Below are 57,671 nucleotides of genomic sequence, written 5' to 3'. Positions count from 1 at the left end.
TGCGGCGCAGGCGCCGGTCGCGCTGCGCGATTTCGCCGCGCGCCATCGCCGCCCCAACGAGCTGCGAGGGCGCATGCTGCTGCCGCAGGACAGCCACGAGCGCGTGGTCGAGGTGCGGGTCTCGGCCGAGGAGATCGCCGCCGCGCCGCGCCATCCGCGCTGGCGCCCGGCGGTGGTCGGCGTCGCCACCTACCAGCTTATCCAGGACCGCAGCGTGCGCCAGACCGCCTTCTGCCACGCGGTCTCGCGGCTGGGCAGCGGCGAGCGGCGCTTCCAGCTGACCGTCGACCGCCCGCCGCCGCTCGAGCTGACCCAGCTCGACTGGGCCAACGGCGGGTTCGCCGACTGACGCACCCGCCTCAGGCGCGGTTCAGGTCATCGACCAGCCGTGGCTGGCGGTTAGCGACTGGCCGGTCAGCGCGTTCGACGGGAAGGCGGCGAAGAACAGGGCCAGTTCGGCGATGTCCTCGACGGTGGTGAATTCGCCATCGACGGTCTGGCCGAGCATGACCTTCTTCACGACCTCCTCCTCGCTGATGCCCAGCTCTTTCGCCTGTTCGGGAATCTGCTTGTCGACCAGCGGGGTGCGCACGAAGCCCGGGCAGATCACGTTCGAGCGCACGCCCCTGGCGCCGCCCTCCTTGGCGATCACCCGCGACAGGCCGAGCAGTCCGTGCTTGGCGGTGACATAGGCGCTCTTGAGCGGGCTCGCTTCCTTCGAATGGACCGAGCCCATGAAGATCACCGAGCCCGACCCCTGGCGGTACATGTGCGGCAGCACCGCCTTGCTGGTGAGGAAGGCGCCGTCGAGGTGGATCGCCAGCATCTTCTTCCAGTCGGCATAGGCGAAGGCTTCGACCGGGTTCACGATCTGGATGCCGGCGTTCGAGACGAGCACGTCGACCGTCCCCCATTGCGCCACGACCTGCGCGACGCCGGCATCGACCTGCTCCTCGCTGGTCACGTCCATCGCCACGGCGAGCGCAGCGCCGGGGTGGCGCGCGTTGATCGCCTCGGCCGCGGCCTGCGCCGCATCGAGCTTGAGGTCAGCGATCGCGACCTTGCCGCCGGCGTCGGCATAGCGGTGCGCGATGGCGAGGCCGATGCCGCTGGCGGCGCCGGTGACGATCGAGACTTTGCCTTCGAGGTTCATGGGGTTGGCTCCGGTTCTTGAGGGAAATTCCCGGGGGAAAATGGTTAGGCGAGATCGAGCGTGACGATCCCGCGCGAGGGGCGCACGCGGTGCTTCCAGCGCTGGCTGGCGAACGAGCGCTCGACGTCGGCCTTGCCCGACTGCCAGTGGCCTTCGACCGTCATGCGCGAGAATTCGTAGTCCTTGCCCTGGCTTTCATAGTCCTCCGCGCGATTGATCAGGTGGAGGATCGTGACCGGGCCATCGCAGGCGCGGGCGGTCAGCATGGCAAGGTCGGGGTCGTCGGCGAAGCTGTCGGGCAGGCGGGCGGCAAGGCGCGCGGCGGCGGCTTCGAGGGCCTCGATCCGCTTGCTGAGATCGGTGTTCATCCGCGTCCGGCTGGAAAAGCGGATGTCCTTTTCGCGCTGCGCGGCTTCGGCCAGCCCGCGCGGCATCATGCCGCGCGCGCTGAACAGGTCGACCTGGAACACCAGCATGGGCTCGCTCCCGCGCTGGTCGAGCACCTGCTGCAGCGGGGTGTTGGAGACGATGCCGCCGTCCCAGTAGGGCTCGCCGTCGATCATGACCGGCGGAAAGCCGGGCGGCAGCGCGCCGCTCGCCATCACGTGCTCGGGTCCGATGCGGCGCTCGCGGTTGTCGAAATAGACGAAGTTGCCGGTCAGGACGTTGACCGCGCCCACGCTGAAACGCACCGGTCCGTCGTTGAGCAGGTCGAAATCGACCAGTTCCTCGAGCGTCCCGCGCAAGGGATCGGTGTCGTAGAGGCTGATCGCGCCGGGCGAGCCGGGCAGTTCGAGCCACGGCGGGACCACGCGCGGGGTGAAGAAGCCGGGGATGCCGCTGAGCGCGACGGTGGCCGCCGCCGCTTCGTTGAACAGCCGCCGCCCCCAGCCGTCGGCGACCGGCGAGGGGAAGGGCACCCGGCTCGAGACGCGCTGCCAGAACGCGCGCAGCGCGCCCACGCGCCGCTCGGGCGGATTGCCGGCGATGAGCGCTGCATTGACCGCGCCGATCGAAATCCCTGCAACCCAGGCCGGCATGTGGCCGCCGGCCGCGAGCGCCTCGAACACCCCGGCCTGGTAGGCGCCGAGCGCGCCGCCGCCCTGCAGCACGAGGACGCAGGTTTCGCCATCGGGTCCGTCGGTCACGAGATTCTCCGGCGCATGAGGGGACGCGGCGCGGCTGTTTTGTGCACTGCAACGTGAAAAGCGCAAGACGGGTTTCATGAAACTTGCGCCATGACGGCCGACGACAGGCTGCGCCTTTCCTTTTGCCCATCCGCACCCTACATGGCCTCGACCATGGCCCGTCCCGTTCCCGCTGCCTTCGACAAGAAGAAGATCGTCGCCGAAAACCGCCGCGCGCGGTTCGAGTACTACATCGAGGACGTCTACGAGGCGGGCATCGCGCTGACCGGCACCGAGGTGAAGAGCTTGCGCTTCGGCGAAGGCTCGATCGCCGAATCCTATGCCGAAGTGAAGGGCGGCGAAGTCTGGCTGGTCAATTCGAACGTGCCCGAATTCAGCCACGGCAACCGCTTCAACCACGTGCCGCGCCGGCCGCGCAAGCTGCTGCTCAAGGAGCGCGAGATCGCCAAGTTCCACGGCGCGGTCGAACGCAAGGGCATGACCCTGGTGCCGCTGTCGATCTACTTCAACGGGCGCGGCCGCGCCAAGGTCGAACTCGCGCTCGCCAAGGGCAAGAACGCCGCCGACAAGCGCGCCACGATCAAGGACCGCGACTGGAAGCGCGACAAGGCGCGGATCATGCGCGAGCACGGCAAGGAATAAGCCGCGGCGGGCCTGCCGCGGATCTGCTGCGGACCTGCTCCCGGGGCACTTGCGGAGCCGCTTCGGCCTCGCGAGCCGCTTACGGGCGATGGCCCTGCGGCGCTTCACCGCGAGGAAAGCCTTGCGCGGTTAGCCATGGCGGGTCGATGGCGGCGCAATCGTTCCGTGACGGGACGATGGCGGGCCGCTAAGCCTTGCGGATACGAGATGCAGACGAGAATCGCCAATTGGGCCCGGGCCAACATGCCCACCCGCGAACAGATGGAGCGCATGCCGCTCGCACGCCCGCTCGCCGCGCGGCACGAACTGTGGCGCTTCACCCGGCGTTCGGTGCCGCGCGGCGTGGCGGTGGGGCTGTTCATCGGCATCTTCGCGATGATCCCCGGCGTCCAGATCATCGGCGCGGCGCTGATGTGCCTGCCGTTTCGCGGTAACATCCCGATCGCGGCGCTGATGACCTTCATCTCGATCCCGCCGACGACGCTGTTCGTGTTCCTTCCCGGCGCGATCTGGGTGGGCAACAAGTTCGGCTTCCACGCCGACCTCTCGACCGTGACCGCGCTCGTCTCGAAGGGGGCGGGGCCGGGCGAATGGCTCGCCTGGTTCGGCACCGACGCCGCGCCCTCGCTGGTCGTCGGGCTGGGCGTGATCGCGCTCGCCAGCGCCGCGGTCGGCTATGTCGTCACCGCGATCGGCTGGCGCTGGTGGACCGCGCACAAGCGCCGTTCGCGGCTGCTGCGCGCGCAGGCGCGGGACTTTCCCGAATGACGCGCGGCAGGTCTGCTCGCACCCGGCGGACCCGCGCGTGAGCGGCGGCGAGGACCGGCTGATCCCCGGCGATGCCGGCGCGGCCTCGCCCGCCGGCTCGGCGGCGGCGCGCGCGTTTCCCTGGCGCGAGGCGATCGCGCTCGGCCTCGGCGTCGCGCTCAGCGCGGGCCTGCTCGGCTGGGCGACGCGCGATATCGTCGTCGCCATCGCCTTCCTGCTCGGCTTCCTGCTGATCGGCGGTCTGGTCTTCACCGTGCTGCGGCTGCGCCCCGAACCCGAAGCGGTCGAACTCGCCGCGCCCGACTGGTCGGTGACCTTCGCCGCGATCGACCGGCCGGACGAGGCGATCGCCATCACCGACCGCGCCGGGCGGCTGGTCTGCGCCGGCACGCGCTATTCCGAATGGTTCGACGCCCACGTCGCACCGCCCAGCCTGCCGCTCGACCCCGCGACCCAGGCCGCGATCGAGAACGCGGCCCGCGCCGCCTGGCGCGACGGCGCCGCGCGGATCGACGCGATCGCCGCGCTGCCGGGGCCGCTCGCGCTCGACGTGCGCCGCGCCGGGCGGGGCGAGAACCACCTTGTCTGGCGCTTCGTGCCCGCGCTGCGCGAGGACCTGGTGGCGCTGGTCGCCGGCCAGGTCGCGGGCAAGCCGGGCCGGATCGCCGCGCGCGAAGGGCTGCCGCTCGCGCTGGTCGCGCCCGACGGGCAGGTGCTCGCCGCCAACGCCGCGTTCTGCGCGCGCGCCTCGGGGCGCGAGACCGCCGACCTCGTTGGCACCGATTTCGTCTCGTGGTTCTGTTCGGACGAGCACGAGCGCATCTTCTACGCCAGCGAAGGCGCCAAGGGCGCGGTGGTGCGCTTCGTCCACCTGCCGGTGACCGATCCCGACGGCGCGGGCGCGGTCGATCCGGCGACGGTGCCGTCGCTGTTCCTGCTGCTCGACGACCAGGGCGGGATCGGTGACCCGCGCGCGGGCCTGCCGCAGGTCGAGGCGCTGCTCGCGCGGCTGCCGCTGGGCCTTGCCATGACCGACCGCGACGGGCGCTTCCTGTTCGCCAACCGCGCCTTCCTGCGCGCGGCCGGCCACGACGATCCGGTCCAGCCGCCGCCCTATCCTTCGGACCTTGTGATCCGCGAGGACAAGGGCGCGCTTGCCGACGCGGTGCGCCGCTATGCGCAAGGGGCGCCGACCTCGGGCGACGTCGCGGTGCGGCTGCGCGCCGCGCCCGACGAGCCGGTCTCGCTCAACATGGCGGCGGTGCGGGGCCTGGGCGAAGGCGCGGTGCTGCTCAGCCTCAAGGACTCGACCGAGGAAACCCGGCTCAAGCGCGAGATCGCGCAGGCGACCAAGATGCAGGCGGTGGGCCAGCTCGCCGGCGGCGTGGCGCACGATTTCAACAACGTGCTGACCGCGATCATCGGCTATTGCGACCTCATGCTGATGCGCCACACCCCGGGCGACAGCGATTACGACGACATCCAGCAGATCAAGGCCAATTCGAACCGCGCGGCCTCGCTGACCCGCCAGCTGCTCGCCTTCTCGCGCCAGCAGACGCTGCGCCCCGAAGTGCTGCAGCTGCCCGACGTCGTCGCCGAAGTCTCGACCCTGCTCAAGCGCCTGCTCGGCGAGAAGATCAGCCTCGAGGTCAGCCACGACCGCGATCTCGGCTTCGTCCGCGCCGACCCGGTGCAGCTCGAGCAGGTCCTGCTCAACCTGGCGGTGAACGCGCGCGACGCCATGGCCGACGTCAAGGGCGGGGGCACGCTGCGGCTGATGACCCGGCGCGTCACCGCGGCCGACGTGCGCGCGATGAAGAGCGAGATCCTGCCGATCGGCGACTATACCGCATTGGTGGTCGAGGATACCGGCCACGGCATCAAGCCGGCGGTGATCGGCAAGATCTTCGAGCCGTTCTTCACCACCAAGGAAAAGGGCAAGGGCACCGGGCTCGGCCTGTCGACCGTCTACGGCATCGTCAAGCAGTCGGGCGGCTTCATCTTCGCCACGAGCGAGGTGGGCAAGGGCACGCGCTTCACCATCTACCTGCCGGTCCACGTGCCCGACCCCGCCGAGGAGGCCGAGGAAGCGCGGCCGCGGATCGAAGGGCGGCGCAGCGAATGGAGCGGCGGCGGGCGCGTTCTGCTGGTCGAGGACGAGGACACCGTCCGCGCCGTCGCCGAGCGCGCGCTGGTGCGCCAGGGCTACGAGGTGACCACCGCCGCCGACGGCGAGGAAGGCCTCGAGGCCTTGGGCCGGATCATCGCCGGCGGCGGCGATGTCGACATGGTGCTCTCCGACGTGGTCATGCCGAGCATGGACGGCCCGACCATGGCGCGCGAGATCCGCCGCATCCGCGCCGACATGCCGATCCTGTTCATGTCGGGCTATGCCGAGGAACAGCTGCGCCGCGAGATCGACATCCCCAACATGCACTTCCTCGCCAAGCCCTTCAGCGTCGCGCAGATCGTCGCGGCGGTGGAGGACGTGCTTCGCGGCGATTGAACCCACTCGCCTCGTCCCGCGCCCGGGGCGTGGTGGGGGCAAGTGCATGATTTCGTTATGAAAGAGCGGAACGGGCGGGCGACCGGCCCTTTACCTTGGCATGGGCCCGGACGGCATCGCCTGCCGCCCCGGGCGTCCTTCCGGCCAGGGAGCCACGACCCATGTTCATGCACAACAAGCGCCTGCAATACACCGTGCGCGTCGCCGAGCCCAACCCGGCGCTCGCCTCGCTCCTGCTCGAACAGTTCGGCGGCCCCGACGGCGAGCTTGCCGCGGCGATGCGCTACTTCACGCAAGGGCTCGCCGAGGACGACCCGGGCCGCAAGGACATGCTGCTCGACATCGCCACCGAGGAACTGAGCCACCTCGAGGTGATCGGCTCGATCGTGGCGATGCTCAACAAGGGCGTGAAGGGCGCGCTGTCGGAAGCCGCGATGGAGGAAGCCGACCTCTACATGGCGATCAACGCCGGCGGCGACAGCCACACCCAGTCGCTGCTCTATGGCGGCGGTCCGTCGCTGACCAACAGCTCGGGCGTGCCGTGGACCGCGGCCTATATCGACAGCCGCGGCGATCCGACCTGCGACCTGCGTTCGAACATCGCCGCCGAAAGCCGCGCCAAGATCATCTACGAGCGGCTGATCAACATCACCGACGATCCCGGGATCAAGGATGCGCTCGGCTTCCTGATGACGCGCGAGGTGGCGCACCAGAAGAGCTTCGAGAAGGCGCTTTACTCGATCGCCGACAACTTCCCGCCGGGCAAGCTGCCGGGGGTCGAGGCCTATGCCAACCTCTACGTCAACACCTCGCAGGGCGAGGGCGATGCGACGGGGCCGTGGAACAGCGGCGCGCAGTGGCAGAAGCTCGACGACATCGCGGGCAACCTGCCGGTCGACGGCGGCGACGGGCAGGCGAGCGTGGGCCTCGATGCGGCCGAGGCCGAAACCGGCGAAGCGATGAAGGCGCGGCTCGGCTCGAACCTTGCGCAGGACCCGGTGACCGGGGTCGAACTGGGCGCGGGGCCGGGAGCCGGGCGGGTGCAGGACCGCGACCTCGGCGGCGCCAGCGATATCGCGCAGGCGCGGCAGATGGCCGCCGCGATGACCCCGCCTGCCCAGGAGCAGTGACGCCGCTTCTCGCCGGCGCGCTGGCGAGCCTTGCCACGGGCGTCGCGACCGGGTTCGGCGCGGCGCCCGTGCTCGGCATGGCGCGGCCCCACGTCCGGCGGCAGGAAATGCTGCTGGGCTTTGCCGGCGGAGTGATGATCGCCGCAGCGTTCTTCTCGCTGATCGCGCCGGGCATCGCGCTGGCGCGGACGCAGAGCTACGGGCAGGTGGGAGCCGCGCTGGCGGTGGCGGGCGCGGTGGCCGCAGGCGCGGGCCTGCTCGCGCTGCTCGGCCGGCATCTGCCCGCGCCCGAGCACGTATCGGCGCCCGGCGACTGCACGCCCGCCGGGGGGCGCAACAGCCTGCCGCCACCGGTGCGGCTGCTGGTTCTGGCGATCACGCTCCACAACATTCCCGAAGGCGCCGCGGTGGGCATGAGCTTTGCCGACGGCACCGAGGCGGGCCTTGCAACCGCCATCGGCATCGGCACGCAGAACCTGCCCGAGGGCCTTGCGGTGTCGTGCGCGCTGCTCGCGGCCGGGCAGGGGCGGATGCGCGCCTTTGCCGGCGGCGCCGCCTCGGGCCTGGTCGAGCCGGTTGCGGGCCTGGGCGCGGCGTTGCTGGTCACGCAGGTCGCGGCGGTGCTGCCCTGGGGCCTCGGCGCGGCGGCGGGCGCGATGCTGCTGATCGTGGCCGACCACATCCTTCCGCAAGTGGCGGGCGAAGGCCGGCGCGGGCACGGCCTTGCCGCGTTCTTCGCAGGGCTCGTGCTGATGCTGGTGCTCGACACCGCGTTTGCCTGAGGAATGCTGCCAAGATGGAACGAAACGGTGGAAAAGCCGCGCCGCTTTCCATCGCGCCCGGCAACTGCAACGCCCGCGAAAATCGCGCCGCGACCGAGGCTTGCGGCGAAACTGCGCGAAAATGGCGAGAAATTTTCGTTCCCCTCTTGTTCCATGAGAACAAAATGCATACAAAGCCAGTGTTGACGGTTCGTGGGAGCCATCTTTAGGCAAGGGGAAGCAAAGCCATGGCGGCGCAGCTCAAGCTCATTCAGGAAGGCAAAGACAAGGACATGGACCGTCAGAAGGCGCTCGATGCGGCCCTGGCCCAGATCGACCGGGCATTCGGCAAGGGCTCGGCCATGCGGCTCGGCCAGAAGGAGACGATGCAGATCGAGGCGATCTCGACCGGATCGCTGGGTCTCGACATCGCGCTGGGCGTCGGCGGGCTGCCGCGCGGCCGCGTGATCGAAGTCTACGGGCCGGAAAGCTCAGGGAAAACCACGCTCGCGCTGCACGTGATCGCCGAGGCGCAGAAGAACGGCGGCACCGCGGCCTTCGTCGATGCCGAGCACGCGCTCGATCCGGTCTACGCCAAGAAACTGGGCGTCGACATCGACAACCTGATCGTGTCGCAGCCCGACACCGGCGAACAGGCGCTCGAGATCACCGACACGCTGGTGCGCTCGAACGCGATCGACGTGCTGGTGGTCGATTCGGTCGCCGCGCTCGTGCCGCGCGCCGAGATCGAGGGCGAGATGGGCGACAGCCACGTCGGCCTCCAGGCCCGGCTGATGTCGCAGTCGTTGCGCAAGCTGACCGGCTCGATCAGCCGCTCGCGCTGCATGGTCATCTTCATCAACCAGCTGCGCATGAAGATCGGCGTGATGTACGGCAACCCCGAGACGACCACCGGCGGCAACGCGCTCAAGTTCTACGCCTCGGTCCGCCTCGACATCCGCCGCACCGGACAGATCAAGGATCGTGACGAGATCACCGGCAACGCCACGCGCGTCAAGGTGGTCAAGAACAAGGTCGCGCCGCCGTTCCGCCAGGTCGAGTTCGACATCATGTACGGCGAGGGCATCTCGAAGATCGGCGAGATCCTTGACCTCGGGGTCAAGGCCGGGCTCGTCGAGAAGTCGGGATCCTGGTTCAGCTACGACAGCATCCGTATCGGGCAGGGCCGCGAGAACGCGAAGAACTACCTGCGCGAGAACAAGGACGTTTGCGACCGGCTCGAAGCTGCGATCCGCAGCCGCACCGAGCAGGTCTCCGAAGGTCTGATGGCGGGTCCGGACGCGGACGACGACATCTGATCTTCAGGGCAGGGCGCGCGCAGCAGCGCCGCCCACTGCCGAACCAAAGGGCGGCGCGTTCCCCGGGCGGAACGCGCCGCCTTCGGCCGTTCCGGGGCATTTTCCGCGCAGAATGCGGCCGCCTCGCCAGGTTCGAAAAGGCGCGACGGACAATTTTCCGCGCCCTCCCGTACAACCCCGCTTGCCCTGAGCCTGCCGGAGGGCTGCCCCTCCGCCTTGCAATGCAGCGCATGGCCCGCAGAACGAGGACAGTCCTTCGACAGGCTCAGGACAAACGGAGTGGTGCGCGTTCGTTGGATCCGGCACGTCCCGCATGCCCTGAGCCTTTCGAAGGGCTGCCCTTGGCCTTGCGACGGAGCGCACGGCCCGAAGAGCAAGGGCAGTCCTTCGACAAGCTCAGGAGAAACGGAGTGGCGCGCGTTCGTTGAGACCGGCACGTCCGCCTGCCCTCAGCCTGCAGGCGGGCTGCTATCGGCCTTGCCCCATCCGCTCCCTGCCGCGCCTTGCGCCGGGACTTGCGCTCGGCCCGATGCGGAAACAACCGCGCTTGCCGCGCTCGGCCGGGAGGCCTAGATTCGCGACCATGACCAGCGCCGGCGATTGGCAGGGCAATGTCGGAACCAACTGGGCCGCCGAATGGCGGCGCACCGACCGCTCGTTCGCCGCGCTGACCCCGCGCTTGCTCGCTGCGGTCGCCGATGTGCCGGCGCGCCGCGTGCTCGATATCGGCTGCGGCGCGGGCGAGATCGCACTGTCGCTCGCGCGGGCGCGGCCCGATGCCACCGTCGTCGGGCTCGACCTGTCCGCCCCGCTGCTCGCCGTTGCGCGCGAACGCGGGCAGGGCCTTGCCAATCTCCGGTTCGAGGAAGGCGACGCCGCGTGTTGGCGCGACGAGGGGGGGCGCGACGGGGGTGGGCGCGACGAGGGCGGGCGCGACGATGATGGCATTGACGGGGGCGGGCGGCCCGACCTGCTCGTCTCGCGCCACGGGGTGATGTTCTTCGACGATCCCGCCGCCGCCTTCGCCCATCTCGCCGCCATCGCCGCGCCGGGCGCGCGCCTCGTCTTCACCTGCTTCCGCAAGGCCGCCGAAAACGCCTGGGCGGCCGAGATCGCGCGCCTGCTGCCCCCGCCGCCCCCGCCCCCGCCCCCGCCCCCGCCCCCGTCCTCTTTTCCGCCACCTTCCGAAACGGAGCAGGCGCCCCGCGTTCCTCCGGGGCCTTTCGCCTTCGCCGATCCCGACCACGTCCGCCGCGTGCTCGCCGACTGGCGCGAGGTCACGCTAACCCCGGTCGATTTCAGCTATGTCGCCGGCGCGGGCGAGGCGCCGGTCGAGGATGCGCTGGCCTTCTTCCGGCGAATCGGGCCGGCGGCGGCCGCCATCCGCAACCTGCCGCGCACCGCCCGCGCCTCGTTCGAAGCGCGGCTTGACGCGCTCGTCCGCTCGCGGCTCGCCGCAGGCCAGGTGATCTTTCCCGCCGCCGCATGGCTGGTGACCGCCACGGCCGATCACACTTGACGATGAATCGTGCTTGTTCCGCGCCAAGTGCTCGCCTAATTCGCGTGCCATGACATCGACGAACGAAATCCGCCGCTCCTTCCTCGAATACTTCGGCTCGGCCGGGCACGAGGTCGTGCAATCCGCGCCGCTGGTCCCCTACAACGATCCCACGCTGATGTTCGTCAACGCCGGAATGGTGCCGTTCAAGAACGTGTTCACTGGGCTGGAAACGCGCGCCACCTCGCGCGCCACCTCGTCGCAGAAGTGCGTCCGCGCCGGCGGCAAGCACAACGATCTCGACAACGTGGGCTACACCGCGCGCCACCACACCTTCTTCGAGATGCTGGGCAATTTCAGCTTCGGCGATTATTTCAAGGAACAGGCGATCACCCACGCCTGGACCTTGCTGACGCGCGAATGGGGCTTGCCCAAGGACAAGCTGCTCGTCACCGTCTACCACACCGACGACGAAGCCTTCGGCCTGTGGCAGAAGATCGCCGGGCTTTCCGAAGACCGCATCATCCGCATCCCCACCAAGGACAACTTCTGGGCGATGGGCGATGAAGGCCCGTGCGGACCGTGCTCGGAAATCTTCTACGACCACGGCGATCACATCTGGGGCGGCCCTCCGGGATCTGCGGACGAGGACGGCGACCGCTTCATCGAGATCTGGAACCTGGTGTTCATGCAGTTCGAGCAGGCGGCGGGCGAAATCGTCGGCAACCTGCCCAAGCCCAGCATCGACACCGGCATGGGCCTGGAGCGCATCGCCGCGGTGATGCAGGGCGAACACGACAATTACGACATCGACACGTTCCGCGCGCTGATCGCCGCGAGCGAGAGCCTGACCGGCGTGAAGGCCGAAGGCGAGCAGACCGCCAGCCACCGCGTGATCGCCGACCATCTGCGTTCCACCAGCTTCCTGCTGGCTGACGGCGTGCTGCCGAGCAACGAAGGCCGCGGCTATGTCCTGCGCCGCATCATGCGCCGCGCCATGCGCCACGCGCACCTGCTGGGCGCGAAAGACCCGCTGATGCACCGCCTCGTCGGCGCGCTGGTCACCGAAATGGGCCAGGCCTATCCCGAGCTGGGCCGCGCGCAGCCGCTGATCGAGGAAACGCTGCTGCGCGAGGAAGTGCAGTTCCGCCGCACGCTGTCGAACGGCTTGTCTCTGCTAACCCATGAGATCGCGAAGATTCGGGCAAAATTCTCCGTGGGCACCTCATCTGTAGATGTGCCTTTGATGGAGTTAGATCCAAGCAACCTACCGTACGCGGGAAAGCTTGAGTTGCCCGGCGAAATTGCATTCAAGCTCTACGACACGTATGGTTTTCCCTACGACCTGACCGAGGACGCTTTGCGTTCCGAAGGAATCTCAGTCGATCGCGATGGCTTCGACGCCGCGATGGCGCAGCAGAAGGCGGCGGCGCGCGCGGCGTGGAAGGGCAGCGGGCAGGCGGCAGACAGCGAAGTCTGGTTCGACATTGCCGAACGCCACGGTGCGACCGAATTCACCGGCTACACCGCCACCACCGGCGAAGGCGTCGTCGTGGCGCTGGTCAAGGACGGCAAGGAAGTGGCCGAGGCGGGCGTTGGCGAAGAGGTCATCATCCTCACCAACCAGACCCCGTTCTATGGCGAGAGCGGCGGCCAGATGGGCGACACCGGCACGGTCTCCACCAACGAAGGGCTGAAGATCGTCATCGGCGATACGTCCAAGCCGCTGGGCCGCCTTCACGCGCACCAGGGCAAGGTGGAAGCGGGCACCGTCAAGGTCGGCGATGCTGTGCTGCTGGCGGTCGATGTCGAACGGCGCGATGCCACGCGCGCCAACCATTCGGCCACGCACCTGCTGCACGCGGCGCTGCGCCATCGCCTGGGCCACCACGTCACGCAGAAGGGCTCGATGGTTTCGGCCGATCGCCTGCGCTTCGACTTCTCGCAGCCGACCGCGCTGACGGCGGAGGACATCGCCGCGATCGAAGCCGAAGTGAACGCGGAAATCCGCGCGAACGAGGCGGTCACCACCCGCCTGATGAGCCCGGACGAGGCGATCGAGGCGGGCGCGATGGCGCTGTTCGGGGAAAAGTACGGCGACGAAGTCCGCGTGCTCAGCATGGGCCGCCAGACCGACAGGCATTACTCGGTCGAACTGTGCGGCGGCACCCACGTCAGCGCGCTGGGCGACATCGGCGTGTTCCGGATCGTGAGCGAAAGCGCCGTCTCCTCGGGCGTGCGCCGGATCGAGGCGCTGACCGGTGAAGGCGCGCGCCTCTGGCTGGTCGATCGCGAGGACAAGCTGAAGGGCACCGCCAGCCTGCTGCGCACCACGCCCGACGAGGTGGAGGCGCGCGTCGCCGCGCTGCTCGACGAACGCCGCAAGCTCGAGCGCGAGCTCGCCGAAGCGAAGAAGGCGCTGGCGCTGGGCGGCGGCGGTTCGGCGGCTGCGGCTGCTGACGAGGACGTGGGCGGCGTGAAGTTTTCGGGGCAAGTGCTCGAAGGGCTGGACCCCAAGGAACTGCGCGGCCTGCTTGACCAGGCCAAGCAGCGCATGGGCTCGGGCGTGGCGGTGATCGTGGCGGTCAACGACGGCAAGGCGAGCATCGCCGCCGCCGTGACCGAAGACCTTGCCGGCAAGGTGAGCGCGGTCGACCTCGTCCGCGCCGGCGTCGAAGCGCTGGGCGGCAAGGGCGGCGGCGGCCGTCCCGACATGGCGCAGGGTGGCGGCCCCGACGGCAGCAAGGCGGCCGAAGCGATCGCGGCGGCCAAGGGCGTGCTGGCGGGCTAGGGCGCTACTGCCGGCGGCCGCTCGTGCCGCGCGTTTCGGGTTCGCTGCCGCGCGGCAGGTCCTTTTCGCGCATCGTGCGGTCGGTCTGTTGCGGGCGCTTGATCGCGCCCTTGTCGGGCTGGTCGCCCTGGGTGGCGGGGTTGAGGTTGGGCTGGTTGCCTTCGGGCTGGGTCATCGCCGTTCTCCTTTGAAGGGATAACGGGCGCAGGGCGGGGTGGTGCCGGGCGATCAGCCCTGCCGTTCGCGCAGGCGCGACGACTTGAGCCGGGGGAGCGCGTCGAGGTCGCCGTCTTCCATGATCTGGCGGCGCAGTTCGTCGCGCTTTTCGTGGATCGAGGCGATCACCGGGCCCATCGGCACGCCGAGGTCGACGAGCACGGCTTCCGACAGCTGCAGCGAGCTTTCGAGCGTTTCGGGCACCGCGTGGCTCGCCCCGGCGCGGTAGAGTTCGGCGGCGTGCGCGGCGTCGCGGGCGCGCACGATGATCGGCACGTCCGGCCGGCGGGCGCGCAGCTTGCGCACGATGCGCGAGACCAGCACCGGTTCGTCCATCGTCAGGATCAGCGCGCGCGCATGGTCGAGGTCTAATCGGTCGACGACCGTCGCCGCCTCGATATTGCCGAACAACACCGGCATTCCGGCCGCGCGCGCCTCGCGCACCATCGCGGGATCGCTGTCGATGCCGACGTAGGGCGTGTCGTGTGCCTTGAGCATCTCGCCGATCAGGCGGCCGACGCGGCCGAAGCCGATGATCACCGCACGGTCGCCCACCGGTTCCTCCACCTCGACGTCGGCGGCGCGGCCCTCGGCGCGCGCGACCCGGGCGCCGGTGATCTCGCCGAGCCTCGCAAGCAGCGGGGTGATGGTGAGGCCGATGGCGGTGACGATTTGCCAGTATTGCGCCGTCTCGGCATCGATCAGCGCGGCCTGGGCGGCAGTGCCGAGCACGATCAGCGTGGTCTCGCTCGGGCTCGCCATCAGGATGCCGGTGTGGAGCGCGGTCGCGCGCTGCGTGCCCATGAACCGCAGCGCGAGCGTGGTGACCAGCGCCTTGACCAGCACCACCCCGGCGACGCCCGCGAGCAGCGGCCAGAACTGGCGCCAGACCACGGCGAGGTCGATGCCCATGCCGATGGTGATGAGGAACACGCCGAGGGCGAGGCCCTTGAACGGCTTGGTGATCGCCTCGACCTCGCCGTGGTATTCGGTCTCGGCGATCAGCAGCCCGGCGAGCAGCGCGCCCATGATCGGCGAAAGGCCGACCGCGCCGGTGGCGAGCGCGGCGACGATCACGACGAGCAGGCTCGCGGCAAGGAACAGCTCGGGGCTCTTGGTCTTGGCGGCCTGCGCGAACAGGCGCGGCAGCAGCAGCTTGCCCGCGACGAGCAGGACGAGGACGACGAGCCCGCCCTTCCACAGCGTGTCGACGAGGCTCGGGGCCCCGCCCGCCGCCGCCATCGGCCCGATCGCGCCGAGGAGGAAGATGATGGGGACGAGCGCGATGTCCTCGAACAGCAGCATCGACAGCGCGGCGCGCCCGACGGGACCTTGCGTTCCCGAGATCGGCAGCACCAGCGCGGTCGAGGATAGCGCGAGCGCGAGGCCGAGCCCGAGCGCGGCGGCGGTGGTCTCGCCGGTCAGCCGCAGGGCGAGGCCGAGCAGGAGGGCGGCGACCAGCAGCTCGATCGCGCCGAGCCCGAAGACCAGCCGGCGCATCGCCCACAGGCGGTTGAACGACAGTTCGAGCCCGATCTCGAACAGGAGGAGCACGATGCCGAACTCGGCGAAGGGTTCGATCGCGTGCGGATCGGAAATGGTGACGTGGTAGAGCCAGGGATGGCGCGGGACGAGCGCGCCGAGGCCGTAGGGGCCGACCGCGAGCCCGACGAGGATGAAGCCGATGATCGGCGTGATCCGCAGCCTGGCGAAGGCGGGAATGACGATCCCCGCCGCGCCGAGGATGACGAGCGCGTCCGAGAGCGCGGTGGTGGGTGCGATCGATCCGGCCATCGGGCAAGCCTAGCGGGGGGCGGCGGCGGTGGGTACCCCTCGCGGGAGGTGGAAAGCCCCGCGCAACGGTTTGAATTGAAGGCCTCGACCGGGGGAGGGGGTTTACGGGGTTTACACTGTCCTGGAGTCGAAACTGCGGCCCCTTGCGCACGATCGGAAGAACCCTTCGGCGGCGGCCGGACCAGACCGGATTCCCGCGCGTTTTCAACAGGTCAAAGAGCGAAGCGAGCGGGATGATAGCAGGGTGGCGGCCTGTAGGACAGCGCGAGGGATTCGTTGCATATGCAAGATTATAACTGACGCATTCGTCAGAAATTCTTGGGGCGCAGGGACCGGGCTTTGACGGGAGGCGGCATGGCGGGCGAGGGCGTCGATCCGGAGTGGCTGCACGGCTGGCTTGCCGCGCGTTCGCTGGCGCGCGGGCTGCCCGCGCCGGTGGGGGACCGGGGCGGCTGGCGGGTCGATACGGCGAGCGAAGCCGAGGCGGTGCGCTGGGTCTTTCCCCGCATGGGGCCCGAAGTCGCGGTGCTCGTCGAGATGATCCGCGCGCCGCGCCGCTTCGTGAAGGTCTGTGCCCCGCCCGAGCGTTTGCGCGCGGCGCTGCCCGAGGGCTGGACCATGCCGCCCACCGCCCATGTCATGCGCGCCACCGGAGCGTCGCCGGTCCGGCCCGTGCCCGAGGGCTACCGCGTGACGATCGCGACGGCGGAGCGCGCAGGCGGCACGGTGAGCCACGCGCGGATCATGACCGCCGCAGGCGATGTCGCCGCGAGCGGTCATGCCGCGGAGATGGGCGGCGCGTTCGTCTACGACCGGATCGCCACCGACCCCGCGCATCGCCGCAAGGGCCTCGGCCAGGTGCTGATGCAGACCCTCCACACCACCCGCCGCGATCCCGCCGCCGTGGAACTGCTGGTCGCAACCGACGCCGGCCGCGCGCTCTACGCCACGCTGGGGTGGGAGGTGCTGTCGGACAATGTGACGGGGGTGAGGGAGGGGTGAGCTAGTGCATAAGGGCGCTAGGGCGGTGGCCACGCGAATAAATCCTCGCTCTCAGGCGACTATCTCATGTCCGGACCTAAAAAAGCTGACAATTAACCTGATGAACTCAGACCTTTGGCAACGCCATCCCATCTCCGTCATCCAAGTGGGTGGTCTCCTTCCCCAAGCGTCACTGCCGACAAGGGCGCCTGCCATCGATAGGGCGGAAGAATGCCCAATCTGCAAGCAGTGTCGTAACCATGCGGTTGTGAACTGGGTTGCTAGGTTATCCTTCTCCAACCTTTTCAGAAGTGTCTCTGCTACCTGCGTAATCGACGTCGAGACTGTTGCCCGCGTTGCCGGTCATTGCGCCCATTCTCTTCCCATTCGCCCGTTGTCGCAAATCTAAAAGCTTTCTCCTTCGCCGCGGAGACAAAACCGCCAGCACCCTGCCTTTCCAGTATTCTTAGGCGATCGTAGTAGGTCTTGGCATGAGTTCTTGCATCGGAATTCATTTTATGCTTTATTAGCAGACCGATATGCAGATTTAGGAGCGTGACCATTGGATACTGGTCGTTTTCGATACCGCTGGAAGCGTCAAGCTCAAGCAAACTTTGAACTGCTGAGCTAGTCAGCTCGGCTGCGACCTCATCAAAAACGGGCCGCTTGTAAGCGACCTGCAACTTTAGCTCCGCCAACGCATGAACAGCGAACGGATTCTCCGGGTAGGCTTGAATAGATTTTGTGAGTTTATCCAAAGCCTCGGTGTATTCTCCGCACGATCTCAAATAGAGGCCAAATTGCAACCAAAAGTGTCCATCAAGCTGGAACTGTATTTCGAAGTGGGAGTATAATCTGCGGCCAGCGAACTTATTCCCGCGTTTAATACACTGCTGAAACACAAAATCGTTGTTTAGACAAAATCTAAACAGCGCAGCGTCAAGGCGATTCAGTGATTTGACTACCGGGACTGCGAACTTAGTGAAACTTTCAAGGAGGGCTATTTGGCAATCAACAATGTCGTCTATGCTCACGACATTGTCGATGATATGTCTGACATATAGTTCGTGTCGCGCATGGAGCCTTCCGTCGGGAAGCCGAGAGACAATGCCTGAAGCAGCGTCTTCCGCCTCGCCATAGGATCTGACCTCACTGATTTTTTGGAACACCTCCTTGGAAGTACCAACGGGCAAACCGACGCGTGCAAGAGTTGCGATTGCGCAAACGACGACGAACAGTTTGGTGTCGCGATCTGGCAGCTTTGAAAACTCGTTCTTAATAGTTTCATTAAAGCTTTCTGAGGATGTTGCTTCACGGAGGGCAATTAGTAGCTGCTCTTTGGACTTTTTTAGTTTATGTAATTGCTCTTTCCTTGGAAGCTTCGCAAACGCGGGGGCAGGTACATACTTAAGTAGTCTATCCACAAGCGGCGCGTAGTCATCATTTGTGAATCGGGAGAAGTCGTGGGTCGAAGATATCGTGCCGACTCTTCTTGAAAGTCGATCACGCCATTCTCCGGTTCGTGCCGTTGACACAACTGTCACACGCCCAGCCTCAATCGAGGAAAGGTCTTCTGAAAATGAGTCACCGTAAATAAAAAGATCGCCAACATATAGGACTACTTGCCGGTCATGAAGCCGCTTAAGCAACGATAGAACAGCTTTAACAGATCGTACGCTACCTCTAAGTTCGTAAATTGGAACTTGCGGGTTTTCCCGGCCATAGCGTAGCAGCGCTTGGAGAAGGCTTGTGGTTTTGCCACTCCCGGACTGGCCGATTGCTACGAAAAGACGTGCTCGCTGTTCTACAGCACCGCTTAAAGCGGCAAAGAGTTCGTCTGTCGGCTTAAGCCAAACAGGAATGTCTGAAGCTGCTATTACCCAGTTCGGTGGCGATCCTCGTAGGAAGTTGCGCGCATCGCGTTCATGATCGGCGCGGTTATAAGTCGCAGCTCTTGTTGCTAATGCCGTTGCATCGATCGGAAAAAGGGAATGCGCAATGCCAATGTCTTCGCTGTTTAAATTTGAAAGTTGGTCGTCATTAGTAAAGTTATTGGCCTTAGATAGCACGTCTTTAGGCGAGAGGCCGCTCGGAAATTGAAGCTTTAGCCAATCGGTGAAGTCTCCCAATGTCGCCTGGATGTGGGTGATCCCACGAGCTGCGAAGCTGTTGCGTTCGATTTGCGAAAGGACATCGGGTGTGATTAAAAATGCTTTACCTAGGCCTGTATCGCCAGATCCGCGCTTCGCCCTTTCCAGTTCAGCGGACAATATTGGTTCAGCTAGTCGACTTCCAATAAATATTGGTGTGTAGTTTACATAATCGTTCCCAGCTTGAGCATACCAAGCGTGCTTACCTAGTGCCAACGTTCGACTGTACTCAGCTTCACTCATTATAAGGCCAAGGTCGGGCCGATTGGCGTCGCCATGAAGCTTGATTATCTGAAGATACGCGAGGTCGTCTTCATCTACAACCGGGTCGGTCATTCCATTGCGGAACTTGAAACGTTGAGCGCGGCGCCCTTGTACATTATCTAGAGCGTCGTCAATACACCAAGTGTATATGCGTTTCCAAGTATAACTGAATAGGCTAACCAATTCGGAGGATGGTTCTACCTTAGTGTATTCGCGCTTATATATTGCATGGAGCTGAGGTTCACTTAGTATTCGTCCTGTTACAGCAGACAGGACTAAAGGAAGTACCTCACCTTCATAAGGGAGGCCAGCCCGCTCCGCGATAATGCGAGACAAATTTTCTGCTTGGGCAACTGGCTTGTTCTGCGCATTTTTGGAGGTGAAGGAGGCACCTGCGCCTAGGACAACGATAGCTTCTCCTAGTGCAATGGAGTTGTTCAAAAAGCGTGCGTCTTGGTCGCTAATGGCAAACAATTGGGGCTCCCTTCGTGCCGTCTTTGCCTGCTAGCTTCAAGGAAGAAGTTCAGCGCGTCAAGGGCCCCGATCAAGTTTCGTAATTTACGAGTATCGTTGCAGGAAAGGATCTAACCGCGTAGCATCGGCGTATGATCATTCTCAAATCACAGTCTGTGCATGCCGAGATTTGTGGTTGTGACATCGTGACGTACTAACCTGCGCCTCATCTCGTTGCTTTGGGGTCGGAGAGGGGACGCACTTATACCCACAGTTTGCTGTGGCGGTGGTAGGCGGTGGCGGTTCCCGACGTAGTTCGCCTCTTGGGGGCAATCCAAGGGTGGCAAGTGTCTCTCCCGAAAGTCGTTGCTAAATCGCACGGTCTTGCCGCGACAGGAAAAAAAGCCCCGGATCGCTCCGGGGCTTTTTCGTCTCAGCGCTGCGTTTCCGCTCAGGCCCAGTTGGCCATTTCGGCTTCGAGGTTCTGGACGATCGCTTCGAAGAACTGCTCGGTGGTCATCCAGGCCTGGTCGGGGCCGATGAGCAGGGCCAAGTCCTTGGTCATCTTGCCGCTCTCGACCGTCTCGATGCAGATGCGCTCGAGCGTTTCGGCGAACCTGACCACTTCGGGGGTCTCGTCGAAACGCCCACGGTAGATCAGGCCGCGGGTCCAGGCGAAGATCGAGGCGATCGGGTTGGTCGAGGTCTGCTTGCCCTGCTGGTGCTGGCGGTAGTGGCGCGTCACGGTGCCGTGCGCGGCCTCGGCCTCGACGGTCTTGCCATCGGGCGTCATCAGCACCGAGGTCATCAGGCCCAAGGAGCCGAAGCCTTGCGCCACGGTGTCGGACTGGACGTCGCCGTCGTAGTTCTTGCAGGCCCAGACGAACTTGCCCGACCACTTGAGCGCCGAGGCGACCATGTCGTCGATCAGGCGGTGTTCGTAGACGATGCCGGCGGCCTTGAACTTCTCGGCGAAGCCTTCGTTGTCGAACACTTCCTGGAACAGGTCCTTGAAGCGGCCGTCATAGGCCTTGAGGATGGTGTTCTTGGTCGAAAGGTACACCGGCCAGCCGAGGCCGAGGCCGTAGTTGAACGAGGCGCGGGCGAAGTCGCGGATCGAATCGTCGAGGTTGTACATCGCCATGGCGACGCCGGCGCTGGGGAAGTCGAACACGTCGAGGTCGATCTTCTCGCCGTTCTCGCCGTCCCAGACGAGGCGCAGCTTGCCGGGGCCCGGGATCAGCGTGTCGGTCGCGCGGTACTGGTCGCCGAAGGCGTGGCGGCCGACGACGATCGGGTCGGTCCAGCCGGGCACGAGGCGCGGCACGTTCTGGATCACGATCGGTTCGCGGAAGACGACGCCGCCGAGGATGTTGCGGATCGTGCCGTTGGGCGACTTCCACATCTTCTTGAGCTTGAACTCCTCGACGCGGGCTTCGTCCGGGGTGATCGTCGCGCACTTCACGCCGACGCCGTACTGCTTGATCGCGTTGGCGGAATCGATGGTGATCTGGTCGCCGGTCTCGTCGCGCTTCTCGACCGAGAGGTCGTAGTACTTCAGGTCGATGTCGAGGTAGGGGAGGATCAGGCGCTCGCGAATCCACTGCCAGATGATCCGGGTCATTTCGTCGCCGTCGAGTTCGACGACCGGGTTCTTCACCTTGATCTTCGCCATGTCCGTCCTGTCTGTGCTGTGGGTTCCGGGGAGGTTTCGCCTTCCCTTAGCAGAGGTTGCGGGGCGTGCAAGACGGGCGGAACCGCGCGGCTGGGCCCTTTCGGCGCCGGCTCGGCGGCCTGTTCGCACTGGACAGGGCGCGCGATCCGGGCCAAGGATTTAAGCAAGCGGTTAAATGCCGCGAGCGACCAACCAGAGGGAACCTGAAGGATGAGCGAAGAAGTCCTGACCGAAGTCGACGGCAATGTCCTTGTCGTCACCATCAACCGCCCCGAGGCCAAGAACGCGATGACCAAGGCCGCGGCCGAGGGCATCGCCGCGGCGATGGACCGCCTCGATGCCGAGACCGACCTGCGCTGCGCGATCCTGACGGGCGCCGGCGGCACGTTCTGTTCGGGCATGGACCTCAAGGGCTTCCTGCGCGGCGAATCGCCGTCGATCCCGGGGCGCGGCTTCGGCGGCCTGTCGGAATGGAGCCCGAAGAAGCCGGTGATCGCCGCGATCGACGGCTATGCGCTGGCGGGCGGCATGGAGCTGGCGCTCGCCTGCGACCTGATCGTCGCCAATGCGAACGCCAAGTTCGGCATCCCCGAAGCCAAGCGCGGGCTTGCCGCCGCCGCGGGCGGGCTGATCAAGCTGCCGCGCCAGATCCCGCCGCGGATCGCGATGGAGCTTGCGCTGACCGGCGACTTCATCGACGCCAGCCGCGCCTATGACCTGGGCTTCATCAACCAGATCAGCGAAGGCCCGGCGCTCGATGCGGCCAAGGCGCTCGCCGCGCGCGTCGCCGAGAACGGGCCGCTGGCGCTGATCGCGTCGAAGGGCATCATCCGCGATTCGCACGAGTGGACCGAGGCGGAGATGTGGAAGAAGCAGCAGGAATACATCGCGCCGGTGTTCTCCTCGAGCGACGCGCGCGAAGGCGCCGCGGCCTTTGCCGAGAAGCGCAAGCCGAACTGGCAGGGCAAGTAAGCGCCGCCGTCCTGCAACGAAGGCGAGGGGCTCCGCTGCGGCGGGGCCCTTTTCGTTTGCGGGTCGCGGGGGGCGGGGCCGAGGTGGTGCGGGGCGGCAACGAAAAGCCCCGCCGGAGCGGGGCTTTGCGCGCGCAGTCTTTCGGGATGACCGGCCAAGTCATCGGCATTCGATCAGCTCGATCCCCGCATCTTGCACGAAGGAGCGGAACCGTGCGGGGATGTTGCTGTCGGTGATGAGGATGTCCACTTCCGACAGCCCGCACACGATGTTGCCCGATTCGGTGCTGAACTTGCTGCTGTCGACCAGAAGGATGACCTTCTCGGCGCGATCGATCAGCCGGCGCTCGGCCGCGACCAGCACCGGGTCGGCCTGCATGACGCCCTGGTGTCCGACCCCGGCCGCGCCCATGAACAGGCGCGGGGCATGGAAGCGGGGCATCGATTCCTCGCCGGCCGGCGCCAGGATGATGTTCTGCTCGCGGAACACGGCGCCCGAGGGGACGAGAATGCGCGTGCTCGACTGACCCAGCAGGGCGTTCACGATGTGCAGCGAATTGGTCAGGACCTGGAGGCCCAGCCCGTCGAGGTGCGGGCACATCTGCAAGGTGGTCGAGCCGCCATCGATCATTACCGCTTCGCCCGGGCGGCACAAGGCGGCGGCGGCCTTGCCGATGGCCTGCTTGGACGCGAGGTTCCTGGTGATGTTCTGGTCGAAGGGCGTGCCGAGGAGGTTGCGCGCGTTCGCTTCGTCCTCGCGCTGCTTGGCGCCCCCGTGGACGCGGACCAGCTTGCCCTCTTCCTCCAGCCGCGTGAGATCGCGCCGGATCGTGGCGGGGGAGGCATCGAGCAGCGCCTCGAGATCCCGGTAGCTGATGAAGCCGGTGGGGCGCAGGGCGTCGATGATCATTCGTTCGCGTTCGGCTGCGTGCATCTCGTCCTTCGGCCCCTGAAAACCCTCGCTCTCGAGCCTATGCCGTAACGGTTGAGCGAATTCTATCGTTTCTGACGCGCCGCGCCCGCGCCCTTCCACTGCGGCGTGCCCCTACGGCGTTCCCGCCGCTGCGGCGTCGATCATGTTGCCGAGGCCGATCACCACGGTCGCGCCGACGAGGAGGCCGATGCCGGTCCAGACGAGCCGGCGGGTGCGGGCGCTTGCGCCCTTCCATTCCTTGAGCGCGAAGCCCCACAGCGTCGAAAACAGGATGATCGAGGCCATGTGCAGCGTCCAGGACGAGAAGCCGAAGCGCCCCATCTGGCTTTCGCCCATCGTGTAGAAGAAGAACTGCCCGTACCACAGCGTGCCGCCCAGCGCGGCCAGCAGCCAGTTGGCGAGCAGCGGCGCCCGCCCGCCGTTCTGGGGATCGGAGACGGCGCCGAAGAACTGGCCGAAGCTGCGGTTCCTGCCGATCAGCCAGGCGCACCACAGCAGGTTGGTGGTGAGGCCACCGGCAAGGACGACGCACAGCACCGGCAGGCCCTGGCTCAGCGGATCGGTGCCGGCGGCAAGAGTGAGGTCACGGATCGGCTGGCCGGCATCGAGCCCCCAGGCAAAGCAGCCCGACATGCAGCCCGAGAAGACCGCGATCAGCAGGCCCTTGCGCAGATCGAATTCGGCGACGCCTTCGGAGGCCCGGCCGCCGAGGTCCTGCTCCTTGGCATTGCCGGCGCGCGCGACCACGACGATGCCGACGAGGGTGACGAGAATGCCGAGCAGGGTGAGTTGCCCGCTGGACTTGGCCGCGATCTCGCCGATGGTGCCATGAAAGATCGGAGGCCCCATCGTGCCGATCACGGTGGTGAGGCCGAGTGCGACGGCCATGCCCAGCGAGAGGCCGAGATAGCGCATGGTCAGCCCGAAGGTGAGGCCGCCAAAGCCCCACATCGCGCCCCAGAACCAGCACCAGGCGAGCGTTTCGTGCGGGGTTGCAGCGAGCACCCCGAGCAGGTCCTCGGTGCGCAGCGCGGCGAAGGCCCAGGGTGCGATGGCCCACGAGAACAGGCCGCCGGCGAGCCAGAACACTTCCCACGACCAGCGCTGGATGCGCTTGTAAGGCACGTAGAAGCTGGCCGAGGAAAACCCTCCGATCCAGTGGAAAAGCACGCCCAGCAACGGGTTCCCGCCCATCGATCCAATCCCTTCCTTGTCGTTCTTATCGTTGTGCGAGGATCGACCGGTCGATCTCGGCAATGGAGGCGACGCCGGTCAGCGTCATCGCGACGCGCATTTCCGCTTCGATCAGGCGGAGCATGTGTTCGACCCCGGCCTGCCCGCGCGCGGCAAGGGCGAAGGCCCAGGCCCGGCCCAGCAGGACGCCCTTGGCCCCGAGCGCCAGCATGCGCAGGACATCGAGACCCGAGCGCACGCCGCCATCGGCCAGCACGGTCAGCCGGTCGCCGACCGCCTCGGCAATGGGCGGCAGCGCCCGTGCGGTGGACAGCACGCCATCGAGCTGCCGGCCGCCGTGGTTCGAAACGACGATCCCGTCGGCGCCGAGGGCGGCGGCTTCGCGCGCGTCCTCGGGATCGAGCAGGCCCTTGATCACCAACGGCCCGGTCCATTCCGAGCGGATGAAATCGAGGTCCTTCCACGCGATCGAATTGTCGAAGTTCTGACGCATCCAGGCGAAGAAGTCTTCGATCCCGGTCTTGCCCTGCAGCTTGTGCGCGACGTTCCCGAGCGCGTGCGGCCGCCCCATCACGCCGACATCCCATGCCCAGTCGGGCTTCAGGGCGCCCTGCATCGCGCGGCGCATGGCACCGCGCAGACCCGGCGCACCGGCGAGGCCCGAGTGGTAATCGCGGTAGCGGCTGCCCGGCACTGGCATGTCGACGGTGAAGACCAGCGTCGAGCACTTGCGCTCGACCGCTTCCTGCAACAGCTCGCGGATGAAGCCGCGGTCACGGATCATGTAGAGCTGGAACCAGAACGGCCGGCTGGCGGCGCGCGCGACTTCGGCCATCGAGCAGGCCGAGACGGTCGAGAGGGTAAAGGGAATGCCCGCGGTTTCGGCGGCGCGCACCGCCTGGCATTCGCCGCGACGCGCGTTCATCCCGGCAAGCCCGATCGGCGCCAGCGCCACGGGCAAGGCCAGTTTCTGGCCGAACAGCTCGGTCGAAAGGTCGAGGCGCGACATATCGCGCAGCACCCGCTGGCGCAGCGCGACGTTTTCGAGATCGGCGATGTTCCGGCGCAGCGTGACTTCCGCATAGGAGCCGCCGTCGATGTATTCGAACAGGAAGCGTGGCAGCCGCTTGCGGGCAAGCTCGCGGTAGTCGGGGATCGAGGCGGCGATCATGCGGCGTTGCTCACGTTTGTCGCTTCCACTTCGGCCAGCCAGCGACGGCGATAGGTATCGAGATCGGCATCGAGCGGTTGCACCCGCACGAGGTCGCCCTGCGGTTTGAGGCCCGGATCGATCAGCCGCAGGGCACCGAACGAGACATCGTTGTGCGCGTTGGCGGTGAAGACCTGGCAATCGGGGCGCAACGCGGCGAGCGCGCGCACGAAGACTTCGGCTTCGGCAAAGCGCCCCTCGACCAGCAGGCGTTCCGATGCGCCGATGAGGTCCAGCGAGGTGTCGGCAACCAGCGCGGCGTAGAGGCAGGCGAGCGCCCGGCGTTCGTACCAGTCGTCCGGCCGGTTGATCCAGGTGAAGGTCGCCTTGGGGTAAGGGCCGCACCCGCCGCACAGCGTGGGCAGGATCATGCGGTTGTGCCTCAGCACCTGGGGCACCGCGGCGAGGAGCGCCGGCTGATCGGGCTTGATGTCGACCCGGCGGGTGTCGATCTCGATCAGCGCTTCGATCTCGCGCCCGCCCATGAGGCGCGCCGAGGGGACCGGACTTCCATGGGCATCGACGTTGACGAGGCAATCGCGCGCCTCGGGCAGCAGCGCCGCGTGGGCGGCCGGTTCCGGCGCCGTTCGTGGTGTTCGCATCGCGATGAACCAGGTGCCGGTCGAAAGGACGGTCGCTTCGTTGTCGGCAATCTCGGCAAAGCCGCGCGCGGCCAGCAGCGCGGCGTTCGAATCGTGCAGGCCGGCCAGCACCCTGACGTCCGGGGAAAGACCCGTGGCGGTCGCGATGTCCGCCGTCAGCGTGCCGACGACGTCGCTTGCGCGCACCACCGGCTTGAGCTTCTCGGCCCAGCCCATGCGCTTGGCGAGCGGCGAGAAGTCGTTGGCCAGCGGATTCCACAGGTCGGAATGGCAGCCCAGGCTCGTCACCTCGCTCACCGCGCGGCCGGTCAGGAAGAAGGCCCAGTATTGCGCCCAGGGGACGAGCGTGGCGCGGGCCATGACCTGCGGATAGATCCGCTCCATCCAGAACAGCTGCGCGCCGAGATTCAAGCCGCCGGAAAGGGCCGGAGAGCCTGTGACCGAAAACGGGTCGCGGGCCGCGCGGTATTCGTCGAGCAGGTCGCCCGGCAGCTCTTCCTCGTAATCGAGCGGCGCGAAGGCGAGCCGGCCCTGGTCGAGCGCGCAGATCGCAGCGCCGTGGCCGACCGGGACGATCGTGCGGACCGGATGCGCGGCGTATCGCGCCAGCGTCTCGAGCAGCCACTGCGCCGTGCCGCCTGCATCGAGCCGGCGCACGCCGTCGACCTCGATCGGCGCGTTAGGCCGCACCTGGCGATCGAGCATCTGCCCGTCCAGATCCCAGAGGCTGACCTTGCTGAGCGTCTTGCCCAGATCGATGACGATGGTGGTGCCGTTCGGCACGCCGCTCTCCCTGTTCGCGTTAAAACGATCAATAACGATCATTGTTGATCATTTCCAGTAGAAATGTTAGCAGCCCGTCCGAGCGGCGCAATGCCGGCCTGATGACCCAAAGGGATGCCATGAACGCCCAGACTTCGATTTCCGCAGCTGCGATCCCCTTCGCGGTGCCTGCCAGCCGCTGGGACGACTCGGTCGCGGCGACGCTCAGTCCCGCGGAACTGCTGCTCTATCGCTCGAACCTGCTCGGGAGCGACCTGACCGTCACGAACTTCGGCGGCGGCAATACCTCGGCCAAGCTGGAGGACGTCGATCCGCTGACCGGCGAGAAGGTCGAAGTGCTGTGGGTGAAGGGATCGGGCGGCGACATCGGTTCGATGAAGCTCGATGGCTTCGCCACGCTCTATCAATCGAAGCTGCTGGGGCTCGAGGCGCACTATGCGGGGCCCGACGACGACGACAGGATGGTCGGCTACCTGCCGCACTGCACGTTCAACCTGAACGGCCGCGCCGCCAGCATCGACACGCCGCTGCACTCGCTGCTGCCCTTCGCGCACGTCGATCACGTCCACCCCGATGCGATCATCGCGCTGGCGGCCTCCTCGGGCGGGGAAGCGGCGACGCAGGAAATCTGGGGCGGCAAGATCGGCTGGCTGCCGTGGAAGCGCCCGGGCTATACGCTGGGCGTGATGCTGCGCGATTTCGTCGCCGCGAACCCGGGCGTCGAGGGCGTCATGCTGGCGGGCCACGGCATCATCTGCTGGGCCGACAGCGCCAAGGCCTGTTACGAACACACCGTGTCGCTGATTGCGGATGCGGCGAAGTACCTCAATGCAAAGCTGGCCGAAAAGCCCGCGTTCGGTGGCCAGAAGGTCGCGCCGAACCCCGATCGCGCCGCCATCGCCGCCGATCTGATGCCCCGCCTGCGCGGTTTCATGACCGGCGCGCGGCGCAAGCTCGGGCACTACTCGGATGATGCCGAGGCGCTGGAATTTGTTGGCTCGGTCGATTTCGAGCGCCTCGCCGCGCTCGGCACCTCGTGCCCGGACCACTTCCTGCGCACCAAGATCGCGCCGCTGACGCTCGATTCGGCGCGCCTTGCCGACGATGCCTATCTCGCCGAGCAGATCGCCGCCTATCGCGATCTCTATGCGGCCTATTACGAGCGCTGCAAGCGCGCCAACAGCCCGGCGATGCGCGATCCCAACCCGGTGGTCGTGCTGGTGCCGGGCGTGGGCCGCATCACCTTCGCCACCGACAAGACCACGGCGCGGCTGGCGGGTGAATTCTACGGCAACGCCATCAACGTCATGCGCGGCGCCGAGGCGATCGGCGACTACATCGCGCTCGACGAGCAGGAAGCCTTCGACATCGAATACTGGCTGCTCGAGGAAGCCAAGTTGCAGCGGATGCCTGCCCCCAAGCCGATGGTCGGCAAGATTGCGCTCGTCACCGGCGGCGCGGGCGGCATCGGCGCGGCGACGGCCGCGCGCTTCCTGCGCGAAGGCGCCTGCGTGGTGCTGGCCGACCGCGACGCCGATGCGGCGGAGGAGGGGCGCGCCGGTTTCGCCCAGCAGTACGGCAAGGACGTGGTCCGCGCGATCGCCTGCGACGTGACCGACGAAGCGCAGGTCGCCGCCGCGTTCGACTACACCGCGCGCGAGTTCGGCGGGCTGGACGTGCTCGTCGCCAATGCCGGCATCGCTTCGTCGGCACCGATCGAGCAGACCACGCTCGAGCTGTGGAACCGCAACTACGACGTGCTGGCGCAAGGCTATTTCCTCACCGCCCGCGCCGCCTGGCCGCTGCTCAAGCGGATGAAGGCGCAGGGCGGTTCGTCGGTCGTCTTCATCGGCTCCAAGAACGCGGTCGCCGCGGCGGCCGGCGCATCGGCCTATGCCTCGGCCAAGGCGGCGGCCAACCACCTCGCGCGCTGCCTTGCGCTGGAAGGCGCGCCCGACGGCATCCGCGTCAACGTCGTGAACCCCGACGCGGTGATCCGCGGCAGCAAGATCTGGGACGGCGACTGGCGCAAGGAACGCGCGGCCTCGAACGGGATCGACGCGGGCGACGAACTCGAAGCGCACTACCGCAACCGCTCGATGCTCAAGCGCGACGTGCTGCCCGAGGACATCGCCGAAGCCGCCTACTGGCTCGGTTCGGAGGCATCGGCCAAGTCGACCGGCAACATGATCAACGTCGATGCGGGCAACGTGCAAGCCTTCACGCGCTGACGCGATCGGAGAGGATAAGGTAATGAAAACAAGAAAATCCGTTCTGCTTGCCCTGACAGCCATCATCGCCGCGCCTGCCGTCGCGCAGCAGGGGCCACCGCCCTCTGAGCCGGCGGCCGCGCCGGCCGAACTGGGTGCGATTGCGCTCTATGGCGACAAGACGCCCGGTTCGGCTGCGACCGAACAGTGGGTCAAGTTCATGGGTGGCGACCTTGCCGTGCGCAATGTCACCCGGCCTACCATCACTCCGGTCCTGCCCGATCCGGCGAAGGCCACGGGCGCGGCAGTGGTGGTCGCGCCGGGCGGGGCGTTCATGCTGCTGGCAATGGATCACGAGGGGTGGAACGTGGCGCGCGCGCTGGCCGATCGCGGCATCGCCGCTTTCGTGCTCAAGTACCGCCTCAACCCCACCCCGAAGGACGAGGCCGAAGCGGGCAAGTTCATGTTCGAGCAGCTCGGCAAGGAAGTCGGCCACCCGATGACCGGCGACCTCTTGGGCAAGTCGTCCGCTCCGGCCGATGGCAAGGCTGCGATCGCGTGGGTCCGCGCCCATGCCGCGCAATACGGGATCGACCCGGCGCGCGTCGGCATGATGGGCTTTTCGGCAGGCGCGATGACCACGCGCCGGGTGGGCCTCGATGGCGACACGCCTTCGCGCCCGGCCTTCCTCGGCTACATCTACGGTCCGCAGGATGCCGAGCCGGTGCCTGCCGACGCGCCCCCGATGTTCGATGCGATTGCGCTCGACGACAGCCTGTTCCCCAGCAAGGGCTTTCCGATCGCGCAAGCCTATCTCGCTGCGAAGCGTCCGGTGGAAATCCACGGCTACCAGACCGGCGACCACGGGTTCGGCCTGGGCCGCCCCGGCACGACCACCACTCTCCTGATCGATCAATTCACCGCGTGGCTCTCGATGCAGGGCTTCCTCACGCGAAAGGACAGCAAGTGACTCTTCCCATCTCGGCAGACCTCATCGCGGAGCGCAACGAGGCGCACCGCGAGGCGCTGGAGGACGACTACGCCGCATTGGGGCGCAAGCTGGCGCGCAGCGGCATCGACATCGATGCGATCAAGGACAAGGTCGCTGCCTTCTCGGTCGCGGTTCCTTCGTGGGGCGCGGGGCGTGGCGGCACCCGCTTCGCCAAGTTCCCGATCCCCGGCGAGCCGACCAACATCCACGAGAAGCTGGAGGACTGCGCCGTCATCCAGCAATTGAGCCGGGTTACACCGCGCGTTTCGCCGCACTTCCCGTGGGACAAGGTGAGCGACTACAAGGCCCTGCGCGAGGAGGCCGCCAGTCTCGGCCTCGGCTTCGATGCGGTCAATTCGAACACCTTCCAGGACCAGCAGGGGCAGGCGCATACTTACGCCAACGGCTCGCTGTCGGCGCAGGATGCTGCGACACGCCAGCAGGCGGTGGACCACAACATCGAATGCATCGAGATCGGCAAGCAGCTGGGCTCGACCGACCTTACCGTGTGGGTGGGCGATGGCACCAATTTCCCGGGCCAGCAGGACCTTGGCCGCAGCCTCGACCGCTATCTCGATGCGGCGGCGCAGGTGTATGCGGCGCTGCCCGAGGACTGGCGCATGCTGCTCGAACACAAGATGTTCGAGCCGGCGTTCTACTCGACCGTGATCAGCGACTGGGGTTCCTCGATCCTCGCCGCGCAGGAACTGGGCCCCAAGGCCAAGTGCCTCGTCGACCTTGGCCACCACGCGCCGAACGTCAACATCGAGCAGATCGTCGCGCGGCTTCACCGCTTCGGCAAATTGGGCGGCTTCCACTTCAACGACAGCAAGTATGGCGACGACGACCTCGATTCCGGCTCGATCAACCCGCACCAGCTGTTCCTCGTGTTCAACGAACTGGTCGAGGCCGAACTGAACCCGCGCGCCAATGAACGTGAAGGGGGCTTCAACCCCAGCTACATGATCGACCAGTCGCACAACGTGACCGACCCGATCGAATCGATGCTGTCGTCCGCCGAAACGATCACCCAGTGCTTCGCCAAGGCGCAGCTGGTGGATCGCGCTGCGCTTCATGCTGCGCAGGAATCGAACGACACGATGATGGCGTTCCAGGCGCTGCGCCGGGCCTACAACCTCGACGTCGCGCCGATCCTGGCCAAGGCGCGGATGGAAGCGGGCGGCGCGATCGACGTGCTCGAAGCCTATCGGCTCAGCCAGTACCGCGGGCGCAAGGCGCAGGAACGCAAGGCCGTGGGCCTGGGCGCGGGCATCGTCTGAGACCCAAACGATAACAAGAATACTTCGGGAGTGAGCAGCATGAACTTTCGCCGCGGTCTTTCGCTCGCCAGCCTCCTTGCCAGCACCACGCTGCTCGCTCCGGCCGCCGTGGCAGATGCGCCGGCGGGGCCGGCCAAGGCGGACACTGCGCCCAGTCTCGAGCAGGAGTTTCAGGATCCCCCGATGGAGGCGCGGCCGCGCGTCTGGTGGCACTGGATGAACGGCAACGTCACCAAGGATGGCATTGCCAAGGATCTGGCCTGGATGAAGCGGGTGGGCATCGGCGGCCTGCAGAACTTCGATGCCGGCCTCGCCACGCCGCAGATCGTCGATCACCGGCTGGTCTACATGACGCCCGAATGGAAGGACGCCTTCCGCTTCGCCGCGTCGGAAGCCGACCGGCTGGGTCTCGAACTCGCCATCGCGGCGTCGCCCGGCTGGTCGGAAACCGGTGGGCCTTGGGTGAAGGCGCAGGATGGCCTCAAGAAGGTCGTCTGGAGCGAGACGGTTATTACCGGCGGCAAGCGCTTTGCCGGCAAGCTGGCTGCGCCACCGCAGGTCACCGGCCCGTTCCAGGATCTCGAAGCGTCCGATCCGATGGCTTCGCTGGAGGGTGGCCATGCCTTCGTCTCGCCGCGGTTCTACACCGACATCGCGGTCTTGGCCGTGCCGCATGCAGCCGTCGCCGATCCGCTGCCGCAGATGGCCGGTCTCGATGGAAAGACGCTGGACGCCTCCGCGTTGAACGACGCCAGCCTGGCGACCGGCATTGTCCTGCCACGCGGGTCTGCGCAAGCGCCGACGACGCTTGTCGCGACCTATGCCATGCCGCAGTCGATCCGCTCTGCGACGCTGTATATTCCGGGTGCCAAGGCGCTGTTTGCCGGTGCCACCGTCGATCCCGTCCTGGAATCGAGCGATGATGGCAAGCTCTGGCGCAAGGTCGCCGATATCCCCGTCAGCGCCGCCCCGACGACGATCAGCTTCCCGGCCGTCACGGCGCGCCAGTTCCGCCTCGTGCTCAAGCCCGCGCCGTTCCGTGGATCGAACCTTGGCGATGCGATGCCCGGTGTCGAAGCGGACAGCGGCTTCATTGCGATGATGGCCGCTGCCGCGAAGGCGCCGTTCGACATCAAGCAGTTCCGCCTGTCGTCTTCGGAGCGCGTCGACCAGTTCGAAGCCAAGGCGGGCTTTGCCATCGAGCGCGACTACTACGCGCTGGGCATGCCCGATCCGGCTGCCGTGGGCATCGATCCCGCAAAGGTCATCGACCTTACCGCCCGGATGAAGCCCGACGGCTCGCTCGACTGGACGCCGCCCAAGGGTTTGTGGCGGGTGATCCGGCTCGGCGCCAGCCTGCTTGGCACCACCAACCACCCGGCGCCGCCCGAGGCGACGGGGCTGGAGGTCGACAAGTTCGACGGGTCGGCGGTGCGCGGCTATCTCGAGCACTACCTTGGCATGTACAAGGATGCGGCCGGTCCCGACCTGGTGGGCAAGCGCGGCGTGCGCGCGCTGCTGACCGATTCCATCGAGGTCGGCGCGGCCAACTGGACGCCGAAGATGGTCGCCCAGTTCAAGCGCCTGCGCGGCTATGACCCCACGCCGTGGTTCCCCGCGCTGACCGGTACGCTGGTCGGCAGCCGGACGCAGTCCGACGCCTTCCTGCGCGATTATCGCCAGACGCTGGCCGACCTGATGGCCTCCGAGCATTATGGCACCATCGCCAGGGTCGCGCACGAGAACGGCCTCAAGGTCTATGGCGAAGCGCTGGAGGACAACCGCCCGTCGCTGGGCGACGACATCGCCATGCGCAGCCACGCCGACGTGCCGATGGCGGCGTTGTGGACCTTTTCGCGCAAGGCGGGGCCAAACCCCAGCTATATCGCCGACATGAAGGGTGCGGCGTCCACGGCGCACATCTACGGCCAGAACCTCGTTGCGGCGGAATCGATGACCTCGGCGCTCGCGCCCTGGGCCTATGCGCCGAACGAGCTGCGCCGCATCATCGACCTGGAGTTCGCCAGCGGCGTCAATCGCCCGGTGGTCCACACTTCGGTCCATCAGCCGGTCGATGACAAGAAGCCCGGCCTGTCGCTGATGATCTTCGGGCAGTTCTTCAACCGGCATGAAGCCTGGGCCGAAATGGCGAAGCCGTGGGTCGACTACATGGCGCGTTCCTCGCTGCTGCTACAGGCGGGGCGCAACGTGGCCGATGTCGGCTATTTCTATGGCGAGGAAGCGCCGATTACCGGGCTTTATGGGCAAAAGCGCGTGGCCGACGCGCCGAAGGTCCATGCCTATGACTACGTCAACCGCGACGCCCTGTTCGAGGCGCTCGAGGTGAAGGACGGCGAGGTCGTCAGCAAGGGCGGGGCGCGGTACAAGGCGCTGTACCTTGGCGGGTCCTCACGCAAGATGACCTTGCCGACGCTGCAGCGGCTCGCCGCGCTGATCGAAGCGGGGGCGACCGTGGTGGGCATGGTGCCCGAAGGTTCGCCCAGCCTCATCGACGATCCTGCGGCGTTCAAGGCGCTGATTGCAAGGCTGTGGGCTGGCGGCCCGGTCACGCAGATCGGATCGGGACGGGTGATCGCCAGCAGCGACATCGACGCCGCGCTGGCCGGCGCAGGGGTTGCGCCCGATTTCCGCATGGATGGCGCAAGCAAGGATGCCGAAGTGCTTTTCGTCCATCGCCAGCTGGCCGATGGAGATGCCTGGTTCGTCAACAACCGCAAGCAGGCGGACGAAACGTTCGAGGCGCACTTTCGCGTTACCGGCAAGCAGCCCGAACTGTGGCATGCCGATACCGGGCAGATGGAACCCGTGTCCTATCGGATCGCCAACGGCGAGACGATCTTGCCGATGACGCTGGCGAAGGAAGCTTCGGTCTTCGTCGTGTTCCGCAAGCCTGCCCGGACCGACGCGCTCGTGGTCGAAAAGCCAACGCAGGTGGCGATAGCCTCGCTGGATACGGCGTGGAACGTCGCTTTCCAGGCAGGCCGCGGCGCACCCGCGACGCTTGCCCTGCCCAAGCTCATCCCGCTGCAGACCGCGAGCGATCCGGGCGTGCGGTATTTCTCCGGCATTGCCAGCTACAGCCGCACCTTCGACCTCCCGCGGTCGGCAGCGCCCGGGCGGGCCGTGTGGCTCGATCTGGGTGCGGTCAGCGATATCGCGCAGGTTTCCGTCAACGGCGTCGACGTGGGCACCGTCTGGCACGAGCCTTATCGCCTGGATATCGGCAAGGCCGTCCGGCGCGGGCGCAACCGGCTCGAGATCCGCGTCGCCAACACCTGGGTCAACCGGTTGATCGGTGACGCACAACCGGGCGCCACGCGGATCACCTGGACGGCGATCCCCACCTATCGCGCCGATGCGCCGCTGCGACCGGCAGGGCTGATCGGTCCGGTGCGGTTGCTGCGAGAGGATAACCGCGCAATACCGGGGCAATGATCGATCCCCGCGCCCTGCTGACGTTCCATGCCGTTTGCGAGGCGGGGACGATCAGCGGGGCGGCGCGGATGCTCAATCTTTCCCAGCCGTCGGTTTCGAACGCTATCGCCGCGCTGGAGGCGCGGATCGGCGCGCGCCTGTTCGATCGATCGCGCAGCGGGATCGTCCTGACGGCCGAAGGGCAGGCGCTTTCGCTGCGGGCGCGCATGCTGAACAACCTGCTGCGCGATGCGGAGAGCGAGGTTGCCGGGGTCCGCGCGGGGGTCTGGGGGCCGTTGCAGATCGGCGGCACGCCCGGCGCGCTGGTCAGCCTGCTGCCACGCGCCATCGGGGCGTTCGACGAACTCGGGATCAAGGTCAGCCTCAACGTCATCGAGCGGCCGGACAGCGTGCTGAACGACATGTTGCGCAGCGGCGACATCGAACTGGCATTTGTGACGACGGAAATCGGGGAAGTGGCGGAAGACCTGATCGAAACGACGATCTCGCGCGATCCTTTCACGCTGATCGTGGGGCGCAAACACGACGACCTGCCCGACCGCCTGTCGCTCGCCGAAACCCGCGACCTGCGCTGGGTGCTGCCGGAAGCACAGGGCGCGTTTCGACGCCAGGTTGATGCGCTGTTCATCGCCAACGGCCTGCCGATGCCGCGCGAAGTGGTGCGATGCGATTCCCTGCTGACGACGAAAGCCATCGTCCGCTCCAGCAATCGCGTAACGATCCTGCCTCGCGCCGTCGCATCGGCGGAGCTGTCGATCGGTGTGCTCCGGGCGATCGTGCTCGAAGATGCGGACTTTACCCGCAGTGTCGGCATCCGCCGGCATCGCGATACCCTTCTGTCCGAAGCGGCGCGCCGGATGCTGCAGAGCGTGGCCTCCGACCTATAACCTGATCCTATGCTTTCATAGCGAATCAGTATTTTTCCTCGCTTCAAAAACGATCAATAGCAACGCCAACAACGCCCCTGCCTTTCGCGCAGGGAGCGCAGGGAGATGATCTATGCGGACGGTGATCCGTAACGCTCGTATTTTCGACGGAGCCGGAAGGGCTCTCGCAGATGGCGCGGTTCTGATCGACGGCGACGGGATCGCGAAGGTCGGCCTCGGGCCGGACGCGCTGGCCGACGTCGATGCCGACACCGTGATCGATGCTGCGGGCCGCACCCTGATGCCGGGCATGGTCGAAGCCCACGCCCACCTGACCTGGGGCTCGTCGGTCGAAAAGATCTATCACCAATTCGTGCTGCCGCCCGAGGAGCTGAAGGTTGCCGCGTGGCGCAACGCCCGCGTGCTGCTCGATCATGGCTTCACCAGCGCCTATTCGGCCGGGGCGCTGGCCGATGGCGTCGAAGTGGAGCTGGCGCGCGCGATCGAGGCCGGCGAGACCCCGGGGCCGAGGCTGGTGCCATCGACGCTGGAGCGCAGCCCCGAGGGGGCGGAGGGCGTCGAGACCGGCGACGTGTTCAACGGGCGGGGGCCCGACGCCATCCGCCGGTTCGTCGCCTACTGCAAGGACGAGGGCATCGGCTCGATCAAGCTCGTCGTCTCGGGCGAAGATGCGCTGAAGCCGGGCACGGCCAAGGACATGCTCTACACCGCCGAGGAGATGGAGGCGGCAGGCGCTGCGGCCAGCGATGCAGGACTGTGGATCGCAGCCCACGCCTACTACCCCGAGGCCATCGATCTGGCGCTGAAAGCCGGCGCGCGGATCATCTACCATGCCTCCTACGCCGACGAGGCGGCTGCCGACGCGATGGTCGCGGCCAAGGACACCACGTTCTACGCGCCGTCGCCCGGCGTCTCGATCGCGGCGCTCGAGGCCACGCCGCCGCCGCACATCGACATGAGCGCGGCCAAGGCCAGCGCTGCCGAGCGCATGGAACTGGAACGCAAGCTGGTCCCGGCTCTGAAGGCGCGCGGGGTGAAGATCCTGATCGGCGGGGACTACGGCTTTCCCTTCAATCCCAACGGCCGCAACGCCCGCGATCTGCAGATCTTCGTCGATCACTTCGGCTACACGCCCACCGAAGCGCTCGTGGCCGCGACCAGGCTGGGCGGCGAATTGATGGGCCTGCCGGTGGGCGAGGTAAAGGAAGGCTATCTCGCCGATCTGCTGCTGGTCGATGGTGATCCGACCGAGGACGTCGCCATCCTGCAGGACAAGGCGCGTCTCGCGATGATCATGAAGGGCGGCGTGCTCCACAAGGCGCCGGCCGCCTGATGGACCAGCCGATGTACGACGTTGCCATCATCGGCTGCGGCCCTGTGGGCGCGATGGCGGCAAACCTGCTAGGGCGCGCCGGCCTCAACGTGGTCGTGCTCGAGAAGGAGCGGACCCACTATCCCCTGCCGCGCGCCGTTCATCTCGATCACGAGATGATGCGGCTGTTCCAATCTGCTGGTGTGATCGAGCGCGTCGAACCCGACATGGTCGCCACCGACGGTCACCTGCACGTCGGCGCCGATCATGGCACGATCCGCTACATGGGCACGGTCGGAAAGCCGCGCCCGTTCGGCTGGGCCAACGACTACTTCTTCTACCAGCCCGAGCTGGAAGCGCACCTTCGCGCGGCGTTTGCCGACAACGGTGCAATCTCGCTCCAGCTGGGCGCCGAATTCCTGAGCCTCCGCCAGGGCGAGGGCCAGGTGACGGTGGCCTACGCGCAGGATGGGGAGGGCAAGGAAGTGATCGCCCGCTGGGTGATTGCCGCCGACGGTGCGCGCAGCCCGGTGCGCAAGGCGCTCGGCGTCGTGCTCGACGACCTTAAGTTCGAGGAGCCCTGGCTGGTCGTCGATGCCGAAGTTGATGGCCCCGTCAGCTTCCCCCAGATCACCGGCGTGCCCGATGGCGCAGACCTGCAACGCCTTTCGGTGATGATGTGCGATCCGGCGCGGCCGGCCACGGTGGTGCCGGGGCGTCGCAATCATCGTCGCTGGGAATTCATGCTGCTGCCGCACGAAGACGATGCGGCGATGATGCAGCCCGAAGCCGTCGCCGCGCTTGTCGGCGCATGGATGAAGGATGTGCCGCACCGGATCGTGCGCGCCACGACCTATCGCTTCCATGGCCTCGTCGCCGAACGCTGGCAGGTCGGCAACGTGTTCCTCGCCGGCGATGCCGCGCACCAGACCCCGCCGTTCTTCGGGCAGGGCATGTGCCACGGCCTGCGCGATGTCGCCAACCTGGCGTGGAAGATGGCGGCGATTGCACGCGACGGCGCGAGCGAGGCGCTGCTCGAGACATACCAGCCGGAACGCGATCCCCACGTGCGCGCGGTGATCGGCGCGGCGGTTGCCGCCGGGCGCTACATCTGCGAGCTGGACCCCGCCAAGGCCGCGGCCCGCGACGCGGAAATCCGGGCGGCTGCCGCGCAAAAGCAGGGTGAAACCGCTGCCGACCTCATCCCCGCCATTGCCGACGGGATCGTGATCGCCGGCACGCCCGGCGCTGGCGAACGCTTCATCCAGCCGCTGCTGACCGATGGTCGCAAGCTCGACGATCTCGCCGGGCACGGCTGGCGCTTGTTCACGCGCGATGGGGATCTTCCCGACAATGGCGCGGTGGCAGCGTGGCTCGATGCGCGCGGTGTGCCTGCGGTGCTCGTGCGTCCCGACCACTATGTGTTCGGGACGGGTGAGGCACAGACTCTTCTCGAAGCCCGGGCAGCGATGCTCGGGACCAGCCTGACGGTGGCGGCATGACTCTCTCCCTCCATGCCGCCCAGTCCATCATCGCCGGCGCGCTTGATGCTGCCCGGCAACGCGCGGCCAAGCCGCTGGCGGTGGTGGTGCTCGATGCTGGCGGCCACCCGGTTGCCTTCGCTCGCGAGGACGGGGCCAGCCTGTTCCGCTTCGACATTGCCCGCGCCAAGGCGATGGGCGCGATCGGCATGGGCGACAGCACGCGCGTCCTGGCCGAACGGGCCAAGGGCAACCCCATCTTCTTCCAGAGCGTCACCGCCGTTGTTGGCGGCGATGTCGCCTTTTCGCCCGGCGGCGTGCTGGTTCGCCATGCAGGCGCGATCGTGGGCGCGGTCGGCATCAGCGGCGATACCGGCGATTGCGATGAGGAATGCGCACTGGCTGGGCTCGCTGCCGCCGGTTTCAGCACGGAGTCCGAAAAGTGAAGTTGCGCAGCATCGAACTCGCGCTGCCCGATCCGGCGGGCGCGGCGGCCTTCATGGTCGACGTATGGGGCCTGACCGCCGCCGATCAGCGGGGCGATACCCACTACCTGCGCGGCACGGGCACGTTCCCCTACCTCGTCGCGTTCGAGAAGGCCGATGGCGAATTCGTCCGCTCGACCACGTTCGTGTGCAGCGAGGATGAACTGGCGGGCATAAAGGCGCGGGTTGCAGCCAAGCGCTGGCCTGCCAGATCGGTCGTCTCGACCGATCCGGGCGAGGGCCACGGACTGCTGGTAGAGCTTCCCGAAGGCACCATTTTGCGCTTCCTCGCCGGAACGAGCGAAGTCGCGCCGATCAAAGGTTTTACAAAGTCCTCCAAGCGCGTTTCCCCGGTCAAGCTGACGCACGTGGTGTTCAACGCCGCCGACGCCGAGGCGATGGGGCATGCGGTCGAAGACGTGCTCGATTTCCGGGTTTCGGACCGCACCAAGGGCATGGTCTTCGTGCGCTGCAACGACAGCCACCATTCGACCGCGTTCGCCCGCGCCGGCTTTGCCAGCCTCAACCACATCGCCTTCGAGATGGACGATCTCGACGCTGTCATGCGCGGCATCGGCTGGATGCGCGACAATGGCTTCGCGCCCGCGTGGGGCCCGGGCCGTCACGGGCCGGGCGACAACGTCTATGCCTACTACATCGCGCCGTTTGGCCCGGTGATCGAATATTCGACGGCGGTGGAAAAGGTGCCGGCCGATTATCGGGCTGGCGCGCCCGACGACTGGACCTGGCCCGAACAGCGGATCGACCAGTGGGGCATCTCCGACAAGGATTTCGAGGGGCTCAGGGCGGCCGAGGAGCGGTTCCGGTGCCACCGCGACTGGGACGCGGACGAAACGATTGAGAATTGATCGACGCGCCTTTGTCGGCGCGACGGCGGTGGTCCTGCTGGCAGGACGCCAGGCCGGCGCGAGGACCGGGCGACGGGGAGAAAAGACAATGACGCAGTACATCAGTTTTCGCCGCCCGGACGGGACCAAGAGCTTCGGCAGGCTCGACGGTGACAGCATCGACGATCTGGGCACCCCCGGCGTCGCGTCGTTTCTCAAGGATGCGCTTGGCGGCGATCTGGCCGCGCTCGCTCCGACCGGTCGTTTCGCCCGCAGCGCGGTGCGTCTTCTTCCGGTGGTGCCCAATCCCGGCAAGATCCTGTGCATCGGGCTGAACTATGCGACGCACGTTGCCGAGACCGGACGCGATCAGAAGGAATACCCTGCGGTTTTCACCCGCTGGGCCGACACGCTGGTGGCCGATGGAGAGCCGCTGGTGCGTCCGGTCGAAAGCACCCGGTTCGACTACGAAGGCGAACTGGCCGTGGTCATCGGCAAGGGCGGTCGGCGCATCGCGCGGGCCAATGCCATGGCCCATGTCGCCGGCTATGCGGTGTTCAACGATGCATCGGTGCGCGATTGGCAGCGCCACAACATCCAGTTCACGCCGGGCAAGAACTTTCCGGCCACGGGGGCCTTCGGCCCCGCACTCGTGACCCCGGACGCGATAGCCGACCTGTCCAGCCTGCGGGTCACGACCACGCTCAACGGGCAGGTCGTGCAGGATCAACCGATCAGCGACCTGATCTGGGATATTCCGTTCCTGATCGAATACTGTTCGACATTTACCGAGCTGCACCCGGGCGATGTCATCGCCACCGGCACGCCGGGCGGTGTCGGCGACAAGCGCAATCCGCCGCTCTACATCAAGGCCGGCGACCGGGTCGAAGTCTCGATCGGCGCGATCGGCACGCTGAGCAATCCCGTCAACGACGAAATCTGACCAACCCGCCGCGCGAGGCGAGGGGGTCTCACGTCGCGCGGCCAATCAATGGAAGTGTGGGGAGAAGATCATGACCCGTTTCAACCGTTCCGCCCTGCTGGGCGGTCTCTGCCTTGCAGCGTTTTCCACGCCGGCCTTTGCGCAGGACGCGGCGCCGCCGCAGGATGCCGCTGCCGCTGTAGCCCCGACCGACGCGAGCGAGATCATCGTCACCGCGACGCGTCGCGCCGAACGTCTGCAGGACGTGCCGATCGCGGTTTCGGCCGTGACCAGCCAGCAACTCGCGGCGACCGGGTTCAAGGACCTCACCAACATCCAGTATTCGTTCCCTTCGGTCCAGTTCGGCCAGACCCCGAACGACGCCGGCTTCCGCATCCGCGGCGTGGGCACGCTGGGCGGCTTCACCAGCTCGTCGGAACTGCCGGTCGGCCTCGTCGTCGACAACGTGGTGATCGGTTTCGGCAACCCGGTGCAGTCGCTGGGCGATCTCGAACGCATCGAAGTGCTGAAGGGCCCGCAAGGCACGCAGTTCGGCAAGAACGCGTCGTCGGGCGTGATCAACATCACCACCAAGCGCCCCGACATGGACAAGGTCTCGGGTTCGCTGTTCGGGTCGTACGGGTCGCTCAACGAACGCGACATCCATGGCTCGGTCAACCTGCCGCTCGGCAAGAACGCCGCGCTGGCCATCTATGCCTTCGACCGCGAATTCGACGGCTATGTCGATAACGTCGTTCGCAACGAGAAGTGGGGCGGCCAGCACAACTACGGCGGTCGCGCCAAGCTGCTGTGGGAGCCGAGCGATGCGCTGTCGATCTACGTGATCGGCGACTATTCGAAGACCAAGACCAAGGGCCCCGGCCAGCTCTGGACGCTGAACCATCTCGATGCCAACCTGACCGCGCCGGGCGGCCTTGTCGGCCTGCCCTTCGTCAACCTCGCCGCGCTCGGCGTGACGGTCGACGAGCATAACGACAAGTCGATCGACGATGGCGCCGGCTACAGCTCGGTCGAATATTACGGCGCCTCGCTCCAGGCCGACCTGAAGCTGGGCGACTACACGCTGACCTCGATCACTGCGTTCCGCGAACAGAAGGAAGGCGCCTTCGCCTTCTCGATCGACGGCCTGCCGTATGAAAAGTTCTATGCCCGTGATCCCGGCCAGACCCGCCGATCCTATTCCCAGGAACTGCGCGTGACCTCGCCTTCGGGCCGGGCGCTCGAATTCATTGCCGGTGCCTTTGCCTCGCGCCAGGAAACCGGCATCGGCCTTGGCCAGAGCGCAATCCTGCGTCCGGCGATGCCGTATTCGACGTTCCCGACCGTGTCGATCACCGCCGGGTACAACCATACCGACACCACGACCAACAGCATCGCCGGGTATCTCGATGGCAAGTTCCACGTGTCGGATACGTTCGCGCTGCTGGGTGGCCTGCGTCTGACGCACGACAGCGTCACGTCGCACAACTACAGCACGGTGGACCCTGATCTTGCGCCGTTCGTGCCGCCGATGCCGTCCAACGGCTTCACGCCGTCGGGAACCGTGCCTTACGCAACCCGTGATCTCACCACCGGCAAGACCAAGGCGACGAAGCTGTCGGGGCGCGCCGGCGCGGAATTCAAGCCGAGCCGCGATCTGCTGTTCTATGCCACCTATGCGCGTGGCTACCTCGGGCCGACGGTGACCTTTTCGGGTCTCACCGGCACGCGCAGCAACGTGAAGCCGCAGCAGGTCGACGACGTGACGGTCGGCGCCAAGATGCAGTTCCTCGACCGCGCGCTGACGGTCAACGTCAACGCCTTCTGGGACAAGTACAAGCAGCTGCAGACCTCGGTGTTCAATGGCCAGGAATTCCTGACCGAAAACGCCGGCGCCGCCGAAGCGAAGGGCTTCGAGGTCGAACTCGTCATGCGTCCGACCCGGTCGCTTTCGTTCAACGTCTCGTACACGTACTCGGACGCCAAGTTCACGGACTACCTGACCGCCTGCACCGATTACCAGAACCGCACGGGTCTGGCCGCCACGGTCTGCGACAGCTCGAGCGGCACGTCGCTGTACCAGGCGGGAGGCGAAGCGCTTCCGGGTGCCCCCAAGCATGCCGTCACGGCCGGCGTGACGTACGAGCAGCCGGTCGGCGACGCGCTGAAGTTCGACTTCGCGATGAATTCCTCGCTGCGCAGCGACGTGTCCTATGCCGTGGGTGATCCCTTCCAGCACCAGGACGGATACGTCATCGTCAACGGCAACATCGGTCTTGGTTCGATCAACGATCGCTGGCGGGTCGGCGCTTTCGTGCGCAACCTGTTCAAGCAGGACTTCAACGCGGCGGTCATCAGCCTCCCGTTCACCAACGGCGGCTACGTCAACTGGCGCACGCGCGAAGCCGAACGCACCTTCGGCGTCAGCCTCGAAACGAAGTTCTGACATGAAGGCGGGCGGCGGCCGGTTGTCGCCGCCCGCAGTCCCTCGCAGCAGGACGAAGCGATGAATCCCGGCTCGATCCGCACAGCCATTGCTGCGATGGGGCGCACGCTTGGCCCCGCCGTCATCGAACAATGCCGCCCGTTGTTCGAACAGGAACAGCAGGCGCTCATGCAGCGCGTGCCCGCTGCTGCGGTGGACCGGTGCTATGGCGATCACCCGCGCCAGAAGCTCGATCTCTACGGCACGGCGGCCGAGGCACCGGTACTTCTTTTCGTCCACGGGGGCGGCTTCCGCGTCGGGGACAAGGGCGGCGCGCTCGATTGGCAGAACGCTACGGTCGGGCGCATGGCGGCCGAGGCCGGCATGCTCGGCGCGGTCATGAACTACCGGTTGCTGCCCGATGCGGCCTGGCCGTCGGGGGGCGAGGACGTGCTGGCCGCGTTCGACTGGCTCGTCGCCAACGCCGCCAGCTTCGGTGGTGACCCGGCGCGGATCGTGCTGGTCGGCACGTCGGCCGGCGCGGTGCACATCGCCACCGCGCTTAGGCTGCGACCCGATCTCGCCGCGGCGGGCCTTGTCCTGCTATCGGGTCTCTACGGCTTCACCCCGCTCGATGACAGGGACCTGCCCTACTACGGCGCGCAGGCCGACTATGCCGCGCGGATGCCGCTCGACGCGCTGGTCGATACCGCGCTGCCATTGCTGGTGGCCTGCGCCGAATTCGATCCGGCGCGATTCCAGGCTGAGTTTCTCGGGCTGATGTCGGCGCGGCTCACCCGCCACGGCGCGATGCCGCGCGGGTACATCGCCAGCGGGCACAATCACTACTCGATGGCGATGCACCTTGGCACCGACGACCGTCGTCTTGCCGACGAGATCGTCGGCTTCATCGGCCAGCACTGCGCCTGACATTGTCGAAAGGAACGAACGTGATCGATCGCCGCACGCTTCTGGCCGCCAGCGCCGCGCTGGGCGCCGTCCCCGCCTTCGGCCGCTCCCCAGCGCGTCAGGACGCGCGCCCCTCGAGCTTTCCCCAAGGGTTCCTGTGGGGCGCATCGACGGCCGGGCACCAGGTCGAGGGCAACAACACCAACAGCGATTGCTGGCTGCTCGAGCATGTCACGCCATCGCTGTTCCGTGAATCGTCGGGCGATGCCTGCAACAGCTTCCTACTGTGGGAGCAGGATCTCGACCTGGTCCAATCGATCGGGCTCAACAGCTATCGCTTCAGCATCGAATGGGCGCGCATCGAACCCGCCGAGGGCGAGTTCTCGATGGCGATGCTCGATCACTACAAGCGCGTGATCGCGGGCTGCCGGGCAAGGGGGATCGCCCCGGTCGTGACGTTCAACCACTACAGCGCGCCGCGGTGGTTCGCTGCGGATGGGGGATGGACCAATCCCAAGGCGCCGCTGCGCTTTGCCCGGTACTGCGAGCGCGCCGCGCGCCACCTGGCCGGCGACATGGCGATCGCGATGACGCTCAACGAACCCAACATCAACCATCTGCTGCAGCTGATCCTTCCGCCAGAGGCGATCGGTGGCATGCGGGCGATGCTCCAGGCGGCCGCCCGCATCAGCGGTTCGACGAAGTTCTCGGTCGCCAATGCGGTCGACCCCGACGATTTCGAGGTGTTCACCCGGACCATCATCGCCGGGCATCGCGCCGGTCGCGATGCGATCAAGGCGGTCCGCCCCGACCTGCCCGTCGGCTTCAGCCTGTCGATGCTCGACGACATCGCGGTCGGCAGCAACTCCCTGCGCGACCGCATGCGCGAGCGGCTCTACGGACCCTGGCTCGAGGAAGCGAAGCTCGACGACTACCTCGGCGTGCAGAATTACGAGCAGGCGCGGTGGACCTCGACGGGGCGGCTGCCGCCCGAAAGGCCCGTTCCCGGCAATCCGATAGCGGCCGACGTCAGCCCGCTGTCGCTGGCAGGCGCCGTCCGCTTTGCCCATTCCGCCACGGGAAGGCCGATCCTGATCAGCGAACACGGCGTCAACACCACCGACGATGCCGTGCGCGTGGCCTTCATCCCGGCGTCACTGCAGGCGCTCAAGGGCGCGATGGACCAGGGTGTGCCGGTTCTCGGCTATCTCCACTGGTCGCTGCTCGACAACTACGAATGGGTTTCGGGCTTCCATGGCAAGCTCGGCCTTGCCTCGGTCGATCCGGACACGTTCGCGCGGAAAGCCAAGCCGAGCGCTGCCGTGCTCCGCCGTATTGCCAGCGCCAACTCGCTCTGAGCCAAGGGGGAGGAAGCTGCGCTTGGCGCCGGTCGGCGTACGTGAGCGGTGCCGAATCCCCCAAGGCCTCGGCAGCGAAGGCGATGCAAGAGCGCGGGAAAAGGTCTCGCCGGCCGCGGGGTCGACCTGATCTAGTGCAAAGATGCGCTCGGCCACGGCGTCCCCGCGCCAGACCCGCGTGTCGTCATGCGATCTTCGGGCCCCAGAATCCCATCAGCGATCGACGGGGATCGAAGAGCCTGTCGTGGACCTCGTGTAGGCCGCAGGCCCGGGCGCTTCACGACAGGCTCTTACGCAAGGCTCGTCCCGCAACCAGGGGAGCATCGCCGTGCTGCGGGCGTAAAAAAAACCCCGCCGGAGCGGGGTTTTCTTGCCGGTTCTTGCGATGGTGGGCGTAGCAAGGATTGAACTTGCGACCCCTACGATGTCAACATAGTGCTCTACCACTGAGCTATACGCCCGCACCATCGAACGGGCCGGAGCAGCAACAGCAAGGGCCGTTTCCGCGCCGGGAGCCGCCCATTAGCCGCGCTGCCCGAGGTTCGCAAGAGGGCAAATGCGCTTTTGCGAACAGGGGCGGCGCAGGCGCCGTCAGTGCAGCGGGCGGCCGTTCCCGGCGAGCGGGGAATCGGCGAAAACCCGCTCCACCTCGAGCACCAGGTCGCGCAGGTGGAAGGGCTTGGACAGCACGCGCGCCTGCGGGGCCTCGCGGTTGGCCTTGAGCGTGACCGCGGCAAAACCGGTGATGAACATGACCTTGGTCGACGGGCTGATCTCGGAACAGCGCTGCGCCAACTCGATCCCGTCCATTTCGGGCATGACGATGTCCGAGAGCAGCAGATCGAAGCGCTCGCGCTCGAGCAGCGGCACCGCAGCGGTGCCGCGATCGACCGACACGACTTCGTACCCCGCATTCTCGAGCGCGCGCGACAGGTAGGTGCGCATGGCTTCTTCGTCTTCGGCAAGCAGGATTCGGATCATGATCAACCTTCATTGCGCTGCGCCGCGCGGAGACCGGCGGCGCATCGCGCGGCTTCTACACGCGCTGCGGTTAAGAATCTCCGGTCAATCGCTCGCAAGTCGACGCGAAGCGACAGGCGGTGCGTTTTGACAGGCGGGGCAAAGCCATGCAGCGTGGCGCGATGCAGCAGGACGAAACGCCGCGCCGCGATTCGGAGTGCCGGACCGGCGGCGCCGTGCCCGGACTCCCGGGGACGCCCGCCTTCACGCTGACCCGGTGCGAGCCTTCGCCGATTCCGGTCGTGGTGGCGGTCCCGCATGCCGGGCGCAGCTATCCGCCGGCGCTGGTCGAGGGGATGCGCCATCCGGGCTTCGCCGCGCCGCGGCTGGAGGACCGCCTGGTCGACCTGGTGGCGATCGAGGCCGCGCGCCGCACCGGCGCGACTTTGCTGGTGGCGCAGGCGCCGCGGGCGATGATCGACCTCAACCGCAGCAGTGACGACATCGACTGGGACATGATCGGCGGCTGCCGCGCCCCGGCGGGCGAGGCCGCTGCGAGCAGCACGCTGCGGCGCGCCCGCTCGGGGCTGGGACTGGTGCCGCGCCGCCTGCCGGGGCTGGGCGAGCTATGGAAGCGGCGTATCGAGCGCGGCGAGCTCGACCGCCGCATTGCCGAGATCCACGCGCCCTACCACGCGGCGCTGGCGCAGGAGCTGGCGGCGGTGCGCGACCGCTGGGGTGCGGCGCTGCTGATCGATCTGCATTCGATGCCGCCGCTCACCGCGCGCCATCCGGGCGAGCCCGCCCCGCAATATGTGATCGGCGACCGCTTCGGCGCGGCCTGCGACGGCGCGCTGGTGTCGAGCGCATTCGCGCTGTTCGCGGCCGCCGGGCTGCGCGCGGCGCACAACCGGCCCTATGCCGGCGGCTACGTGCTCGAGCGCCACGCCCGCCGGCGCGAGGGGATCCATGCGTTGCAGCTCGAGATCGACCGCAGCAGCTATCTCGACGCGCGGTTGTCGGAGCCGGGCGAGGGCTTTGCCGCGGTGGTCGAGCTGGTCACCGCGCTGGTCCGCCGCATCGCCGACGAAGTGGCCGCGATCGGGCGCGAGCGCCAGAGCTGGCGCGCGGCGGCCGAATAGCCGCCAAGACTGGCGCGCAGCCCATGAAAAAACCACCTGGAGCAATGCTCCAGGTGGCCAAGGTTCAGGGAGGAGGTGCACGAAGTGCACCGGTCACGCCGGGCCATGAGGGGAGCCACGACGCAACGCAACAAAGATAGGAGAGCCCCCTGTCCAAGGCAAGAGGTTTCGGGTGAAATTTGAATCGCTTGGCCCTGCGCCGGGCTCGGCCAGGCGCGAACGCACTGGCGGGAAAGGGGCGTTTCGGGGCCGGAAGGAGGCCGCGCGCCTGCCGACGAGGGGCCGCCAGAGGGTCTGCAGGTGGGACCGGCAGAGAGCCGCCACTGGGGCGGACCGGAACCCGTCCGGTCGCCCGGGCAGGCGCCGCAGCGCCGCCCCGGCGACCGGTCGGGAATGCGCGATCAGAGCGCGGGGACGGGCGCGATCGCCGGCGCGGGCGCCTTGCCCTGTTCGGCCTGCATGCCGAAGATCATGCTCATCAGCTCGAGCGAGAAGATGTGCGCATAGAGCAGGGGCAGCAGGCCGCTCTGGGCCCAGCCGCGCAGGACGTCGCCGCGCACTTCGCGCAGCTTTTCCTGGTCGATCATCTGGAAGCCGCGATAGATGAACGGCTGCTCGATGCCCGGCTGCTGGATCGCGGCTTCGCCTTCCATCAGCAGGTTGTGCTTCTTGATCTCGTCGATGAACGCCTGGGTGCGCTGGCCGGCCTGCTCGAACTGCTCGCAGAACTGGAGGATGCCCTTGGTCGTATCGGTCGGCTCGGCGCCGTCGAACAGCGGGCCGCCTTCCTCGAATTCGCCGACCAGGCCGCTGGTCGGGTCGAAGCACAGCGACAGCTCCTCGCTCTGCGGGTTGAGCTTGGCGAGCATGAACGGATAGCGGCGTGCATAGGCGGGCAGGTAGACGGTCGGCGAGACGTTGCCTTCGGCGTCGACGAACACGTTGACGCCTTCGTTGAGGCCCATCAGCGCGAGCGGCACGGGATTGTCGCCCGAGGCGAAGACGATCGGGTAGTGGCGCGCCGCCTGGGGAAATTCCTCGGCGGTCAGCGGCACCGCGTGCTGGGTCGCGAGCCAGGGCGCCTTGCCGGTGCCGCGCGCGTGCCAGCCGGCATGGTCGCGGGTGTTGAGCGGCATCAGGTCGTTGTAGAACAGGGGCAGGTTGGCTTGCGGCGCGCTGGCCATGGGAACTCTCCGGCTTGAAACTGTCGCGTCGGCGCACGCGTGCCGCGCGCCCACGGGAACCGCGGCTTTACGGGCTCGCCAGAAGGGGCGCAAGGCCACCTGCAACACCGCTGTCACAGTCGGCGGGCGGAATCCCCCGCCGCCGCGCTCAGACGAGCTTGCCCGGATTGAGCAGTCCGTCCGGGTCGAGCGCCTGCTTGACCGTGCGCAACAGGCCGAGCGCGACCGGATCGCCGAGCCGGGCGAGCTCGTCGCGCTTGAGCTGGCCGATGCCGTGCTCGGCCGAGATCGAGCCCCCCGCGGCGGTGACGAGATCGTGGACGCGGCGGCTGATCGCCTTGCCTTCGCCCTCCTGCCAGGCGGCGGGATCGACGCCTTCGGGCGCGATCACGTGGAAGTGGATGTTGCCATCGCCGAGATGGCCGAAGCCGACCGCGCGCGTGCCCGGCCATTCCGCCTCGATCGCCGGCACCGCGCTTTCGACGAAATCGGGCATGGCCGCGACCGCGACCGAGATGTCGTGCTGCACCGCCGGCCCGCGCGCGCGCTCGGCCGACGGGATGGTCTCGCGAATCTGCCAGAAGCGATCGGCCTGCGCTTCGCTGGCGGCGATCGCGGCATCGGCGATCAGGCCCTGCTCGAGCGCGCCGACCAGCAGACGCTCGGCGGTGGCGGGCAGGGCTTCGGCGCCCGCGGCATCTGCGACCAGTTCGATCAGGACATGCCAGGGGTGTTCGCCTTCGATCGGCACGCGGATCGAGGGCAGGTAGTCGCGCGTCGCGGCGATCGCGTGGGCGGGCATGACTTCGAAGCCTTCGAGCGCATCGCCCGCGACGCGCCCGGCATGGAGCAGCAGCGCGCGCGCGGCGTGGAGCGAGGCGACGCCCGCCCACAGCACGCTGCGCGCCGCGACCGCCGGCTCGAGCCGCAGCGTGGCGGCGGTGACGATCCCCAGCGTGCCTTCCGAGCCGATCAGCAACTGCTTGAGATCGAAGCCGCGGTTGTCCTTCTTGAGCGGCGTGAGCTGGTCGAGCACCTGCCCGTCGGGCAGCACCGCCTGCAGCCCCAGCACCAGCGCGCGCATCGAGCCGTGGCGCAGCACCTGGGTGCCGCCGGCATTGGTCGAGACGAGCCCGCCGATCGTCGCCGAGCCCTTGCCGCCGAGCGAGAGCGGGAAGCGCAATGCCTGCGCCTCGGCGGCTTCGTGGAGGACCTGGAGGATGACCCCCGCCTCGCACGTAGCGGTGCGCGCTTCGCCATCGATGCGCGGCGCAGCGTTCATCCGGCGCAGCGAAAGCAGCAGCGCCGCGCCGCTCGCATCCGGGGTGGCGCCGCCCGACATGCCGCTGTTGCCCCCTTGCGGCACGATCGGCACGCGGTGTTCGCGGCACAGCGCGACCAGCGCCGCGACCTCGGCCGTGGAGGCGGGCGAGGCCATGCCGAGCGCGCGCCCGGTGAACCGCCCGCGCCAGTCGGTAAGCCACGGCGCCATCGTTTCGGCATCGGTGGTGAAGCCCCGCGCGCCAAGCAGCGCGCCGGCCGCCGCGAGGAAAGAAGAGCGTTCCGCCGTCATCGTCGCCGCGCTATGACCGCGCGCGCCCGGGGGCAATCCCTTTCTGCTTTCCTGCGGGTTAAGCACGTGTTCAAGAAGAAGGGCTATCGGGAGATAGCAATCGAGGTGGCCGTGGTCTGCGGCCGCAGGGGACCAACAAGCCGACGTAGCCGATGATGCTGAGCCTGGCCCATTTGCTGAGCGCGCTCGCGCTTTCGCTCGCCGCGCCCGCGGGGGCGCAGCGTCCCTCCGGGGCGGGCGAATCGGCCGACCGCTGGGCGGCGGCGATCGAGCCCGAGGGCGCGCCGATGCTGCCGCGCAGCGCCGATGCCGGCGTGCTGACCGACATGCTCGACGCGATGAGCGACGACGTGTGGAACCAAGTGCGGATCGAGCAGCGGCTGATCATCCGAATCACCCCGCCGCGCAGCGCCGGACGCGAGACGGTGCAACCGCCGCCGTTCAGCACGATCCGCTTTCGCGAGCGCAAGATGGCCAACTGCCTGCCCGTGCTCGGCATCGCCGGGGTCAAGCCGACCAGCGACAGCCGGCTGCTGCTGTTCATGCGCGACCGCCGCATCGTCGGCGCCAACCTCGACAAGCAGTGCAGCCCGGCCGACTTCTACATGGGCTTCTATGTCGAGCAGACGCAGGACGGGCTGCTGTGCGTCGGGCGCGATTCGATCCATTCGCGCGCCGGGACGACCTGCTCGCTGAGCCGGCTGCGCGAACTCGTGCCCGGCGAGTAGGCGGGCGATCGGTTCGGCTCCGGCATAGGGGCGGGGTTGCAGCGTCTGTCGGGTTTCCTTGACTTCGCGCGGGTTTCGGCATAGCGGCGAGCCGGATGCCGGACCGTCGCAAGTTCCGGCATGCGCGCGACAACGACCTGCGACGCCGGTGATCTGCGACGCCTGTATTCGGAAAATCCAACTGCATGAAATTCGCCGACCTCGGCCTCTCCGATGAATTGCTGAAGTCGGTCACCGACGCCGGCTACGATACGCCGACTCCGATCCAGGCGCAGGCGATCCCTGCGGTCCTGATGATGAAGGACCTGATCGGCATCGCCCAGACCGGCACCGGCAAGACCGCCGGTTTCGTGCTGCCGATGATCGACATCCTGGCGCACGGCCGCCGCCGCGCGCTGATGCCGCGCTCGCTGATTCTCGAGCCGACGCGCGAACTCGCCGCGCAGGTCGCCGAGAACTTCGAGAAGTACGGCAAGAACCACGATCTCAAGATGGCGCTGCTGATCGGCGGCGTGCAGATGGGCGACCAGGTCAAGGCGCTCCAGGAAGGCGTCGACGTGCTGATCGCGACGCCGGGCCGGCTGATGGACCTGTTCGAGCGCGGCAAGATCCTGCTCACCGGCTGCGACCTGCTGGTGATCGACGAAGCCGACCGGATGCTCGACATGGGCTTCATCCCCGACATCGAGACGATCTGTTCGAAGCTTCCGGCGCAGCGCCAGACGCTGCTGTTCTCGGCGACGATGCCGCCGCCGATCAAGAAGCTCGCCGACAAGTTCCTGAGCAATCCCAAGTATATCGAAGTCGCGCGGCCGGCTTCGACCAATACCAACATCGCCCAGTTCAAGGTGCCGACGACGAGCCGCGCCAAGCGCGAGGTGCTGCGCCACCTGCTGCGCACCGACAACGTCACCACCGCGATCATCTTCGCCAACCGCAAGACGACCGTGCGCGAACTGGCCAAGAGCCTGAAGCGGCACGGTTTCTCTGCGGGCGAGATCCACGGCGACATGGACCAGCCTTCGCGCAACGCCGAACTGCAGCGGTTCAAGGACGGCGAGATCAACATCCTGTGCGCCTCCGACGTCGCCGCGCGCGGGCTCGACGTGAAGGGGGTGAGCCACGTGTTCAACTTCGACACGCCGTGGCACCCGGACGACTATGTCCACCGCATCGGCCGCACCGGCCGCGGCGGGGCGACGGGCCGCGCCTTCACGCTAGTGAGCAGCGAGGACGCCGAGGCGATCGCCAATGTCGAGAAGCTGACCGGCGGCAAGATCCCCGAGCTCAAGCTCGAGGTCGACAAGGCCGAAGCGGGCGACGACGAACGCCCGGCGCGGACCGCGCGCCGCCGCCGCGACGAGCCGCAGGACGAGCGCGGCGAGCGCACCGAGCGCCGCTCCGGCCGCAAGGGGCGCGAGGAACGGCCCCGCGAGGAACGCCCGCGCGAGGAACGGCCGCGCGAGGAGCGGCGTCCGCGCGCCGAACGCAGCGTGCGCCCCGACTACAACCCGGACTATCGCGAGGACCGGCGCCAGCAGCCGTCCGAGCCGCCGAGCAAGCCCGGCGAATGGAACGGCCCGATCCCCGAATTCCTGGGCGTTTCGGCGCTCTAATCCAGCGTGGGCGGGCTGGCTCCCGAGTGTCGGGCCCTGCTGCTCGATCTGGCGAACCGGGCCGAGGTCATGCTGGGCCGCAAGGACCTCTCGCTCGCCATCGTGGTGCATCGACGCGATGACGCGGCGCCCGACGGCCCTGCCTACGACATCGCGCTGGCCTGCGATGGTGTTCCCGAACTGGTGCGGGTGATGCGGCGCGCCTTTCCGGCGCGCGCGAAGCCGCCGCTGCGGGTGTTTCTCGGCCGTTTCGGCGATCTCAATCTCGTCGGCGTGCGGGCTGCGGACCTCGCTGCGGCGCTCGTGCGGTTCGAGGCGAGCGGCCGATGATCGCGCGTGCGCGGGCAGTGGCGATGGGCTGCCTGCTGCTGGCGGCGGCGATTCCCGCAGCGGCGCCGGCGCAGTCGCCGGCGTCCGCCTCGCTCGAGACCTTCGTCGCCGAGGGCAGCGTCGGTCCCTATCGCGCCGGGCTCAACCTGACGATCAGAGATCGCCGCGAAGTCGTTGCCGCGCATTACTATTATGCGAGCACGGGCAAGGACATCCCGCTCAAGATCGTGCAAGTCGGCGAGACGCTGGTGCTCGACGAACCGGACGGGGCGCGGATGGCGCTGGCCCTGACCAACGCCGACCCGAAGGAGCCGCGTCCGCTCAATTTCGCCACTGCGACCGGGCTCGCCGGCCAGTGGACCAGCGGGGCCAAGGCGCTGCCCGCGCGGTTCGGCTTCGGCACGGTGCTGCAAGGGCCATCGCCGGCGCGCTGGTACGGCGATGTCACCCGCGAGAGCGACGCCGCGTTCGAGGCGCGGGTGCGGCGCTTCCTCAATGCGGTGCGCAAGGGCGATTGCAAGGTGCTCGCCGGGACGATGTCCTATCCGCTGACGATCAACGGCCGGACGCGCGTGACGGTGCGATTGGCGGCGGCGTTCTCGCCTTATTGCCGGCAGGTGCTCGCGCCCGCCAGCGTGGCGCGGCTGCGCGAGGCCATCCCGCACGAGATGTTCGTGCGGGACGGGCAGGCGATGGTGGCGAACGGCACGGCCTGGTTCGACGCCAACGGTGCGAAGGCGCTCAACCTGCCGTAAGCGAAAAGCTCACGCCGGCTTGACGAAGCTGTCGATCACGCGCTTGCGCCCGGCCGTCTCGAAATCGATCTCGAGCTTGTTGCCTTCCTGCGCGGCAACGGTGCCGTAGCCGAACTTGTCGTGGAACACGCGCGCGCCGATGCCGATGTCGGCGCGGGGTTTCGAGGCGAAGCTCGCCGCGCTGCGCCCCGGCTCGGCAATGCGCTTGGGCGCAGGGTCATAGACCTGCGCCGCGGCGCGCTGCCAGCCGGGGCCGCGGGTGACGATGCGCGAGGGCTGGTGCCGTGCGACGTCGGCGAAGGGATCGGAATGTTCCGACCACTGCGCCCGCCACAGCGAGGCGCCGCCCGACAGGGTGGTTTCCTCCTCGATGTGGTCGGCAGGCAGTTCGCCGATGAAGCGGCTGGGGATCGAGCTGGTCCACTGGCCGTAGATGCGCCGGTTGGCGGCGTGGAGGATGGTGCAGCGCTTCTTCGCCCGGGTGATCGCGACATAGGCTAGGCGGCGTTCTTCCTCCAGGGACGCGAGGCCGCCTTCATCGAGCGCGCGCTGGCTGGGGAAGACGCCTTCCTCCCAGCCGGGCAGGAACACCTGGTCGAATTCGAGACCCTTGGCGGCGTGGATGGTCATCACCGTGACCTTCTCCTCGTCCTCGCTCCGGTCGTTGTCCATGACCAGGCTGACGTGTTCGAGGAAGTCGCTTAAGCTTTCGTATTCCTCCATCGCGCGGGCAAGTTCTGACAGGTTTTCGAGCCGGCCATTGGCCTCGGCGCTCTTTTCGGCCTGGAGCGCGGCGGTGTAGCCGCTTTCGTCGAGGATCGTGCGGGCAAGTTCGGCCGGGACCAGCGTTCCCGCCGCATCGCGCCAGCGGGCGAAATCGCGCACCAGCGCCAGCAGCGTGTTCCTCGCGCGCGTCGGCAGTTCGTCGGTGTCGCAGATCTCGAGCGCGGCGCGCAGCAGCGGCAGGCGCTGCGCGCGGGCGAAGCGGTGGATCTTCTCCAGCGTCTTGTCGCCGAGCCCGCGCTTGGGGGTGTTGTAGATGCGCTCGAAGGCAAGGTCGTCCGACGGGCTGGCGATGAGCCGCAGGTAGGCCAATGCATCGCGGATCTCGGCGCGCTCGTAGAAGCGGAAGCCGCCGACGATCTTGTACGACATGCCGATCTGGATGAAGCGGTCCTCGATCTCGCGCGTCTGGAACTGCGCACGCACGAGGATGGCGACGGCGTCGAGACTGCACCCCTCGCGCTCCAGCCGCTCGATCTCCTCGCCGATGCGGCGCGCTTCTTCCGGCCCGTCCCAGATGCCGATGACGCGGACCTTGTCGCCGCCGTTGCGCTCGGTCCACAGCGTCTTGCCGAGGCGCTCCTCGTTGGCGGCGATCAGGCCCGAGGCGGCGCCGAGGATGTGCGGGGTGGAGCGGTAGTTCTGTTCGAGCTTGATGACTTTCGCGCCGGGAAAGTCCTTTTCGAAGCGCAGGATGTTGGCGACCTCCGCGCCGCGCCAGGAATAGATCGACTGGTCGTCGTCGCCCACCACGCAGATGTTCTTGCGCGTCTGCGCCAGTAGCCGCAGCCACAGGTACTGGACCGCGTTGGTGTCCTGGTATTCGTCGACCATGACGTACTTGAAGCGCTGCTGGTACATCGCGAGGATGTCGCGCTCGCGCCGGAAGATGTTGAGCATGTGGAGCAGCAGGTCGCCGAAGTCGCAGGCGTTGAGGTCCTTCAGCCGGTTCTGGTAGAGCGCATAGAAGCGCTGCCCCTTGCCGTTGGCATAGGCTTCGTTCTCGCCCGCATCGAGGTCCGCGGGGTTCAGCCCGCGGTTCTTCCACTTGTCGATCAGCCCGGCGAGCTGGCGCGCGGGCCAGCGCTTTTCGTCGAGACCCTCGGCCACGATCAGCTGCTTGAGCAGGCGCAGCTGATCGTCGGTGTCGATGATCGTGAAGTTCGACTGCAGCCCGACCAGCTCCGCATGGCGGCGCAGCATCTTGGCCGCGACCGAATGAAACGTGCCCAGCCAAGGCATCCCTTCGACCGACGGGCCGATCAGCTGGCCGACGCGCTCGCGCATCTCGCGCGCGGCCTTGTTGGTGAAGGTAACGCAGAGGATCTCGCTCGGCCAGGCGAGCCGCTGGCGCAGCAGGTTGGCGAGCCGCGCGGTGAGCGCGGCGGTCTTGCCGGTGCCGGCGCCCGCCAGCATCAGCACCGGGCCTTCGGTGGTGGTCACCGCATCGCGTTGCGGCGGGTTCAGGCCATCGAGCCAGGCGGGGGCGGCGTGCTGCGGGGCGGACGGGGATTCGGTGCTGCTCACCCCGGAACAAGTAGGGAACCCGCGCAGGGCGTGCAAGGCGATCGATCGCCGCTGCGGGAACGGTGGCGCCTGTGCGCCGTTAGGTTGCAGACTTGCCGTTCAATAATACTGTGGTTCATATTGGGTTAATCTTGGATCGCTCCCGGATATTATGCAGTCAAATCCAGTCGATCCTCAGTAGAATTTTCTGTTCGGCAAATAGTCGCTTCATCTTCTGGTTGTCTCGATTCACCGAAGCTCGCGGAACGCTCGTGTGCAGGCGGCGTAGGTGGCTCGAACTTCGGGTTACAAGAAAACGAACAGGAGACTACGATGCGAAAGATCTTTCTGCTGAGCGCTGCTGCGCTCGCCATGGGCAGCGTTCCTGCGGCCATCCACGCGCAGTCGACTTCCTCGACCACCACCACGACCTCTTCGTCGCCGTCGACGATGAGCGACACCACGACGAGCGCGCCGTCGTCGACGACCGGCACGACCTCGACCGATACGACCTCGACCGGCACGACTTCGACCGGCACGGCGGCCAGCGGCAAATTCTCGATGAGCGCCGACCAGAAGGGCCAATACGGCGCATGGCCCGCCGACCAGCGCACCAAGTACGACGCCTGGCCTTCGACCTACCAGGAATACTACTGGACGCTCGATGCCGACCAGCAGAAGGGCTGGTGGGCGCTGACCGACGAGCAGCGCGGGCAGATCTATGCGATGACTCCCGAGCAGCGCATGCAGGTCTGGCCGACGATCACCGCGCAGGTGAAGGGCCGCGCGACCCCGGCGACCCCGGCGCAGCCCAACCCGGGCACGGGTACCCGGGCAACGCCCGCGACGCCGGCGACGCCGCCGAGCGGCGCCTCGACCGGCAAGCCGATGGCCGACGCGACGATGGATTCGAGCGCACCGATGCCGACGGCGCCGGGCGCGGTCGACGCGGGGACGGCCCCAGCCGGCCAGCAGTATGCCGCGACCACGACCAGCGACGCCGTTCCCCCGCCGCCGGCCGATGCGATGAACAAGAAGTACCCGGTCTGCACCAAGAAGCTGCAGGACAACTGCCGCAACCGCGGCGGGGTCTGAGCGCTTTGATCGAATAACCCGCCCGAGCCATCCCCTCTCGGGTCGCAAGCGGGAAGGGCGCCGGTTTCTGCCGGCGCCCTTTTCGTATGGGCAAACGCCGCCGGTTCGGTATGTCGCGGGGATGAACCCGATCCGCCAGCACGCCCGCATCCTCACCGCCAGTCTCGTCGGCACGGCGGTGGAGTTCTACGACTTCTACATCTACGCGACCGCCGCCGCGCTGGTGATCGGACCGCTATTCTTCCCCGCCGAAAGCCAGTCGGCGCAGACCCTGCTGGCGTTCATGACCTTCGGCCTTGCCTTCTTCGCAAGGCCGGTCGGCGCGATCGCCTTCGGCCATTTCGGCGACCGCATCGGACGCAAGTCGACGCTCGTCGCCTCGCTGATGCTGATGGGCGGGTCGACGCTGCTGATCGCGTTCCTGCCGACCTATGCGATGGCCGGGCCGATCGCGCCGGCGCTGCTGTGCCTTCTGCGCTTCGGGCAGGGCTT

Annotated in this window: 45 protein-coding genes, 1 tRNA gene and 1 pseudogene (2 of these 47 only partly in view); 32 read left to right on the top strand and 15 right to left on the bottom strand. The window is 67.2% G+C overall.

Features of this window, described 5'->3' with window-relative positions:
- On the top strand, positions 1-349 hold the 3' end of the coding sequence (locus K3A85_RS11955) for a hypothetical protein (RefSeq protein ID WP_225206725.1). Its footprint begins 380 nt before the window's first position; 349 of the gene's 729 nt are visible here — the last part of the coding sequence; its start codon lies off the left edge, out of view; its stop codon occupies positions 347-349.
- A 21-nt stretch (positions 350-370) separates the two neighbouring features.
- Here K3A85_RS11955 and K3A85_RS11950 read toward each other — a convergent pair whose 3' ends face one another.
- Complete coding sequence (locus K3A85_RS11950; RefSeq protein ID WP_225206724.1) at positions 371-1,153, bottom strand: 3-hydroxybutyrate dehydrogenase; 783 nt, start codon at positions 1,151-1,153, stop codon at positions 371-373.
- Positions 1,154-1,197: 44 nt separating this feature from the next.
- Entirely contained in the window at positions 1,198-2,301 is a 1,104-nt protein-coding gene (locus K3A85_RS11945; RefSeq protein WP_225206723.1) for a patatin-like phospholipase family protein, read from the bottom strand.
- 153 nt (positions 2,302-2,454) lie between these two features.
- Here K3A85_RS11945 and smpB point away from each other — a divergent pair, with 153 nt between their 5' ends.
- The 8 genes from smpB to alaS all read left to right on the top strand — a co-directional run bounded on the left by smpB (position 2,455) and on the right by alaS (position 13,716).
- On the top strand, positions 2,455-2,943 hold the full coding sequence (gene smpB / locus K3A85_RS11940; protein WP_225206755.1) for an SsrA-binding protein SmpB: 489 nt from the start codon (positions 2,455-2,457) through the stop codon (positions 2,941-2,943).
- A 243-nt stretch (positions 2,944-3,186) separates the two neighbouring features.
- Positions 3,187-3,711: a DUF2062 domain-containing protein gene (locus K3A85_RS11935; protein WP_225206722.1), complete on the top strand. Its 525-nt coding sequence runs from the start codon at positions 3,187-3,189 to the stop codon at positions 3,709-3,711.
- 37 nt (positions 3,712-3,748) lie between these two features.
- On the top strand, positions 3,749-6,217 hold the full coding sequence (locus K3A85_RS11930; RefSeq protein WP_225206721.1) for a hybrid sensor histidine kinase/response regulator: 2,469 nt from the start codon (positions 3,749-3,751) through the stop codon (positions 6,215-6,217).
- Between the two features lie 161 nt (positions 6,218-6,378).
- Positions 6,379-7,347 (top strand): manganese catalase family protein, encoded by a 969-nt coding sequence (locus tag K3A85_RS11925; RefSeq protein WP_225206720.1) that lies wholly within the window; start codon positions 6,379-6,381, stop codon positions 7,345-7,347.
- Positions 7,344-8,129 (top strand): ZIP family metal transporter, encoded by a 786-nt coding sequence (locus K3A85_RS11920; protein ID WP_225206719.1) that lies wholly within the window; start codon positions 7,344-7,346, stop codon positions 8,127-8,129. The genes K3A85_RS11925 and K3A85_RS11920 overlap by 4 nt, the downstream gene beginning before the upstream one ends.
- A 227-nt stretch (positions 8,130-8,356) precedes the next feature.
- Positions 8,357-9,427: a recombinase RecA gene (recA, locus tag K3A85_RS11915; protein WP_225206718.1), complete on the top strand. Its 1,071-nt coding sequence runs from the start codon at positions 8,357-8,359 to the stop codon at positions 9,425-9,427.
- Positions 9,428-10,010: 583 nt separating this feature from the next.
- Positions 10,011-10,946: a class I SAM-dependent methyltransferase gene (locus K3A85_RS11910; RefSeq protein ID WP_225206717.1), complete on the top strand. Its 936-nt coding sequence runs from the start codon at positions 10,011-10,013 to the stop codon at positions 10,944-10,946.
- A gap of 49 nt (positions 10,947-10,995) precedes the next feature.
- Complete coding sequence (alaS, locus tag K3A85_RS11905; protein ID WP_225206716.1) at positions 10,996-13,716, top strand: alanine--tRNA ligase; 2,721 nt, start codon at positions 10,996-10,998, stop codon at positions 13,714-13,716.
- A gap of 4 nt (positions 13,717-13,720) precedes the next feature.
- On the opposite strand, the gene K3A85_RS11900 is transcribed toward alaS, so the two are convergent.
- A complete protein-coding gene (locus K3A85_RS11900) occupies positions 13,721-13,891 on the bottom strand; it encodes a hypothetical protein (RefSeq protein ID WP_225206715.1) in 171 nt (56 codons plus the stop codon).
- Positions 13,892-13,944: 53 nt separating this feature from the next.
- Complete coding sequence (locus K3A85_RS11895) at positions 13,945-15,726, bottom strand: cation:proton antiporter domain-containing protein (protein WP_225206714.1); 1,782 nt, start codon at positions 15,724-15,726, stop codon at positions 13,945-13,947.
- A gap of 354 nt (positions 15,727-16,080) precedes the next feature.
- Between K3A85_RS11895 and K3A85_RS11890 the strand changes: the two genes are divergently transcribed.
- Positions 16,081-16,728 (top strand): GNAT family N-acetyltransferase, encoded by a 648-nt coding sequence (locus K3A85_RS11890; protein WP_225206713.1) that lies wholly within the window; start codon positions 16,081-16,083, stop codon positions 16,726-16,728.
- 299 nt (positions 16,729-17,027) lie between these two features.
- On the opposite strand, the gene K3A85_RS11885 is transcribed toward K3A85_RS11890, so the two are convergent.
- Together K3A85_RS11885 and K3A85_RS11880 are read right to left on the bottom strand one after the other, a co-directional pair.
- Positions 17,028-19,595 carry a P-loop NTPase gene (locus tag K3A85_RS11885; RefSeq protein WP_225206712.1) on the bottom strand — a complete coding sequence of 856 codons (2,568 nt, stop codon included), beginning with the start codon at positions 19,593-19,595 and terminating at the stop codon, positions 17,028-17,030.
- A gap of 430 nt (positions 19,596-20,025) precedes the next feature.
- Positions 20,026-21,249: an NADP-dependent isocitrate dehydrogenase gene (locus K3A85_RS11880; protein WP_225206711.1), complete on the bottom strand. Its 1,224-nt coding sequence runs from the start codon at positions 21,247-21,249 to the stop codon at positions 20,026-20,028.
- A gap of 210 nt (positions 21,250-21,459) precedes the next feature.
- Between K3A85_RS11880 and K3A85_RS11875 the strand changes: the two genes are divergently transcribed.
- Positions 21,460-22,221, top strand: a complete 762-nt coding sequence (locus K3A85_RS11875; protein WP_225206710.1) for a crotonase/enoyl-CoA hydratase family protein — start codon at positions 21,460-21,462, stop codon at positions 22,219-22,221.
- A 159-nt stretch (positions 22,222-22,380) separates the two neighbouring features.
- Here the strand turns inward: K3A85_RS11875 and K3A85_RS11870 are convergent, their stop codons facing one another.
- The 4 genes from K3A85_RS11870 to K3A85_RS11855 form a co-directional block, all read right to left on the bottom strand.
- Positions 22,381-23,130, bottom strand: coding sequence for a DeoR/GlpR family DNA-binding transcription regulator (locus tag K3A85_RS11870; protein ID WP_318248085.1), 750 nt, complete (start codon positions 23,128-23,130; stop codon positions 22,381-22,383).
- 135 nt (positions 23,131-23,265) lie between these two features.
- The gene (gene rhaT / locus K3A85_RS11865; protein WP_225206708.1) at positions 23,266-24,348 is read right to left on the bottom strand and encodes an L-rhamnose/proton symporter RhaT; all 1,083 of its coding nucleotides are present in this window, start codon (positions 24,346-24,348) and stop codon (positions 23,266-23,268) included.
- A gap of 25 nt (positions 24,349-24,373) precedes the next feature.
- Entirely contained in the window at positions 24,374-25,519 is a 1,146-nt protein-coding gene (lldD, locus tag K3A85_RS11860; RefSeq protein WP_225206707.1) for an FMN-dependent L-lactate dehydrogenase LldD, read from the bottom strand.
- A complete protein-coding gene (locus K3A85_RS11855) occupies positions 25,516-26,943 on the bottom strand; it encodes an FGGY-family carbohydrate kinase (RefSeq protein WP_225206706.1) in 1,428 nt (475 codons plus the stop codon). Before K3A85_RS11855 ends, lldD begins: the two co-directional genes overlap by 4 nt.
- 119 nt (positions 26,944-27,062) lie before the next feature.
- Here K3A85_RS11855 and K3A85_RS11850 point away from each other — a divergent pair, with 119 nt between their 5' ends.
- The 14 genes and pseudogenes from K3A85_RS11850 to K3A85_RS11785 all read left to right on the top strand — a co-directional run bounded on the left by K3A85_RS11850 (position 27,063) and on the right by K3A85_RS11785 (position 45,507).
- Positions 27,063-29,174, top strand: a complete 2,112-nt coding sequence (locus K3A85_RS11850; RefSeq protein ID WP_225206705.1) for a bifunctional rhamnulose-1-phosphate aldolase/short-chain dehydrogenase — start codon at positions 27,063-27,065, stop codon at positions 29,172-29,174.
- Between the two features lie 22 nt (positions 29,175-29,196).
- The gene (locus tag K3A85_RS11845) at positions 29,197-30,123 is read left to right on the top strand and encodes an alpha/beta hydrolase (protein ID WP_225206704.1); all 927 of its coding nucleotides are present in this window, start codon (positions 29,197-29,199) and stop codon (positions 30,121-30,123) included.
- Positions 30,120-31,424: an L-rhamnose catabolism isomerase gene (rhaI, locus tag K3A85_RS11840; protein ID WP_225206703.1), complete on the top strand. Its 1,305-nt coding sequence runs from the start codon at positions 30,120-30,122 to the stop codon at positions 31,422-31,424. The genes K3A85_RS11845 and rhaI overlap by 4 nt, the downstream gene beginning before the upstream one ends.
- 39 nt (positions 31,425-31,463) lie before the next feature.
- Positions 31,464-34,880, top strand: coding sequence for a glycosyl hydrolase (locus tag K3A85_RS11835; RefSeq protein WP_225206702.1), 3,417 nt, complete (start codon positions 31,464-31,466; stop codon positions 34,878-34,880).
- Positions 34,877-35,053 (top strand): annotated as a pseudogene (locus tag K3A85_RS11830) (helix-turn-helix domain-containing protein); the annotation flags it as partial. The gene K3A85_RS11835 and the pseudogene K3A85_RS11830, both read left to right, overlap by 4 nt.
- A 33-nt stretch (positions 35,054-35,086) precedes the next feature.
- The gene (locus tag K3A85_RS11825) at positions 35,087-35,767 is read left to right on the top strand and encodes a LysR substrate-binding domain-containing protein (protein WP_225206754.1); all 681 of its coding nucleotides are present in this window, start codon (positions 35,087-35,089) and stop codon (positions 35,765-35,767) included.
- Positions 35,768-35,879: 112 nt separating this feature from the next.
- Complete coding sequence (locus K3A85_RS11820; RefSeq protein ID WP_225206701.1) at positions 35,880-37,100, top strand: amidohydrolase family protein; 1,221 nt, start codon at positions 35,880-35,882, stop codon at positions 37,098-37,100.
- A gap of 11 nt (positions 37,101-37,111) precedes the next feature.
- Positions 37,112-38,581 (top strand): bifunctional 3-(3-hydroxy-phenyl)propionate/3-hydroxycinnamic acid hydroxylase, encoded by a 1,470-nt coding sequence (locus tag K3A85_RS11815; RefSeq protein ID WP_225206753.1) that lies wholly within the window; start codon positions 37,112-37,114, stop codon positions 38,579-38,581.
- Complete coding sequence (locus K3A85_RS11810; RefSeq protein ID WP_225206700.1) at positions 38,578-39,006, top strand: GlcG/HbpS family heme-binding protein; 429 nt, start codon at positions 38,578-38,580, stop codon at positions 39,004-39,006. Before K3A85_RS11815 ends, K3A85_RS11810 begins: the two co-directional genes overlap by 4 nt.
- On the top strand, positions 39,003-39,914 hold the full coding sequence (locus tag K3A85_RS11805; RefSeq protein ID WP_225206699.1) for a VOC family protein: 912 nt from the start codon (positions 39,003-39,005) through the stop codon (positions 39,912-39,914). The genes K3A85_RS11810 and K3A85_RS11805 overlap by 4 nt, the downstream gene beginning before the upstream one ends.
- An 88-nt stretch (positions 39,915-40,002) precedes the next feature.
- Positions 40,003-40,836 (top strand): fumarylacetoacetate hydrolase family protein, encoded by an 834-nt coding sequence (locus tag K3A85_RS11800; RefSeq protein WP_225206698.1) that lies wholly within the window; start codon positions 40,003-40,005, stop codon positions 40,834-40,836.
- A gap of 70 nt (positions 40,837-40,906) precedes the next feature.
- The gene (locus tag K3A85_RS11795) at positions 40,907-43,261 is read left to right on the top strand and encodes a TonB-dependent receptor (protein ID WP_225206697.1); all 2,355 of its coding nucleotides are present in this window, start codon (positions 40,907-40,909) and stop codon (positions 43,259-43,261) included.
- A 60-nt stretch (positions 43,262-43,321) separates the two neighbouring features.
- Positions 43,322-44,170: an alpha/beta hydrolase gene (locus tag K3A85_RS11790; RefSeq protein WP_225206696.1), complete on the top strand. Its 849-nt coding sequence runs from the start codon at positions 43,322-43,324 to the stop codon at positions 44,168-44,170.
- A gap of 20 nt (positions 44,171-44,190) precedes the next feature.
- Positions 44,191-45,507, top strand: a complete 1,317-nt coding sequence (locus K3A85_RS11785) for a family 1 glycosylhydrolase (protein WP_225206695.1) — start codon at positions 44,191-44,193, stop codon at positions 45,505-45,507.
- A 386-nt stretch (positions 45,508-45,893) separates the two neighbouring features.
- Here K3A85_RS11785 and K3A85_RS11780 read toward each other — a convergent pair.
- Together K3A85_RS11780 and cpdR are read right to left on the bottom strand one after the other, a co-directional pair.
- A tRNA-Val gene (locus K3A85_RS11780) sits at positions 45,894-45,968 on the bottom strand.
- Between the two features lie 130 nt (positions 45,969-46,098).
- Positions 46,099-46,488 (bottom strand): cell cycle two-component system response regulator CpdR, encoded by a 390-nt coding sequence (gene cpdR, locus K3A85_RS11775; protein ID WP_225206694.1) that lies wholly within the window; start codon positions 46,486-46,488, stop codon positions 46,099-46,101.
- A gap of 161 nt (positions 46,489-46,649) precedes the next feature.
- On the opposite strand from cpdR, the gene K3A85_RS11770 reads away from it, so the two are divergent.
- The gene (locus K3A85_RS11770; RefSeq protein ID WP_225206693.1) at positions 46,650-47,609 is read left to right on the top strand and encodes an N-formylglutamate amidohydrolase; all 960 of its coding nucleotides are present in this window, start codon (positions 46,650-46,652) and stop codon (positions 47,607-47,609) included.
- Positions 47,610-48,010: 401 nt separating this feature from the next.
- Here the strand turns inward: K3A85_RS11770 and K3A85_RS11765 are convergent, their stop codons facing one another.
- Together K3A85_RS11765 and K3A85_RS11760 are read right to left on the bottom strand one after the other, a co-directional pair.
- Positions 48,011-48,793, bottom strand: coding sequence for a SapC family protein (locus K3A85_RS11765; protein ID WP_225206692.1), 783 nt, complete (start codon positions 48,791-48,793; stop codon positions 48,011-48,013).
- Between the two features lie 148 nt (positions 48,794-48,941).
- Positions 48,942-50,366, bottom strand: coding sequence for an FAD-binding oxidoreductase (locus tag K3A85_RS11760; protein WP_225206691.1), 1,425 nt, complete (start codon positions 50,364-50,366; stop codon positions 48,942-48,944).
- Between the two features lie 152 nt (positions 50,367-50,518).
- Here K3A85_RS11760 and K3A85_RS11755 point away from each other — a divergent pair, with 152 nt between their 5' ends.
- From K3A85_RS11755 to K3A85_RS11740, 4 genes are all read left to right on the top strand, one after another.
- On the top strand, positions 50,519-51,094 hold the full coding sequence (locus tag K3A85_RS11755; RefSeq protein ID WP_225206690.1) for a hypothetical protein: 576 nt from the start codon (positions 50,519-50,521) through the stop codon (positions 51,092-51,094).
- A gap of 185 nt (positions 51,095-51,279) precedes the next feature.
- Complete coding sequence (locus K3A85_RS11750; protein ID WP_225206689.1) at positions 51,280-52,710, top strand: DEAD/DEAH box helicase; 1,431 nt, start codon at positions 51,280-51,282, stop codon at positions 52,708-52,710.
- A gap of 6 nt (positions 52,711-52,716) precedes the next feature.
- Entirely contained in the window at positions 52,717-53,040 is a 324-nt protein-coding gene (locus tag K3A85_RS11745; RefSeq protein ID WP_225206688.1) for a hypothetical protein, read from the top strand.
- A complete protein-coding gene (locus tag K3A85_RS11740) occupies positions 53,037-53,795 on the top strand; it encodes a hypothetical protein (RefSeq protein WP_225206687.1) in 759 nt (252 codons plus the stop codon). Before K3A85_RS11745 ends, K3A85_RS11740 begins: the two co-directional genes overlap by 4 nt.
- Before the next feature lie 9 nt (positions 53,796-53,804).
- Here K3A85_RS11740 and K3A85_RS11735 read toward each other — a convergent pair whose 3' ends face one another.
- Positions 53,805-56,105 (bottom strand): ATP-dependent helicase, encoded by a 2,301-nt coding sequence (locus K3A85_RS11735; protein WP_225206686.1) that lies wholly within the window; start codon positions 56,103-56,105, stop codon positions 53,805-53,807.
- Positions 56,106-56,417: 312 nt separating this feature from the next.
- Here K3A85_RS11735 and K3A85_RS11730 point away from each other — a divergent pair, with 312 nt between their 5' ends.
- Together K3A85_RS11730 and K3A85_RS11725 are read left to right on the top strand one after the other, a co-directional pair.
- Positions 56,418-57,179 carry a hypothetical protein gene (locus K3A85_RS11730; RefSeq protein WP_225206685.1) on the top strand — a complete coding sequence of 254 codons (762 nt, stop codon included), beginning with the start codon at positions 56,418-56,420 and terminating at the stop codon, positions 57,177-57,179.
- 121 nt (positions 57,180-57,300) lie between these two features.
- Positions 57,301-57,671: the 5' portion of an MFS transporter gene (locus K3A85_RS11725; RefSeq protein ID WP_225206684.1), read on the top strand. It continues 889 nt past the right edge of the window; 371 of the gene's 1,260 nt are visible here — the first part of the coding sequence; the start codon lies at positions 57,301-57,303; its stop codon lies beyond the right edge, outside the window.

Source organism: Novosphingobium huizhouense, from assembly GCF_020179475.1.
Classification (GTDB): Bacteria; Pseudomonadota; Alphaproteobacteria; order Sphingomonadales; family Sphingomonadaceae; genus Novosphingobium; species Novosphingobium huizhouense.
This window is presented reverse-complemented; position numbering and strand designations above follow the sequence as displayed.

What these genes read in the sequence shown, in the direction of transcription:
- K3A85_RS11765 (WP_225206692.1), bottom strand. Translation starts at nt 48,793, where the DNA reads ATGGCCAGCGCGCCGCAAGCCAACCTGCCCCTGTTCTACAACGACCTG.
- K3A85_RS11890 (WP_225206713.1), top strand. Translation starts at nt 16,081, where the DNA reads ATGGCGGGCGAGGGCGTCGATCCGGAGTGGCTGCACGGCTGGCTTGCC.
- K3A85_RS11800 (WP_225206698.1), top strand. Translation starts at nt 40,003, where the DNA reads ATGACGCAGTACATCAGTTTTCGCCGCCCGGACGGGACCAAGAGCTTC.
- K3A85_RS11850 (WP_225206705.1), top strand. Translation starts at nt 27,063, where the DNA reads ATGAACGCCCAGACTTCGATTTCCGCAGCTGCGATCCCCTTCGCGGTG.
- K3A85_RS11815 (WP_225206753.1), top strand. Translation starts at nt 37,112, where the DNA reads ATGTACGACGTTGCCATCATCGGCTGCGGCCCTGTGGGCGCGATGGCG.
- K3A85_RS11770 (WP_225206693.1), top strand. Translation starts at nt 46,650, where the DNA reads ATGCAGCAGGACGAAACGCCGCGCCGCGATTCGGAGTGCCGGACCGGC.
- K3A85_RS11790 (WP_225206696.1), top strand. Translation starts at nt 43,322, where the DNA reads ATGAATCCCGGCTCGATCCGCACAGCCATTGCTGCGATGGGGCGCACG.
- K3A85_RS11925 (WP_225206720.1), top strand. Translation starts at nt 6,379, where the DNA reads ATGTTCATGCACAACAAGCGCCTGCAATACACCGTGCGCGTCGCCGAG.
- K3A85_RS11880 (WP_225206711.1), bottom strand. Translation starts at nt 21,249, where the DNA reads ATGGCGAAGATCAAGGTGAAGAACCCGGTCGTCGAACTCGACGGCGAC.
- lldD (WP_225206707.1), bottom strand. Translation starts at nt 25,519, where the DNA reads ATGATCGCCGCCTCGATCCCCGACTACCGCGAGCTTGCCCGCAAGCGG.
- K3A85_RS11740 (WP_225206687.1), top strand. Translation starts at nt 53,037, where the DNA reads ATGATCGCGCGTGCGCGGGCAGTGGCGATGGGCTGCCTGCTGCTGGCG.
- alaS (WP_225206716.1), top strand. Translation starts at nt 10,996, where the DNA reads ATGACATCGACGAACGAAATCCGCCGCTCCTTCCTCGAATACTTCGGC.
- K3A85_RS11795 (WP_225206697.1), top strand. Translation starts at nt 40,907, where the DNA reads ATGACCCGTTTCAACCGTTCCGCCCTGCTGGGCGGTCTCTGCCTTGCA.
- K3A85_RS11910 (WP_225206717.1), top strand. Translation starts at nt 10,011, where the DNA reads ATGACCAGCGCCGGCGATTGGCAGGGCAATGTCGGAACCAACTGGGCC.
- cpdR (WP_225206694.1), bottom strand. Translation starts at nt 46,488, where the DNA reads ATGATCCGAATCCTGCTTGCCGAAGACGAAGAAGCCATGCGCACCTAC.
- K3A85_RS11935 (WP_225206722.1), top strand. Translation starts at nt 3,187, where the DNA reads ATGCCCACCCGCGAACAGATGGAGCGCATGCCGCTCGCACGCCCGCTC.
- recA (WP_225206718.1), top strand. Translation starts at nt 8,357, where the DNA reads ATGGCGGCGCAGCTCAAGCTCATTCAGGAAGGCAAAGACAAGGACATG.
- K3A85_RS11755 (WP_225206690.1), top strand. Translation starts at nt 50,519, where the DNA reads ATGATGCTGAGCCTGGCCCATTTGCTGAGCGCGCTCGCGCTTTCGCTC.
- K3A85_RS11750 (WP_225206689.1), top strand. Translation starts at nt 51,280, where the DNA reads ATGAAATTCGCCGACCTCGGCCTCTCCGATGAATTGCTGAAGTCGGTC.
- K3A85_RS11900 (WP_225206715.1), bottom strand. Translation starts at nt 13,891, where the DNA reads ATGACCCAGCCCGAAGGCAACCAGCCCAACCTCAACCCCGCCACCCAG.
- smpB (WP_225206755.1), top strand. Translation starts at nt 2,455, where the DNA reads ATGGCCCGTCCCGTTCCCGCTGCCTTCGACAAGAAGAAGATCGTCGCC.
- K3A85_RS11875 (WP_225206710.1), top strand. Translation starts at nt 21,460, where the DNA reads ATGAGCGAAGAAGTCCTGACCGAAGTCGACGGCAATGTCCTTGTCGTC.
- rhaT (WP_225206708.1), bottom strand. Translation starts at nt 24,348, where the DNA reads ATGGGCGGGAACCCGTTGCTGGGCGTGCTTTTCCACTGGATCGGAGGG.
- K3A85_RS11870 (WP_318248085.1), bottom strand. Translation starts at nt 23,130, where the DNA reads ATGATCATCGACGCCCTGCGCCCCACCGGCTTCATCAGCTACCGGGAT.
- K3A85_RS11835 (WP_225206702.1), top strand. Translation starts at nt 31,464, where the DNA reads ATGAACTTTCGCCGCGGTCTTTCGCTCGCCAGCCTCCTTGCCAGCACC.
- K3A85_RS11760 (WP_225206691.1), bottom strand. Translation starts at nt 50,366, where the DNA reads ATGACGGCGGAACGCTCTTCTTTCCTCGCGGCGGCCGGCGCGCTGCTT.
- K3A85_RS11845 (WP_225206704.1), top strand. Translation starts at nt 29,197, where the DNA reads ATGAAAACAAGAAAATCCGTTCTGCTTGCCCTGACAGCCATCATCGCC.
- K3A85_RS11730 (WP_225206685.1), top strand. Translation starts at nt 56,418, where the DNA reads ATGCGAAAGATCTTTCTGCTGAGCGCTGCTGCGCTCGCCATGGGCAGC.
- K3A85_RS11825 (WP_225206754.1), top strand. Translation starts at nt 35,087, where the DNA reads ATGCTGAACAACCTGCTGCGCGATGCGGAGAGCGAGGTTGCCGGGGTC.
- K3A85_RS11820 (WP_225206701.1), top strand. Translation starts at nt 35,880, where the DNA reads ATGCGGACGGTGATCCGTAACGCTCGTATTTTCGACGGAGCCGGAAGG.
- K3A85_RS11810 (WP_225206700.1), top strand. Translation starts at nt 38,578, where the DNA reads ATGACTCTCTCCCTCCATGCCGCCCAGTCCATCATCGCCGGCGCGCTT.
- K3A85_RS11895 (WP_225206714.1), bottom strand. Translation starts at nt 15,726, where the DNA reads ATGGCCGGATCGATCGCACCCACCACCGCGCTCTCGGACGCGCTCGTC.
- K3A85_RS11950 (WP_225206724.1), bottom strand. Translation starts at nt 1,153, where the DNA reads ATGAACCTCGAAGGCAAAGTCTCGATCGTCACCGGCGCCGCCAGCGGC.